We start from the raw sequence: 57,671 nt of genomic DNA on the forward strand, positions 1-57,671 counted from the left end.
GACTTCACGCGCCTGACCCCGCAGTTCTCGCAGGTCGGCAGCGGCAGCGAGGCCGGCACGTCCGTCGGCGGCACGTCGAGCCGGTACAACAACATCCAGGTCGACGGGGCCGCGCTCAACGACGCGTTCGGGCTGGAGAGCTCGGGCACCCCGGGCGGCTCGTCCGGCACGCAGCCGATCTCGCTCGACGCCGTCTCCGAGTTCCGGGTGGCCATCGCGCCGTACGACGTGAGCCAGGGCGGCTTCACGGGCGGCAACATCAACGTCATCACGCGCTCGGGCACGAACACGTTCACGGGCTCGGTCTACGGCCTCGGCCGGAACCAGGACCTCGTCGGGACGGGCGTCGACGGCGACGCGTTCAACGACTTCACCGACGTGACCTACGGCGGGCGGCTCGGCGGGCCGATTCTCCGCGACAAGCTGTTCTTCTTCGGCAGCGTCGAGATCGGTGACACGAACGAGCCCATCGTCGCCAACTTCAACGACGCTGCCGCCGCTCAGGAGATCCAGACCATCCTCGAGACGCAGTACGGCCGCGAGACCGGCACGATCGGGACGTTCGACGCCGGGACCCAGTCGGCGAAGGTGTTCGGGCGGCTCGATTACAACATCAACCCGTCGAACAACCTGACGGCCCGGTTCAACTACGTCCAGGGTAAGAAGGACGATGGGATCTCCCGGAGCTCGAACTTCTACACGCTCGAGGACCGCCTCTACACGCGCCAGAACACGAACACCTCCTCGGTGGTCGAGCTCCGGAGCATCCTCGGCCAGAACGCGGCCAACCTCCTCCGGGCGAGCCTCCAGACGAACCGCCAGCCGTCGGTCCTCGAGTTCCCGGCCTTCCCGTCGATCGAGATCCGCGGCCTCGGCAGCGACGGCCGCGCGACGGTCGTCGCCGGCCCCGACCAGTTCCGCGGCGCCAACCGGATCGACGCCGACGTGTTCGAGCTCGTCAACGACTTCAACTACTTCGTGGGCGACCACGTCGTGACCGTCGGGACCCAGAACACGTTCTCGAGCTTCGAGAACCTGTTCATCCGCAACTTCTACGGGTACTACCGCTTCTCCAACCTCGAGGACTTCCGCAACGGGCGGGCCTCGCTCTACGAGCGGAACTACTCGGCGATCGCCGGTGAGGACCGCCCCCTCGCGGACTTCTCGTACGCCAACTTCAGCCTCTACGCCCAGGACGAGTGGACGGGCATCGAGAACCTGAAGCTGACGGGCGGCCTCCGCGTCGACATGGCCCACTTCTTCGACCAGCCGTCGCCGGCCTACGACGCCAGCAGCGGGGCGTCGTTCGAGAGTCTCTTCGGGTTCGACAACACGGAGGTGCCCAACGGCAACCCGGTCTTCCAGCCGCGCTTCGGGTTCAACTACTCGGTCCCGGGCGAGCGCTCGACGCAGATTCGCGGCGGCACGGGCCTCTTCAACGGCTCGAACCCGGCCGTCTGGATCTCGAACTCGTTCTCGAACGACGGCACCCTCCTCGGTGGCGTCTCCGTCCGGAACGCGGACCAGATCGCGGCGGCCGGCGGGTTCCGGACGGACCCGGCCAACCAGTACACCGCCGCCGACTTCGGCTTCGCCGAGGGCTCGGCCGAGATCAACTTCACCGACCCCGACTTCAAGTCGCCGACGGTGTGGCGCTCGAACATCGCCGTGGACCAGGAGCTGCCGGGCGGCCTCGTCGCAACGGGCGAGTTCCTCTACACCGACGTCGTCAACGGCGTCCAGTGGCAGAGCCTCAACCGGCAGCCGTTCGTCCTCGACCCCAACACGGTCGACGGCCGGACCGGCGTCACGCGGGCCCGGGTGTCGGGCGACTACCAGGACGTGATCGTGCTGACGAACACGGACCAGGGCTACGCCTACAACCTGACGGGCCAGCTCCAGAAGCCGATCGGCACGGGCGCGGCGCCCCAGTTCGGCGGCAGCCTGAGCTACACGTTCGGCCAGGTCAAGGACATCAACTCGGTGACCTCCAGCCAGGCCCGCTCCAACGTCCGCGACCTCACGGTCGGGCTCGACGTGAACGACCCGCCGCTGACGACCTCGAACTTCGAGGTGGCCCACCGCGTGCTCGCGACGGCGTCCTACGGCGTCGAGTACGGCGGTCGGTTCGCGACTACGTTCTCGCTGATCTACGACGGGCAGGCCGGCCGGCCGTACTCGTTCGTGTACTCGAGCGGCGACGACGTCAACGGCGACGGCTTCGACCGGGCCGACCTCGTCTACGTCCCGGCGAGCCGGGATGAGGTGGTGATCGACGACGCCGAGTGGACGGCCCTCGACGCCTTCATCGAGGGCAACGAGGCGCTGCGCGAGCAGCGCGGCCAGATCTTCGAGCGGAACTCGACGCGGGCCCCGTGGCTCCACTTCCTCGATGCCCGCGTCGCCCAGAGCATCCAGACGCTGACGGGCCAGGACGTCGAGATCACGCTCGACATCCAGAACGTGCTCGACCTGCTCGGGACGGACCTCGGCCAGGTGGAGACAGTCGGCGACCGGTTCGAACTCCTCGAGTTCGGTGGCTACGACGCCCAGGGCCGGCAGATCATCTCGTTCGAGACGCCGACGACGATCGCCGAGGTCAGCGACTTCGCGTCGCGCTGGCGGATGCAGCTCGGCCTCCGCTACAACTTCTAGCGGCCCCGCCCGCCTCGGCGTCCCGTTCGAGGGGCCGACCGAGGCGGACCGACCCGTGCGGCCCCGCTCTCTTCGGAGGGCGGGGCCGCCGTCGTTTGGGGCCGAGCGGGGGGGGCACGAGAAACGGCCCCACCCCTCCGCGTTACGGGACCGTCACTTCACCGGGCCTCCCTCGTGCCGGCCGGCGCCCTCGATACATTTATTGACCACACATGGCCGGGTGCCCGGCCGCGCCTCCCACAGGTTCTCTGTCCCATGACCTTCCGACGGGCCGCTCGCGCGACGACGTTCCTGGCCGCCGCCCTCACCGCCCTGATGGCGGCCCCCGAGGCCGGCGCCCAGCCTTTCGAGCGGATCGCCACGGACGTGGGCGACACGGGCCTCTCGGTCACGAACGTCGGCACGCTCGGGCGGCCGGGCGTCTCGGGTGACCCAGCCGGTCTCCCGTCGTTTGAGTACCCGCTCGACTCGGGCATCGAGCACCTCTTCGAGGCCGGCCTCTGGGTCGGCGGGCGCCGCGCCGACGGTGTCGTGACCGTCCGGACGGGCGCCGTCACGACCTCGGGCGGCTACACGCCGGGCGGCTCGGGCTTCGAGTTCGCGCAGGAGGACGTGTTCACGCGGCGGTCGTCGCTCGCCACGAGCCCGTTCTTCTCGCCCAACGCCGTCAGCCAGCAGGACTACCTCACGAGCTACGTCGACACGGCCGCCGTCCTGCCCGGCACGAACACGCCGCTGCCGGACGTCCAGAACCGGCTCGGGCTCGACGTCGAGCAGCGCTCCTACGCCTGGAGCTTCCCGTTCACGGAGTACTTCGTGATCGTCGAGTACGAGATCACGAACGTCTCCGACCAGCCGATCAGCGACGTCTGGGTCGGGCTCTGGGACGACCTCGTCGTCCGCAACGTGGTCACGACGACGGAGTCGGGCGGGGCCTTCTTCAACAAGGGGGCGCGCGGCGTCCTCGGTTACCCGACCTACCAGGCCGGCTCCGGCGAGCTCGTCGAGCCCGCGCCCGACAGCCAGTACGTCAGCTACGCGTTCAACGCGGGCGGGCAGGAGGAGAGCCTCAACACGTACGGCTCGATCGCCTTCCTGGGGGCCGAGTGGGAGGACGCCGGTGGCGCCGGCCGCAGCGCCGAGACCCGCTTTTTCCACCCGTTCGTGGCCGAGCGCTACGAGGCGCTCGGCCTCCCGGCGCCCGTCTTCAACCCGCGCTTCTGGCTCTTCGGCGACGCCGACCCCAACCTCGGGCGCCCGACCGACGACCTCGAGCGGTACCGCCGGATGCAGACGCCCTTCCCGGACCCGACGGCGTTCGAGACGCAGGACGCCTACGAGGCCGCGCAGGCCGCCTTCCTCGGCGCCGGAAACGGCGAGGGCCGGCTCCAGACCGACGGCACGCTCGCGCAGGGCAACTGGATCGGGCTCACCTCCGTCGGCCCGTTCGCCGAGCTGGCGCCGGGGCGGAGCGTGACGGTCACGTTCGCGCTCGTGGCCGCGCTCAAGCCCGACGCGTTCCAGACGGTCCCGGCCGGCCGCCAGGCCGACACCGACGACTCCCGCGCGCTCCTCCGCAACAACGTGTTCTGGGCCCAGGAGACCTACGCCGGCGAGGACGCCGACTACGACGGCGAGCTCGACGCCGACGAGGACCTCAACGGGAACGGCCGCCTCGACCGCTACCTCATCCCGAGCCCGCCGACGTCGCCGGCCCTCCGCGTCGAGCTCGAGCAGGGCACGGCGGTCCTCTATTGGAGCGCCGCCGCCGAGGGCTCGCGCGACCCCGTGACGGGGGTCCAGGACTTCGAGGGCTACCGGATCTACCGCTCCGACCCTGGCGACGACGCCGACGGGAACATCCTCGGCGACGCCGGCCTCATCGCGCAGTACGACCGCGAGGGGAACGACGTCGGGTTCAACAACGGGTTCGAGGACGTCCGCCTCGCCACGCCCGCGACGTTCCCCGGCGACCCGGCGACCTACGAGTACCGGTTCGAGGCCGACGGCCTCCTCGACGGCTGGCAGTACGCCTTCGCGGTCACGGCCTTCGACGCGGGCGACCCGCAGAGCGGGCTCCGCTCGCTCGAGTCGTCGGTGGCCTCGAACGCCGTCCGCGTGTTCCCCGGCGCCGCGCCGGCCGAGGCGGGCGAGGAGCGCCAGATCGGCGTGTTCCCGAACCCGTACCGCGTCCAGGCCGCCTGGGACGGGCCGCTCTCGACCCAGCGCAAGCTCTACTTCACCGGCCTCCCGGCGCGCTGCGAGATCCGCGTCTACACGCTCGCGGGAGAGGTCGTCGCCGAGTTCGACCACGACGCCGAGACCTATGTGGGCGACACCCGCTGGTTCCAGGACTTCTCGGCCGAGGGCCGCGAGGTCGCCGGCGGCATCCACGCCTGGGACATCCTCTCGGACAACTCGCTCCGGCTCTCGTCCGGGCTCTACCTGTTCTCCGTCCGCGACCTCGACACGGGCGAGGTCGACACGGGCAAGTTCGTGATCCTCCGCTAGCGAACGGCCCGCCCCTCTCCCGTGACCGTTTCTCCCGACCGCTTCCTCTCACCACTCCCCACCCCCATGCGCAGTACCGCTACGCTTCTCACCCTCGGCGCCGTCCTGGCGTTCGCCGCACCCGCGGCGGCCCAGTGCACCGGCACGGAGGGCACCGACTTCCAGCGCGTCACGATCGACGAGATCACGGCCGTGCCGCAGGAGAACATCGACGCCCTCAACGCCGCCGGCGAGAGCCTCGACATCGCCACCGCCCAGGAGCTCCTCGAGAATGACCTCGTCGGCGAGACCGTCGAGGTCACGGCCGTCGTCATGACGAACCCGCTCCTCTCCGGCGTCCGGAGCCTCAACTCGGAGGGCATCCCGAACTCGGTCCAGATCTTCGTCCGCGACGTGGCTGCGGCGGAGGAGGGCCCCGAGGGCATGGGCCTCCTCGTCAACGACGAGCAGACCGGCGGCACCATCCGCCAGTTCTTCGTGGGCGACGAGGTCGTCCTCTGCGGTGAGGTCGCGCCGTTCACCAACAGCGGCGGCTACGCGCTCCAGATCGACCTCGAGTCGGCGACCGCGACCGGGAACGCCTACGCCGCGGACGACCCGCTCCTCCAGCCGATCACGATCACCCCGGCCGACATCCACGACACGTACGGCACCGGGACCGACGCCCAGTCGCAGCTCGACTGGTCCGTCTTCTCGGACTACGTGAACCAGTACGTCCGGTTCGAGGGCCTCGAGATCATCGGCGCCCAGGGCCTCGGCAGCGACCGCATCGACCTCCTCTACTCGGCCCCGGGTGAGGACGCGGCGATCAACCAGTACGACATCTCGGTCTGCTTCCGGAACGACCGTGGCGAGGACTACTTCCCGGGCGGCGACGCGCCGAGCTGCATCGACACCCCGTTCAATCCGCCGACGGCCGGCGTCGTCAACCTCCAGGGCTTCCTCGTCTTCCAGGGCGACGACCCCTTCGACTTCTCGGTCCCGGACGAGGCCGTCTTCAACATCGTCCCGTTCGAGGACGAGGACTTCGAGATCGCCGTCGCCCCGCCGATCGTGACGCTCGAGGACACGGGCCTCGCCACGACGGACGGCGCCACGGTCCGCGCGACCGTCGTGCCGGCCACGGCGGAGACCACGGTCGCCTCGGTCACCGCGTCGTACACGACGTCGAGCGGCGGCTCGGGCGAGATCACGCTCGAGAACGTCGAGGGCGACGTGTATGAGGGGACGATCACGGGCCTCGCGGCCGGCGACTTCGTGACCTACTCGGTCACGGCGTCGGACAGCGACGGCGCGACCACGCCCGCCGGCGAGCCCGTCACGCGCCTCGTGGTCGACGGCCCGATCTCGTCGATCTTCCAGGTCCAGGCCACGCCCGACGGCGGCCCCGGCGGCAGCGGCGTCATCACCTCTGAGCCGGTCGCGTTCGACCTCGACGCGGTGGTCCAGAGCGTCCTCGACGACGGCGGCGCCTACCTCACGATTCAGGACGACGCCTCGCTCAGCCCGTTCTCGGGCGTCTTCGTCGAGCTCGACGCGGACAGCGACCTGGCCGTTGGCGACCAGATCACGATCACCGAGGCCCGCGTGGTGGAGGACTTCAACGTCACGACGCTCGTGGACGTGACCTACGAGCGGACCGGCTCGGGCAACCCGTACGACTACAAGGAGGTCACGACGGCCCTCTTCAACGGCCCCGACGGCGACGCGACGGCCGAGCAGCACGAGGGCATGCTCCTCGCGTTCTCGGACGTCACGATCGTGGCGACCAACGCCGACGACCCGGCCGGCCCGTTCGGCGAGTTCCTCATCTCGTCCGACGGCACGACCGACAACGCGCTCCGCGTCGACGACCTCTCGTCGGAGATCTCGTACGAGGGCGGGGACCCGGGCACGATCTACATGACTGGAAACCGGCTCACCTACATCCGCGGCCCGCTGTACTACTCGTTCGGCAACTACAAGCTGACGCCGGACACGGGCGACGACATCGGCGAGCTCATCGTCGCGCGTGAGGGCGACCTCGAGACGTCGAGCGTCCGGATCGCGGGCACGTACCCGAACCCGGCCGCCGGCCAGGCCCGTGTGGCCTTCGAGCTGACGACGGCCGCCGACGTGTCGCTCCGCGTGTTCGACACGATGGGCCGCGAGGTCGCCGTCGTAACCGAGGGCGCCCGCGCCGCCGGCGCGCACACCGTGACCGCCGACCTCGGCGGGCTCGCCTCGGGCGTCTACGTCCTCCGCCTCGACGCGTCGGGCGAGGTCGCCACGGCCCGCATCGCCGTCGTCCGCTAACCCGGTCTGGCCCGCCTCGGTCTCCCCAGGGAGGCACCGAGGCGGGCACCCCGGCCGGTCGGCCCTTAACCGGGCCGACCGGTCTTTCTCCCGCCTTCCGACACCGGCGCTCGTGACCCGCCACGTTTCCGTCCTCTTCCTGCTCGCCCTCGGGCTCGCCGCGTGCGACGCCGGCTTCGACGGCTCGGCGTCCGACAACCGGGCGCCCGAGACCGAGCTGGCCGTCCGCTCGAACGACCTCCGCGAGGACCTCGACGACCGCCGCCTCATCTCGACCGTCGACGTCGCGTGGTCGGGGACCGACCCCGACGGCGTCGTGACCGGCTTCGACGTCCGCTCATATCAGGTCGACGCCTCGCCCGCGCCGGAGGACGGGTGGGCCCGAACGGCCCGCCGCGACTCGACGATCCGCCTCGTGATCCCGCTCGGTGCCAGCACCGCCGACGTCGTCGTCGAGGTCCGGGCGGTCGACGACCAGGGCGCCGTCGACGAGAGCCCGGCGCGGACGGTCTTCCCGATCCGCAACTCGAACCCGACGTTCCGGATCGTCTCGGCCGAGGCCCCGCCCGACACGACGTGGCCCGTCGTCTCGTTCTCGTTCGCCGCCGCCGACATCGACGGGGAGGAGAACATCGCGGGCGTCGAGGTCGCGCTGAACGACACGACCGGCGGGTTCGTCCGCCTCGACCCCGACGTGACGTTCGTCTCGCTCGTCGCCGACGACCCGGCGGCGTCGACGACGACCGCGACGCTCTACACCGGCCGCGGCTTCCGCAACGCGGACGCCTCGCTGCCCGGCTTCCGGCTCGACGACGACAACGTGGTGTACTTCCGTGCGGTCGACCAGGCCGGCGCCACGAGCCCGACGCTCCGCTACCCCGCGCTCGACGAGGACGGCGTTCCCGTCACCGACCTGTTCGTCCGCCGCGTGACGAGCTCGGTCCTCCTCGTGAACGACGTCCGCGTCGGCGACGACCAGCAGGTGCTCGACGTGGCCCGCGCCGCGCTCGCGGCGAACGGGACCGGGAGCTTCGATCTCTGGGACCTCTCCGAGACGCCCCAGTCGACGGCCAGCCCGCAGTTCTCGGACGCGCTCCCCCCGGCCGCCGACCCGACGCTCCGCCAGACGCTCGCGCTCTGGGACCGGATCTACTGGGTCTCGAACACGGTCACGAACACGGCCAACGGCAACAACCTCCCGCGCGCGGCGAGCGTGATGGACCTGTTCTTCGACCGGGGCGGGCGGATCCTCGTCCAGGTCCCGGTGTCGCTCCCGCAGGGGACCGACGTGGGGGGGACGGCCAACGCGGCCATCGACATCCTGCCGCTCGGCGACCTTATCACGTTCCCCGAGGGCGTCCGCGCGCTGCGGGCCAACGGGGGGACGCCGGTCCGTCCGCAGGCCGAGGTCCCCGGAACGGGACGGACGCTCCCGCCGCTCCAGGCCACGCGCCTCATCACGAGCGCGCTCCCATACGCCGTCGGCCCCGACGACGTCCCGCTGTACCGGATGTCGTTCTACGAGAACAACGTGCCGTCGGACACCTGGGAGGGCGCCGAGGTGCTCGCCTCGATCCGCGCCGACCGCCGCTCGGCCCTCTTCGCGCTCCCGCTCTTCGCCGGCCCGAACCCGCTCTTCGAGCCCGCCGACGGCGGCTCCGAGGGCGTCGTCGACGCGCTCGCGCTGATGCTCGACGGCCTCGACTTCCCGGCCACCTCCGGCCGCTTCGCCCGCCGCTAGTGACGACCGCTCCGACTCCCACGCTCCGGATGCCCTCGCTCCCGCCTCGCCCGGCCCCCTCCGCCTCGGCCCCGAGGCGGGCGCTGTGGCTCGTCCTCGTCGCCCTCGTGGCGCTCGGCGCCCGCCCCGCATCCGCGCAGGGCTCGATCGCCGGCACCGTCGTCGACCCCGCCACCGACTTCCCGGTCATCGGCGCGAGCGTGCTCGTGATCGGCACGACGCGCGGCGCGGCGAGCGACGTGAACGGCGAGTTCACGATCGAGGGCCTCAGCGGCGGCGACTACACGGTCCGCGTGAGCTACGTCGGCTACCAGACGAAGGAGTTCACCGGCATCGCCGTGGCGAACGGCGAGACGACGCGGCTCGACATCGAGCTCGAGGAGGCCGTTCTCGGCGCCGAGAACGAGGTGATCGTCGTCGGCGACGCCCCGCTCATCGACGTCGAGCGGGCCGAGAGCGCCTACACGATCTCGCAGGACCAGATCGAGTCGCGGCCGGTCCGCGACGTGCAGGACGTGATCTCGAACCAGGCTGGCGTCACGCAGGACCCGACGGGCCTCTACATCCGCGGCGGCCGCGCGACGGAGACCGGCTACGTCGTCGACGGCGTAAGCGCGAAGGACCCGCTCGCCGGGACCGGCTTCGGGCTCGACCTCGGCTCGAACGCGCTCGGCGAGGTCGAGGTCGTCACGACCGGCGCCGACGCGTCCGTCGGCGACGCGACCTCGGGCGTGGTCCAGATCCGGACGCGCGAGGGGACCGACACGTTCGAGGCCCGGGCTGCCGTCCAGCGCGACAACTTCGGGTTCAACGAGGACTGGGAGAGCTCCTTCAACGAGGACAACGTCGAGCTCTCGCTCGCCGGCCCCATCGTCCCGGGCAAGGTCCGGTTCTTTACGTCGGGGCAGGGCACGTTCTCGGACGGCTTCGAGCGCTACCTCTCGACGCCCGACTCGACGTTCTACTCGGTCCCCGACCAGGTGTCGAGCTCGATCGCGTCCGACTTCTGGGCGCCGCGCCGGGGCAACCGCTGGAACGGGCTCGGCAAGCTGGTCTACCTCCCGCGGGCCGGGATGAAGCTCGTCGGCAGCTACCAGCGGTCGCTGGCGGTGAACCAGAACACGCGGATGCTCCAGGTCACGGGCAACGACGCCGTCGTCGCGCCGGGCTTCCAGTACGCCTTCGCGCTCCAGCCCGACCTCGCCAACACCTACACGCAGGACGCGAACCTCGCCTACCTCCTGTGGACGCACGCCGTCGGCCAGCGGTCGATCTACGAGGTCCAGGTCTCGCGCCTCTTCACGCGCCTCCGCGCCGACGCCAACGGCCGCGACTGGCGGCCCGAGAACGTCGACTCCGAGCTGGACCCGTTCTCGATCCCGGGCTTCCCGGGCGACATCTTCGGCAACCCGACGAGCGTCCCGGCCGACACGGCGCTCTTCGTGCTCCCGGGGCCGGGCTTCGTCAACAACGGCGGCGTCGCGACCGACTGGCACGACCACTTCGCCGAGCAGCTCACGGCCCGCGCCGAGTTCACCCGGTTCACCGCCAACGAGTCGTACGAGCTCACGGCCGGCGCGGAGTTCACGCTCAACGACTACCAGTGGATCGACATCGCCCGGCCGTGGGTCGGCGCGCCGATCCAGCTGCCCGACGGGACGTTCACGCAGTCGAACCGGCTCGGGCAGTCGTCCGACATCTGGCGCGTCAAGCCGCGGCGGAGCGCCTTTTACACGACGCACCGGTTCCGCTACAACGGGCTGATCGCCTCCCTCGGTGGCCGGTTCGAGGCGTGGGCCGCCGGCCAGTACGTCGACGACCTCGTGGCCGACTCGGCGTTCACGATCCCGACGGCGATCCGCGAGGGCTACGAGTCCGACACGACGCCGCTCCTCGGGCTCCGCTGGAAGGCCCGGCTCCTGCCGAAGCTCAACGTGAGCTTCCCGATCCGCGACAACCAGGTCCTGTTCTTCTCCTACGGGCACTCGATGCGGCTCCCGCACCCGACGTACCTGTACACGAACCTCGACCCGTTCTACCAGGACCGCTCGTTCTTCTCGGACCTCGGCAACCCGAACCTCGACCCCGAGATCGACATCGCCTACGAGCTCGGCGTCCGGAACCAGATCACGGCCAACGACGCGCTCAACGTCACGGCGTTCTGGCGCGACAAGTTCGACTTCATCACGGTCGCCTCCGTCACGATCGCCGACCCGACGGGCCGGGAGACGAACCGCGCGCTCCGCGTCAACGGCGACTTCGCCCGCGTCCGCGGCATCGAGGTGAGCTACACCAAGCGGGTCGGTGCGTGGTTCTTGGGCCAGTTCTCGGGGAGCTACTCCCGCGCGACCGGCCTCTCGTCGACCAACAACGACGCGCTCCAGGACCTCATCACGGACGGCAACGCGGACAACACGTTCGAGACGCCGCTCGCCTGGGACCGCCCGCTCGACCTCAAGGCGTCGGTCACGCTCTCGCACGACGAGGCCGAGCCGTGGCTCGGGATCCCCGGCCTCAACCGCGTCAAGCTGTTCGTCCAGAGCACGTTCCGGAGCGGCCAGCGGTACACGCCGGTCGAGTTCGTGGGCAACGAGGTCAACCCGTTCACGGGCGAGCGCGACTGGCGGCCGGTCTACGAGACCGTCGACGACCCCGCGCTCCGCTTTTCCGAGACCGGCAAGCCGTGGTGGTGGTTCGACCTCCGCGCCGAGCGCCGGTTCGGCATCGGCGGGAGCGACCTCATCGCGACGCTCGAGATCGAGAACCTGTTCAACCAGAAGAACAGCGTGATCGTCAACCCGGTGACGGGCGAGGCCTACCCCGAGATCGAGCCCGGCACGGACCCGACGACGCTCCGCGGCAACCCGGAGTACGACGTGCCGACGTACCTCCGCGACCCGCGCTTCGAGGACCCCTCGACGAGCGGCCTCCCGCCGTTCAACCCGGCCCGCTTCCTGACCCCCCGACACGTCGTGCTCGGGGTGAGCTACAAGTTTTGATGCGTGATCGCCCGACTCTGCTCCCGCATCGCGCCGCCCGCCCCATGACCCACCTCCTCCGCCTCGGGCTCCTCGCCGGACTGGTCGCCCTGGCCGGGCTGTCGACCGCCGCCTCCGCCCAGATCCTCCCGGCCTACGGCGAGGACCGGGCGGGGACGGCCGGCTTCCAGTTCCTCGAGGTCCCCGTCGACCCGCGCGGCGCGGCGCTCGGCGGGACGGCCGTGGCCACGGCCTCCGACGCCTCGGCGCTGTTCTGGAACCCCGCCCTCGCCGCCCGAGGCGGGCGGACCCAGGCCATGGCGGCCACGCTCTCCTACTTCGCCGACATCTCGATGAACTACGCCGCCGTGACCCAGCAGGTCGGCGCGTTCACGATCGGCGGCCACGTCCAGACGCTCGACTCGGGCGACATGGCGGTCACGACCGAGTTCTCGGGCCCGCAGGGGACGGGCCAGTCGTTCCGCTACCTCGGCGTCGTCGGCGGGCTCTCGGTGAGCCAGGCGCTCACGGACCTGTTCTCGTACGGCGTGACGGCGAAGGTCGCCCGCGAGTCGGCGGCCGACGTGGCGATGACGGTCCCGCTCCTCGACCTCGGCGTCCACTACAACGTGGGCTCGACGGGCGCCTCGATCGGCGTAGCGATCCGGAACTTCGGCCTCAACGGCGAGGCCTCGGGCGAGATCGAGCGGCCGACGGTCGACGGCGGGACGGTGATCGAGGACGAGTTCGAGGACCTCGTGCCGCCGACGACGTTCATGCTCGGCATCGGCTACGACGTGATCCGCTCGGCCGAGCACGACCTCACGGTCGCCGGCCAGCTCACGAACCCCAACGACAACGCCGAGCAGTTCAACGTCGGCGCGGAGTACGTCTGGAACGACCTCCTCTCGCTGAGGGGCGGCTACCGCTTCGGCGTCGAGGAGGCCACGACGCCGACGCTCGGGTTCGGCATCGACGTGCCCGGCCTCGGCGAGCGCTCGATCCGGGCCGACTACGCCTTCGAGCAGTTCGAACGTCTCGGCCCGACCCACCGGATCGGCGTCTCCCTCCAGTTTTAGGACCCGGCGCACCGCCCAGGAATGACCCAGGACATGACCATGCCCTCCCCCCGGACGATCACCGCCTCGTGGCTCGTCGTGCTCGCCGGGCTGGCCGTCGCCCTCGCCGGGTGCGACGCCGTGCTCGGCTCGAAGAGCGACCCGACGACCGAGGAGATCTTCGATCAGGGCCAGACCGACCCGACGCTCGTCGACGATGTCGGCTACGTGCCGCTGAACCCGTTCTACACGCAGGGCTTCGGCGGCGCGTTCGTCCGCCCGGTCGACGTCTACGTCGGCTACGACGAGTTCGTCTATGTCGCCGATGACCGCGGCGTCCACGTGCTCGACCTCGCGGGCCGGCCGCAGTTCCTCCTCTCCGAGGTCGCCGGCCAGCCGCTCCGCGACATCACGGCCATCGTGCAGGACCGCCGGCTCGACCTCTACGTCGCCGCCCGCCGCGACACGACCGTCGCCGGCGCTGACTGCCCCTCCGGCGGGAACCCCGAGGCCTGCGACCTCGCCGTCGTCTACCGCATCTCGGGCCTCACGACCGGGACGCCGCGCGTGGCCGACATCCTGTGGCACCCGTTCGACGACGGGAGCCGCCGGTTCACGCGCTTCGAGACGCCCGACACGTACGCGGGCGGGACGAGCGACGAGGACGCCGAGTTCACCGGGGTCGCCGTCCTGGCCGACAACCGGCTCTACGTCACGCGGCGCGGCCCTGTCAACTCGACGGCGACGGGCCGGCCGAGCCAGGCCTTCAGCCCGTTCAACGCGTTCCTCCAGTACACCGCCGAGGGCGAGTTCGTCCAGTACATCCGCGCGCTCACGCCCGACCGGCCGTCCCTGCTCAGCGCCTACTACCCGTCCGACGTCCTGACCTTCGTCGGCCCCCCGCAGCGGGGTTCGGTCGCGCTCAACGAGGACTTTATGATCGCCCTCGCGCCGCCGGCGACGCAGCCCGACCCGACCTACGGCGTCGTCTCGGTCCAGGTCGTCGAGACGTCCGACGGGACCGAGTACCGGGTCGACTCCGGCCGCCTCGGCGCCGCGGGCAACCCGGACGCCGGCGACGGCGCGCTCTTCGAGGCCGGCCAGTTCGTGCGGCCGACGAGCCTCGCCTACGCGGCCGACCAGACGGGCTACCTCTTCGTGCTCGACGCCGGGAAAGACAGCCTGTTCGTGTTCAACCAGAACGGAATCGAGGGTGTGGCCCCGCCGCCGGGCGCGGGCTCGACGCGCCCCGTCCGCGCTTCGTTCGGAGGCTCCGGCGCGGGCCCGCTCCAGTTCGCCGACCCGCAGGGCGTCGCGTACTACCAGGAGGTCGTCTACGTGGCCGACACGGGCAACAACCGGATCAGCCGCTTCCGCCTGAACACGGACTTCGAGTAGAGGCGTGGGGGAAGGGGCATGAGCCATATTGCCCCTCGCCTTCGGCCCCTTGCCTTGTGCCCTCATGACCCGCCCGCTGCTCGCCGCCGTCGTCCTTCTGTTCCTGGCGGTCGTCGTCGGGCAGTGGCTGCCGGGGTGCGCATCGGCTGAGCCGGCCGCCGATGCCGTCGAGGCGGAGGACCCCGCGCTCGTCCTCGTCTCGATCGACGGGTACCGGTGGGACTACCTCGACCGGGCGACGGTCGACCAGCCGACGCTCCGGTTCATCGCGGAGGGCGTCCGTGCCGAGCGGCTGGCGCCGGAGTTCCCGACCAAGACGTTTCCGAACCACTACTCGCTCGTCACCGGGCTGTACCCGTCGCAGCACGGGATCGTCGGCAACACGATGCGCGACCCGGAGCGGCTGGTGGACGGCGAGCCCGCCCGGTTCTCCCTCTCGAACCGCGAGGCCATCGTCGACGGCCGCTGGTGGGGAGGGGAGCCGATCTGGGCGACCGCCGAGAACCAGGGGCTGACGGCGGCGACGGTCTTCTGGCCCGGCTCTGAGGCCGAGATCGGGGGCGTCCGGCCGACCCATTGGCTTCCCTACGACGGCGACCTCGCCTACGCCGATCGTATCGACCAGGCGCTCGAGTGGCTCGACGACGGGTCCGACCTCGTCACGCTCTACTTCGAGGCCGTCGACACCGCCGGCCACCGCTTCGGCCCGGAAGCCGATGAGACGAACGAGGCCATCGAGCAAGTCGATGCGGCGCTCGCCCGCCTCGTCGACGGTCTCCGTCAGCGGGGCCGGCTGGAGGCGACGGATCTCGTCATCGTCAGCGACCACGGAATGGCCGCCGTTTCGCCCGAGCGCGTCGTCCTCTTGGACGACGCCATCGACCTCGACGCCGTCGACGTGGACTGGGGCGAGCCGGTCGGCATCTGGCCGGAGGAAGGGCAGGACCCGAAGGCGATCGCGGAGGCGATCTCGGCGCTCCCGCACCTCACGGCCTATCCGAAGCCCGACGTGCCGGAGCGGCTCCACTACTCCGACAACGCCCGTATCCCGCCAGTCGTCGTGTTGGCCGATGAGGGCTGGACGGCGTCGTCCCGCGCGTACGTCGAGCGGAACCCCGACCGGCCGTCGGGCGGGACGCACGGCTACGACAACCGCGTCGAGTCGATGCACGGCCTCTTCCTCGCGCGTGGGCCGAGCTTCCGCAGCGGCCTCGTCACCGGTCCGATCCGGACGGTCGACGTGTACGACATCGTCGCCGAGGCGCTCGGACTCGACGCCGCGCCGAACGAGGGCGACCCCGAGGCCGCCGCTCGCGTGCTTCGGTAGCCGCCTGGTCGGTGGGCTCACGGTTCCGCCCGCCGGCCTGTACCGAGGTAGGCAGGCCGGTGTCTGGACACGGAGTGGGGCACGGCGGACGGTGAACCCTGCCCGCTAGCCGCCCGAGGTGGGCGGGGCCGCGTTCTCGTCGCGCATCTCGGCCGCGACCCGCTCGGCCTCGGCGAGGACCCGGAGGACGTTGCCGCCCAGGATTTTGCGGACATCCGCTTCGGAGAATCCGCGAGCCAGCAGGCCGTGCGTGACGTACGGCAGGCGCGTCGCGTCGCCCAGGCCGACCGGAAGGCGAGGGACGCCGTCGAAGTCGCTCCCCAGCCCGACGTGGTCGACCCCGGCCACCTCGGCCGCGTGCTGGACATGGTCGAGCACGTCGTCCAGGTCGATCCGCCCGGCGCCGAGGTAGGCGGCGAAGTAGTTGATCATGATCACGCCGCCGTTGTCGGCCAGTGCGCGGAGCATGTCGTCGGTGACGTTCCGGGCGTGGCGGTGAAGCGCGCGACACGACGAGTGGCTGAGGATCACGGGCGCGCGCGTCACCGCCAGCGCGTCCTCGAACGCGTCGTCGGAGACGTGGGAGAGGTCGACGAGCACGCCCAGCCGGTTCATCTCGGTCACGAGCTCGCGGCCGAGCCGGTTGAGGCCGCCCCAGCGCGGCGCGTCGGTCGAGGCGTCGGCCCAGGCGTTCGTGTTCGAGTGGGTCAGCGTGACGTAGCGGATGCCGTTGGCGGCGAGGAGGCGGAGGACCTCGGGCGAGCCCTGGAGCGCGTGGCCTCCTTCGAGCCCGAGGAGGACCGCGGTCTCGCCCCGCTGGCGGGCGTCGAGCACACCGTCGGCGGTGCGGACGAGCGTGGCGCCGTCGAGCCCGGCCACCTGCCGATTCACAGCCTCGATCATCGCGAGTGCGCGGTCCGTCGCGGCCTGCCCCTCGCCGTAGCTCCGCGCCACGTAAATGGAGAAGAACGCGCCGTCGAGCCCGCCCTCGGCCATCCTCGGGAGGTCGACGTGGTCGCTCCGGTGGCGCTCGCCGAACTGGTAGCCGCGGTCGAGCATCAGCGTCGGCGTGTCGACGTGCCCGTCGAGGACGACCGCGTCGTAATGGATGCGGAGTGCCTCGGCCCAGAGCGGGTCGACGGCGACGAGTCGGTCGACCTCGGCGGGGGGGAGGGGGATGCCGCCGCCGTCAGAGACCGTGGCCGGGTCGAGCGTGTCGGGCGCGGCGGGGGACGCCGAGGTCGAGTCGGTGGGAGGCTCCGCCGAGGCAGACGAGGCGGGGTCGGTGCAGGCGACGGCCAGCGCCGCGAGGGTGACGGCGAGTACGGAGGACGGGCGCATGAGCCCAGTCTACGCCGTGGCCGTCGTCAGCATCTCCGGCCCGACGTCGTCGAGCGCGTGGCAGCCGGCGAGCCCCATCGTCAGGTCCAACTCCGCGACGACGTTCTCGACGACGGTTCGTACCCCCCGCTCGCCGTCGATCGCGAGCCCGTAGACGTACGGCCGGCCGAGGAGGACGGCGTCGGCCCCCAGCGCGCGGGCCACGAACACGTCGGCGCCATTCCGGATTCCGCTGTCGAACAGGACCGGCATGCGCCCGTCGACGGCCTCGACCACGCCCGGCAGCGCGTCGAGGCTGGCCACCTCGGCGTCGATCTGGCGGCCCCCGTGGTTCGACACGACGACCCCGTCGACGCCCGCGTCGAGCGCCCGCCGCGCGTCGTCGGGGTGGAGGATGCCCTTGAGGACGACGGGGAGCGACGTGGCCTCGCGGAGGAGGCCGAGGTCGTCCCACGTCAGTGACGGGCGGGAGTAGGTCGCGACGAACCGCTGGACGGCCTTCCTGGCCTTCTGCGAGCGGAGGTTGTCGAGCGTCGCGCCCGGCACGCGCCGCGCCTGCCCCAGCCCGGCGCGGACGGTTGCCAGACGGAGGGGCGGGTCCGCCGGCGGGTCCGGCAGCGGGTGGTCGAGCTTCGACACGAACACGGGGTCGCTCGTGTACTGAGCGATCCCCATGCCGTGGAGGAAGGGGAGCGAGCCGAGGTCGAGGTCGCGCGGGCGCCACCCCAGGAGTGTCGTGTCGAGCGTGAGGACGATGGCCGAGCACCCGCACGCCTCCGCGCGGCGGACGAACGAGCGGACGAGGTCGTCGTCGGTGCTCCAGTAGAGCTGGAAGAGGCGCGGCGCGCCGGGGCGGACGGCGTCCATCGCGGCGGCCGTCGCCTCCATCGGGACGCTGGCCTGGCTCGAGAACACGAACGGGACGCCGAGCGCGGCGGCGGCGCGGGCCACGGCGAGGTCGGCGTCGGGGTGGGCCATCTCAAGGACGCCGATGGGCGCGAGCATCAGCGGGGCGGGGAGCGCCTGCCCCAGCAACGCCGTCGAGAGGTCGCGTGGCTCGGCACCGCGAAGAACGCGCGGGACGATCCGGTGCCGAGCGAACGCCGCCCGGTTGGCGTCCACGGTCCGCTCGGCGCCCGCCTCACCGGCGACGTAGGCCCACGCCTCTTCGGACATCGCGCGGCGGGCGGCGTCTTCGAGCGGGGCGGGGGCGGAGGGGACGGCCGGGGTGCGTCCGGCGAGGCCGTCGAGGTAGACGGCGCGCTGGCGGCGCGGGCCAGCGCCGGAGAGGTCGGGGGCAGACACAGCGGTGCGGAGAGCGGTCCCTCTCAACGGCTCGGGCGGTGGCGATGGTCCGCTGGCGCGGGGGCGCCGTTTCACCTCGACACGGCCCCCGGGAGTGTGCACTTTCCGGCCTCCCTTTTCCGACTCGCCAGCGTATGCCCTCGTTGCGCCGCTCCGCCCGCCGCCTCCTTGCTCTCGCCCTCGCCGGTCTAGCCGCTGGCGTATCCGCCCAGCCGGGCGCGTGCGAACGGGGCGCCGCCGAGGCCTACATCGACGACGGTGACGTCCGGGCCATGGTTCGGACGGACGGCATGCTGTTCGGCGACGGGATCCGGCCGGGGTACGAGGTCCCGAAGGGGAGCGACGTCACGGCCGTCCACGCAGCCTCGCTGTGGATCGGCGGCTTGGTCGGGGAGGACCTCCGGATGGCAGCCCACCTCTACGGGGGCGGGGGCACCGAGTACTGGCCCGGCCCGCTGGGGCCGGCTGGGGCTGCGCCGAGCGCATGGGACTGCGTGGCCTACGATCGCATCTGGTCCGTGACTCTGGCCGACGTCGCGGCCTACAACGCGACGGGCGTCGCTACGCCCGATCTCGCCGACTGGCCCGCCCATCTTGGCGCGCCAGTCGTGGACGGTGACGGCGACCCGACGACCTACGACCTCGCCGCGGGCGACCGGCCGGCCGTCACGGGCACACAGACGCTCTGGTGGATCATGAACGACCTCGGCGGGCCTCACGTCTGGAGTGGGAAGCCGGGTCTCGGCGTCGAGGTCCGCGTGACGGCCTCGGTCACGTCGGAGGCCTACGCCGCGAGCCGCGTCGACGCGGAAGTGGCCCGGGTCTACGCCGATGCCACGCACTTCCTCTTCGACGTCACGTATCGGGGCGAGGACCCCGTCTCGGATCTCTACGTCGGCCTCCACGCCGACACCGACCTTGGGGCCTCGTACGACGATTACATCGGGACCGCCCCTGACGCCCGGCTCGCCTACGTCTACAACGGGGACGACGAAGACGAGGGTGCCCGGGGCTACGGCGTCGACCCGCCGGCGCTCGGGTTCGCGGTCGGCCCGCCGCCGGAGGGGGCCGAGACCTACCTCACCGCGATCTACAAGAACGGGCCGCCCGAACTCAAGCAGCCGAACTCGCTCTACGAAGACGCGGGCGTCGCGACCTACAACCTCCTTCAGGGCCGTCTCCGTGATGGATCCCCCTGGACCGAAGGGGGCTACGGGGTCGGCGGGGAGGAGCCGACGCGCGCCACGCTCTCGGGCCTGCCCCCGAACTACTGGAGCCTCCACGACCTCGACGGCGTGGGGACCGCTGCGATCCCCGACGACCGCATGCTGATGGTCTCACAGGGACCGCACGCGCTCACGACGGGCGAGACTGTGACGTTGGAACTGGTTGTGCCTTGGGCGCCTGGCGGCGGCGGGGCCATCGCCGCGGCCCGTGACCTCGCGCTCCGCGTGGCGCCCATCGCCGCGGGTCTGCCACTCTCTCCCGATCCGAACCTCGCCACGATCCGGCCCGGGAGCCTGCCCACCAACGAGGTCAGCCGGTTCAGCCCCCCCTCGCTGTCCGTCCGCGCCCTGCCGAACCCAATGCCGGGCGGTGGCTCGCTCCTCGTCCGCCTCGACCGACCGGCCGGCCTCGTGCGGCTCCGAGTCGTTGACGCGCTCGGCCGGGAGGTCCAGCGGGTCGAGCGGGCCCCGGAGGGGGCCGAGGTTACCGTCGCGCTCGGCCGGCTGGCCGCGGGGGTATACGTCGCGGAGGTGGACGCCGACGGGCGGCGCGCGACCGAGACGTTCTCAGTCGTCCGCTAGCTGCTCGGCCCCGCGCCACATGTGGACAATGGCCACGAACCCGTCGTTCATCCGGATCGCCTGCGGTTCTGTGCCGAACGCCCGGAAGCCCAGCGAGTCGTAGAGCCGGCGGGCCCGCCGGTTCGTCTCCATCACACGGAGCTGGACGACCCGCGTCTCGGGCGCCTCGCGAGCGACAGCCAGCACCGCCTCGGTGAGCGCGCGGGCCACCCCACGGCCACGCACCGACGGATCCACGTAGAGGCCATAGAGCAGCGCCTTATGCCGAGTCCGCGGGCGCGTCTCGAAGCGGAGCCCGGCCGCGCCGACCAAGCGCTCGCCCTCGAACGCGCCGACGACGAGTTCCGGAGCGTCGGGCGCGTCCGACACACGCTTTTCCCACCACGTCGGCGGGAGCGCCTCGCGCTCGGAGACCGTCGAGGTGAAGGCCTCTGAGGCGTCGGCGTAGGCCCGGAGCATGAGCGCCCTGTAGGCGGGCGCGTCGGCCGGCCCGAGGCGGCGGAGCACCGGGGGCGCCACCGGGCTACTCGATGGTCCAGGTGTCGCCCGCGGCCAGGAGCGCCTTGAGGTCGCCCGGCCCCTTCGTCCGGCGGACCTCATCGACCTGCGCGTTGAGGAGCGCGTCGTAGGTCGGCCGGTCCTCCCGGTAGAGCACGCCGAACGGGCGCGGGAGGTCGGGGTCCCAGAACATCTGGTCGACCACGAGGAGCGCGAGGGCCTTGTCGGTCGAGTCGTAGACGACGCAGTCCGCCTCGGTGCGGTCGCCGCCGAGGTCGACGGAGCGGAGGCGGAGGCCGTCGAGGACGAGCCCGCGCTCGCCGCCCGCGTACGTCATCGGCTGGCCGTCCTCCACGAACACGGTCCGCAGCGGCTTCGTGTCGCGCTCGGTGAAGTCGAAGAAGGCCCCGTCGTTGAAGATGTTGCAGTTCTGGTAGATCTCGACGAACGACGTCCCGCGGTGGGCGTGGGCCGCCTTGAGCACCGTCTGCATGTGCTTCGGGTCGCGGTCGAGCGTCCGGGCGACGAACGTCCCGTCGGAGCCGAGCGCCAGGGCGGCCGGGTTGAACGGGTGGTCGAGCGAGCCGTACGGGCTCGACTTCGTGACCTTCCCGACCTCCGACGTCGGCGAGTACTGGCCCTTCGTGAGCCCGTAGATCTGGTTGTTGAACAGGAGGACGTTGAGGTCGACGTTCCGGCGGAGCATGTGGGCCGTGTGGCCGGCCCCGATCGAGAGCGCGTCGCCGTCGCCGGTCACCACCCACACGTCGAGCTCGGGCCGCGTGGCCTTGAGGCCCGTCGCGACGGCCGGCGCGCGGCCGTGGATGGAGTGGAAGCCATACGTGTTCATGTAGTACGGGAAGCGCGACGAGCACCCGATCCCGGAGATGAACACGACGTCCTCGCGCTTGTCGGCCAGCTCCGGGAGCGCGCGCTGGACGGCCGCCAGCACGGCGTAGTCACCGCACCCGGGGCACCATCGGACGTCGGAGCCCGAGACGAAGTCCTTCCGCGTGAGGACCGGCAGCCCAAACGACGCGCCGTCGCCCTCGGGGTCGACCACGCGGGCGCGCTGGGGCACCGGCGGGCGCTTGGCGCCGGGCGGGCGGGCCGGCTTCTTGGCGGTCGGCGGGAGCGTCGGCTTCCGGCTCGCAGCGGCCCCCGGCGGCAGCGTCGGCTTTTTCGGCCTCGGGCCCGAGGCCTGCGGACCCGCGGGCTTGGCGGCCTTCGGCGGAGCGCCGTCGTCCGGGCCCGTCTCGGGGATCGGCGGCTCGGCCGGCGCGTCGCCCGAGGCGGGCACGGCGGGGGCGTCGACCGGGTGCGTCTTGCCGGCCGGCTCGGGCGTGTCGGGGCGGGCGCCCTGGTCGCCGCGCGGCTGGGGCGGGTCGCCGCCGGGCCGGGCGGCCGCGTCGTCGGGGAGGGGAGCGTCGGGCATGGTGCGTTAGCTGTCGTCGGGGTCGTCCGCCAGCGAGAGGATCGAGGCCTCCACCTCGCGCGCCGTGAACGGCAGGCCCTGGACTTTGCTCAGGCCGCGGGCCGGCACGAGGAAGCGGTCGCGGAGGACGTGGACGAGCTGGCCGTTGTTGAGCTCGGGGACGAGGACGTGGTCGAAGCGACCGAAGGCCTCGCCGAGGCCGGGGGGGAGCGGGTTCAGCCAGCGGAGGTGCGCGTGGCCGACGGAGAGCCCGCGCGCGCGGGCGCTCTGGACCGCCTTCTTGATGGCGCCGTACGTCGAGCCCCAGCCGACCACGAGCACGTCGCCGGCCTCGTCGCCCTCGAGCTCGACCGGGCCGAAGGACGCGGCGATCCGAGCCACCTTCTCGGCGCGCGTTTCGGTCATCCGCTGGTGGTTCTCCGGGTCGTAGCTCACGCCGCCCGTGCGGCTGTCCTTCTCGAGCCCGCCGATCCGGTGCTCCAGCCCGGCCGTGCCCGGCGTGGCCCAGCCGCGCGCCAGCGTCGCCTCGTCGCGGACGTAGGGGAGGAACTGGCCGTCGTCGGTGCGCGCGGCCGTGCCCGCCTCGGCGAGGCCGACGGGGATGTCGGGGAGCGCGTCGGCGTCGGGCAGCTTCCACGGCTCGGAGCCGTTGCCGAGGTAGCCGTCGGAGAGGACGATGACCGGCGTCATGTACTTCAGCGCGACCCGGGCGGCGTGGTAGGCCGCGAGGAAGCACTCGCCGGGTGTCTTCGGCGCGAGGACGGGCGTGGGCGCGTCGCCGTTGCGGCCGTAGAGGGCCATCAGGAGGTCGCTCTGCTCCGTCTTGGTCGGCATCCCCGTGCTGGGCCCGGCCCGCTGGACGTCGATCACGACGAGCGGGAGCTCGACCATCGTCGCGAGGCCGAGGAACTCGCCCTTGAGGGCCATCCCCGGCCCGGACGTCGCGGTGACGCCGAGCGCGCCGCCGAAGCTGGCGCCGATCGCGCTGCCGATCGCCGCGATCTCGTCCTCGGCCTGGAAGGTCTTGATGCCGAAGTTCTTGTACTTCGACAGCGCGTGGAGGAGGTCCGAGGCCGGCGTGATGGGGTACGTCCCGTAGAACACGTCGAGGCCGGACTTCGACGCCGCGGCGGCCAGCCCGAGCGCGAGCGCCTCGTTCCCCGTGATGGCGCGGTACGTGCCCGGCGGGAGGTCGGCCGGGGCCACCTCGTAGCGGGCGACGAAGCTCTCGGAGATGTCGCCGTAGTGGTAGCCCGTGTCGAGCGCGCGGAGGTTCGCGTCGCGGATCTCGGGGACCCGCTCGAACTTCCGCCGGATCCAGGCGCGGGCCGGCTCGATGGGCCGCGTGTAGAGCCACAGCGCGAGCCCGAGGGCGAACATGTTCTTCGCCCGGTCGATCTCCTGCTTGCTGAGGCCGGTCGCGTCGAGCGCCTCGTGCGTCAGCCGCGTGAGTTCGACGTCATGGCGCTCGAAGCCGTCGAGCGTGCCGTCGTCGAGGGGGTTGCTCTCATAGCCGGCGAGGCTCAGGTCGCGGTCGGTGAACCCATTCGTGTTGACGAGGACGGCGCCGCCGGGGCGGACGCGGCCGAGGTTCACCTTCAGCGCCGCCGGGTTCATCGCCACGAGGAGGTCCACCTCGTCCCCCGGCGTGTGGACGGCCGTCGAGCCGAAGTGGAGCTGGAAGCCGGAGACGCCGTAGAGCGTGCCGGCGGGCGCGCGGATCTCGGCCGGGAAGTCCGGGAGCGTCGAGAGGTCGTTCCGCGCGTGGGCCGTCGCGATCGTGAACTGCGACCCCGTCAGCTGCATCCCGTCGCCGGAGTCGCCGGCGAACAGGACGACGACCTCGTCGAGCGCGGTCGTGGGGACGGCGGGGGGGAGCTCGGACATGGGAAGACGGCAGGGGAGGGCAACGTACGCGACCCGGGTGCGTGGGCTTCCCGGCGCGCGTGCCCTCCGTGTCAACGTGGAACGAAAACGGGCGGAACCGATCCCCGCGGTCGCTCCCGAAGGCCCGGTTATTCATGGAACAGCGCGGGCCGGGGCCCGGGTATCACCCCAGTCCTCGGCTCCCACCATGTCCTCCGACTTCCTGTCGTTGTTCTCGCGTCCCAAGCCGGTGGTGGCCGTCATTCACGCCGGCCCATCCCCCGGCGTGCCCGGGTCGTTCGGCGTCGCCGCGGCCGTGGACCGGGCCGTGGCTGAAACGCGGCTTTTGGTCGAGTTAGGGGTCGACGGGCTCCTCGTCGAGAACGCCCACGACGCGCCCGCTCTGCGGGACGAGGAGACGGGCCCGGAGGTCGTGGCCTACATGACGCGCGTCGCCGTGGCCGTCCGCCGCAACGCGGACCGGCTGCCCGTCGGCGTCCGGGTGCTCCACGCCGACCGCGCGGCGCTCGCCGTCGCGCACGCCTCCGGCTGCCACTTCGTCCGGGTCGACGGGTGGGCCCAGGCACCGGACGCGGCCGGCCGGTTCCACCGCTACCGCCAGGCGCTCGGGGCGGATCTCCCCGTCCTCGCCGACCTCCGCCCGCCTACGGCCGACGAGGTCCCGGCGCTCGTCGCCGCGACGGAGGCCGCGCGCCCCGACGCGCTCGTCGTGCTCGGGCCGGCCGTCGGCCACCCCTCGGCGCCGGGCGTCGTGGACGCGGCCTGTGAGGCGGCCGGGCTTCCGCTCTTCTGCGGCGGCGGCCTCGACGGCGACAACCTCCTCGACTACGTCGACGCGGCCGACGGCTTCCTCGTGGGGAGCGGCCTCAAGGAGGCGCGCCGCTGGCAGGCCCCGGTCTGCGAGTCGCGCGTCCGCCGGCTCATCGGGGCCGTCGAGTACGCCCGGGGCCAGGAGGTCCGCCAGTAACCGGACGGAGCCGGACCCCCGCACGCCGGGGCTCGTCCCACGGCTGTCAGCCCCCGCCCCCATGGTCTCCTACGACGCCACAACCGAGACCGTCCGGATCACCGTCCGCCCGGCCTACCTCGACGGCAAGTCCGACGCGATGGCGCGCCAGTTCGTGTTCGCCTACTTCGTCCGCGTCGAGAACCACGGCGGCGACGACGTCCAACTCCTGCGGCGCCACTGGACCATCACCGACGCGGACGGCCACGTCCAGAACGTTGAGGGCGCGGGCGTCGTGGGGCAGCAGCCGACGATCCCGCCCGGCGAGGCCCACGAGTACCACTCGGTCTGCGTCCTCCGCACGTTCGAGGGCACGATGGAGGGGACGTACCTCATGCAGCGCGAGTCCGGCTCCCGGTTTCGCGCCCGGATCCCGCGGTTCCACCTCGTCGCGCTCGGCAACTGACCCGGCCCGCCTCGGCGCCGAGGTGGAGGGAATGGACGACCTACGGGAAGTCCGCCTTCCCCGCCAGGATCGTCGATCGGGTCACGGCCTGTCGTCCTGAGCCCAGCGAAGGATCTCGCTGGACGTGACCGGTTCGTCGTTCGAAGCGCCGAGGCGGGCAGATGCGAGACCCTTCACTCCGGCGCTGCGCGACTCCGCTCAGGATGACGTCTGGTGGGCGTCGGTGCCGACTGCTGAGCTACCCCGCCTGGATGCGGACGAGCGTCCCGTCCTGCACCTGGAGCTGGATCTCCGAGCGGTCGTCGCTCATCCGGTAGCTCTCGATGGCGTCGGGGAAGACCTCCGGCGGCGTGTCCATGTGGAAGAACGCGTCCGCCACGACGCCCCAGTCTTCGGGCGTGAGCGCAACGGTCGCCTCGCCGCCGTCGGCGACGTACGGGTAGTAGGCCAGGACCTTGTTGAGGTGGTTGATCGCTTGCTTGACGTGGAGGCCGGGATCCATGGGACGCGGTGAGGTTCGAGTACAAGGTCCGACCAGATCGCGGAAGGGAGGAGGGACGTCGTGGACAGGTTGTGGGAAACCGCGACTGGCGATCCGGCGCGGCGCGGGGCATCTTCCGTTGTCCCCCGCCCACGCGTTGCCATGCCCGTCGTCGACACCCTGCCCGCCACGACGGCCGCCGCCGAAGAGGCCTACCTCGGCGTCGTCGAGCGCGTGCTGGCGACGGGCGTCCGCAAGACGAACCGGACGGGGACCGACACGATCGCCTCGTTCGCCGAGCACTACAGCGTCGACCTCGCCGAGGGCTACCCGCTGCTCACGACGAAGAAGGTTTACTTCGGGTCGATGCTCCGCGAAGTGCTCTGGTACCTCTCCGGGGCCGACCACATCCGCGAGCTCCGCCAGCACACCAAGATCTGGGACGCGTGGGCCGACGACGCGGGCGATCTCCAGACGGCGTACGGCCGGTTCTGGAGGCGCTTCCCGGTCCCCGAGGCCGGCGTCGCCCTCGGCGGCGAGGTCTGGGCCGACGCCGGCCACCCGAACGTCCGCCGCGAGGCCGACGGGTCGCTCTCGTTCGACCAGATCGGGTACGTCCTCGACACGCTCCGACACGACCCGATGAGCCGGCGGCTCGTCGTCACGGCGTGGCACCCGGCGAACGCGGCCGTCAGCCGGCTCCCGCCGTGCCACTACACGTTCGCGTTTCAGGTCACGCCGGCCGAGGACGGGCCGGACCTCCTCAACTGCCACCTCACGCAGCGCTCGGCCGACCTCGCCCTCGGCGTCCCGTTCAACCTCGCCTGCTACGCCCTCCTCACGCAGGTCCTCGCCAATGCCGCCGGCCTCCGCCCGGGCCGCTTCGCCCACACCCTCGTCGACGCGCACGTCTACGTCGACCACGTCGAGGGGCTGGAGGAGCAACTCTCGCGGACGCCCGTGCCCGCCCCGCGCCTCACGATTGCTCGCCACGCCGACGGCCGCGCAAAGGACCCCGACGAGCTCACGTTCGAGGACTTCGCGCTGGTGGGCTACGACCCGCAGCCGGCCATCCGCTTCCCCGTCGCCGTCTAGCCCCGCCCGCCTCGGTGCCTCTGTGGACCGGCCGAGGCGGAGGGAGCCGCCCTCCTCATGAGCCCTGAGATCGTCGTCATCGCTGCCGTGGCCGAGGCGCCCGGGACGCCGTCGGACCGGCTCATCGGCGACGGGATGGACCTCCCGTGGCACCTCCCGGCCGACCTCAAGCGGTTCAAGGCGCTCACGTCGGGCTGGCCGCTCGTGATGGGGCGAAAAACGTTCGAGAGCCTGCTCCACCAGTTCGGCGGTCCGTTGCCGAACCGCGAGAACGTCGTCCTCACACGCCACCCGACGCACGTCGACCACCCGGGCATCCATGTCTACGGCGGACTCGCCGACGTGCTGGACGCGTTCGCCGACCGCGAGCGGATCTTCATCGGCGGCGGCGCGGGCGTCTACGGCTCGGTCCTCGACCCCGCCGGGCCCGTCCAGGCTGACCGGCTGGAGCTGACGTTCGTCGAGGGCACGTTCGAGGGGGACACGTACTTCCCCGAATACCGGCACCTGCTGGCCGAGAACGGCGGCCCGTTCCGCCTCGACGCGCGGGAGGAGCACCCCGCGGAGGACGGCCGGCCGGCGTTCCGGTTCGACACGTACGTCCGCGCTGCGTAAGCCCGCCTCGGCGCCGAGGCGGGGGGAGTCGGCAGGGCGGCCCAAACGAGAAACGGCCCCCTCGCCTGAGCGAGGGGGCCGTCGGAGTCGGGATGGCGGGATTTGAACCCACGACCTCCTCGTCCCGAACGAGGCGCGCTACCGGGCTGCGCCACATCCCGAGGTCCAGCGGAAAACCGCCGGGCCCCAAGGTACGACGTCCGACCGGGGCTGCCCACCCCCCCAAGCCGTGAAGCCGTCGCGAACCCTCCGGGCAGGCCGCTCGAAGCGGGCTACCGGTCGCGCTCGTACATCGACTCCACGAGGTCGGCGTAGTGGGCCTCGATGGCGCGGCGCTTGAGCTTCATCGTCGGCGTGAGGAGGTCGTTCTCGACCGTGAACGGCTCGGCGACGAACCGGAAGTCGCGGACCTTCTCGTGGCTCGGCGCGGCCCGGTTGTAGTCGGCGAGCGTCTGCTCGACCGCCGCGCGGAGCTCGGGGGCCGCCAGCAACTCCGCCTCGGTGGACGCGCCGAGGCCGAGGGCCCCCGCCTCCTGCCGGAGCCCGTCGAGGTCGGGCGCGACGAGCGCCGTGAGGTACGGCCGGCCCTCGCCGACGACCATGAGCTGCGAGACGAGTGGCGAGGTCGAGAGCGTGCTCTCGATGGGGCCGGGGTAGACGTTCTTCCCGCCGCCCGTCACGATCATGTGCTTGAGCCGGTCGGTGATGCGGAGGTAGCCGCCTTCGAAACGCCCCACGTCGCCGGTCCGGAACCAGCCGTCGGCGTCGAACGCGGCGGCGCTCTCCTCAGGGCGCTCCCAGTAGCCGGCCATCACGTTCGGTCCCTTGGCGAGGATCTCGCCTGGCCCCGTCGTCACGTCCGTCGGGTAGTCGTCGCCCTCCACCTCGGCGAGGATCCGGCCGGAGTCGAGCGCGCGGATGGCGACCGTGACGCCCGGCATCACCCAGCCGACGGTCCCGTAGATCGGCGCGTCGAACGGGTTGGCGGCGAGGACCGGGGCCGTCTCGCTGAGCCCGTAGCCCTCGATGAGGCGGATGCCGGCGGCCTCGAAGAACGTCCCAATCTCCTCCGGCAACGCGGCTCCGCCGCTGATGGCGAACCGGACGCGCCCGCCCAGCTTCTCGTGGAGCGTCGAGAACACGAGCCGATGGGCGAGGGCGTGCTGCGCGCGGAGGGGCGGCCAGATCGTCTTCCCGGCTTTCGTCCGCTGGGCCACCTTGCTCCCGACCTCGACGGCCCACGCGAACAGGCCACGCTTGACGACCGAGCCCTCGGCCACGGACCGCTGGATCGTCGAGTAGACCCGCTCGAACAGCCGGGGCACCGACACCATCACCGTCGGACGGACTTCCGGGAGGTTCTTCGAGACGGCGTCGATCGACTCGGCGTAGACGATCTGGCCGCCGGCCGCGAGGATCGTCGTGTAGCCGGCCGTCCGCTCGAAGGCGTGGCTGAGGGGGAGGAACGAGAGGTGGACGTCGCTCTCGTGGATGTCGTACCGGTCGAGCGCCGCGTGGACGTTCGACATGAGGTTCCGGTGCGTCATTCGGACGCCCTTCGGGTCGCCGGTCGTGCCGGAGGTGTAGATGAGCGCCGAGAGGTCGTCGGGGCCGACCTCGTCCGAGAGCGCGTCGAGGTCGAGGGACTGCCGCTCGCCTTCCGAGAGGGCGTCGTCCCAGGTCACGACGGGGACGTCAGGACGGGCCTTCCGCGGCGCGGCCATCGACACGATCGAGCGGAGGTCGGGGCAGTCGTCGAAGGCGCGGTCGGCCTTGCGGAGCTGGAGGCCGGTCGAGACCACGAGCACGGTCGCGCCGCTGTCGCGGAGGACGTACGCGACCTGGCTGGCCGGCGTCGTGGTGTAGAGGGCGACGGTCACGGCGCCGAGCTGCTGCGCCGCCATGTCGGCCACGGCCCACTCGGGCCGGTTCTCGCTGAGGATCGCGACCCGGTCGCCTTTGCCAACGCCTCGGGCGTGGAGGAAGCCGGCGAACGCACGGACCTGCGCGTCGAGGTCGTCCCAGGTGAGGTCGGTCCACGCCTTCGTGGCCTTGTCCTTGTGGCCGAGCGCGGCCTTGCCGGTGCCGGCGTAGTGCTCCGCGAGGCGGCGGAGGAGCTGCGGGGCGGTCTCGAACGGGACGACGGCGGGCATGCGGCGTGCGGTGAGGGCGCCGCAAGCCTACGCACGGCCGCTTCGTCCGTCTCCCGGGTCGAAGCGCGCAGCGACGCGAAACGTGGCCTCACCCTGCCCCACGACGAGCCGTCGCCCGGTGGAGTCGTCGCTCCCACCGCCGAGGCCCATTCCGCGGAGGGGACGCGCCCGACGACCGGCCCCCGTGCCGGCCGTTCGGAGGGGGCCGCCTACCTTGCCCCGGCTCCCGATTCCCGTCATGCGCGCGGTCTGGCTCTTCCTGTTGCTCGGGGCGCCCACGTCGGCGCCCGCGCAGCCGTGGTCGTTCGAGCGGGTCGGGGACCTCCCGCACAGCACCGTGATGGCGCTCCGGCAGGACGACCGCGGGTTCCTATGGGCCGGGACGCCGGACGGGCTCACACGGTACGACGGCCGGCGGGTCGCCGTCTTCCGCGCTCGGCCGGGTCAGGCGGGGTCGCTCCCGTCCTCGACCGTCCAGGCCCTCGCCCTGGATGCGGAAGGCGCGCTCTGGGTCGGGACCCCGGCCGGGGCGTGCCGGCTGGCGGACGAGGCGCACGGCCGCTTCGTGTGTCCCGGCCCCCGGCTCGACGTGCTCGACCTGTTCGAGGCCGAGGGGACCCTGTGGGCCGTCGATCGCGAAGCGCTGTGGCGGCTTGACGGCGGGTCGTTCCGTCGTGTCCGGGGGAGCCCCGCGGAGGAGAGCGGGGCCGTCCGCGTGCACGGCGCCCGGGACGGGGCGGTCTGGACGCTCCGGGCGACCGCCGGGAGCCCGACCGTGCGGTGGCTCCGCTACGACGTCGCGCGGGGGCGCCTCGTGGAGCGGGCGGCCGAGCGAGTCCCGGATCAGGCGGTCGGGATCGTGACGGCGACGGGACGCCTCCTCACGGTGCCGGCCGACCGGATCCAAGCGCTCGGGTGGGGGGCCGAGAGGCCGGCGGTCCTCGGCACGGTCTCTACGGCCGTGGCCGAGGACGGTGCGGTCTGGGTCGGCTCGGGGCGGGGCCTGCTTCGCTGGACGACTGGGGCGGTCGAGGCCGTGCCGCTCCCGGGCGGCTCGCCGCTGAGCCAAGCGGTGCTCGCGATCGTCGTGGACCGGGCCGGCGCGGTGTGGGTGGGCACGCGGAGCGGCCTGTTCGTCCACGACCCGGCGCGGGCCCGGTTCTCGCACCTCGATCCGTCCGACGTCGGCGCCGCCGCTCCCGTCATGGCGGCGACGACCTCGACCGACGGGGCGCTCTGGATCGGGACCTTCGGCGGTGGCCTCGTCCGCCAGCGGCCGGGGCGCCCGCCCGAGGCCGCGCCGGGGGCGCCCGAGGACGCGCTCGTCTGGGCGCTCCGGCCGGCCCCCGACGGCGGCCTCTGGGTCGGGACCGACAACGGCGTGTGCCGCCGTGACGTCGGAGGGCGCTCGACGTGCCTCCGGGCGCCACTCGCGCGGTCCGACGGGGACGCCTTCGTCTACGCGCTCGAGGGCGACGGGGCGGGCGGCGTCTGGGCCGCGGGGTCGTCGCTGGTCCGCCTCGACGGGCGCTCGGGCGCGATCGTCCGCCGGGTCGAGACGGAGCCGGTCGGGACGCCGACGGCGCTCCACCGGGACCGCGGGGGGCGCCTCTGGGTCGCGGTGGAGAAGCGCGGCCTGTGGCGGCTCGATGAGAGGGCCGGCCGGCTCCGGCCCGTCGCGGTCCCCGCGCTCGCCGCGGCCTCGGTGTGGGCGATCCACGAGGCGGCCGACGGCGCCCTGTGGCTGGGCACGTCGGACGGCCTGCTCCGCCTCGACCCCGAGGCGGCGCGGGGGGAGGCGCACGCGCCCGGCCTCGGCGGCTCCACCGTTTACGGCGTCGTCCCCGACGGCGACCGTCTCTGGCTGACGACCGCCCGCGGGCTCGTGCGGTACCGCCCGGCCGACGGCGCGCTCCGCCGGTTCGGGGCCGACGAGGGCGTCCGCAACGTCGAATTCAACCGGCGGGCCGTCCACCGGGCGCCCGACGGGCGCGTCCACCTCGGCGGGATGGCCGGCCTGACGACGTTCGACCCCGCGGCGTTCGGCGACGACGGCGCCCTGCCAACGGCCGTCGTGACCCGGCTCCGGGTCGATGGCCCGGGTGGGACGGAGGTCTATGGAGGGGCGGCGGTCCGCCTCGGGCCGTCGGCGCGGGCGCTCACGTTCGAGGTGGCCGCGCCGCTCCCGTCGGGCGGCTCGGCGCTCCGCTACGCGTACCGCCTGGGCCCGCTCGACGCCGACTGGGTCGAGATCGAGGGCGAGCCGGTCGTCCGCCTCGCCGGGCTCCCCCCGGGGGCGTACAGGTTCGAGGCGCGGGCCTCGCGCGGCGACGGCGTGTGGGGCGCGCCGGCCGCGGTCGCCGTCACGCTCGACCCGCCGTGGTACCGGACGGGCTGGTTCCGCTTCGTCGCGGCGGCCCTGCTGGCGGCGCTCGTCGTCGGCGCGGTGCAGCTCCGGGTCCGGGCCGTCCGACGCGAGGAGCGGATGCGGTGGCGGATCGCGAGCGACCTCCACGACGACGTGGGGAGCCGGTTGGCGTCGGTGGCGCTCCTGGCCGAGCACGTCCGCGACCAGGGCGCCCTCGACCCGCCCGAGGCGAGCCAGCTCACCGCCGTCGCCCAGGCCGCGCGGGGGATGGTCGAGAGCCTCCGCGAGATCGTCTGGTTCGTCGACCCGTCGCACGAGCGGCCGGGGTCGTTCGCCGCGCGCACGCGGGAGGCCGCCGCGTCGCTCGTCGGCCCGCGCGCGACCGTCGAGGCGCCCGACCGGAGCCGGCTCGACGCGGCCCCGTTGGCCGTCCGCCGCGACGTGTTCCTGATCCTCAAGGAGGCCCTCCACAACGCCGCGAGGCACGCCGGCGGGGCGACGGTCGCGGTGCGGATCGAGGAGTCGGGCCGGGAGCTCGTGCTGTCCGTCCGCGACGAGGGGCCGGGGTTCGACCCGGCCGCGGCGCGATCGGGTACCGGGCTCCGGAGCCTCCGCCGCCGCGCCGAGGCCCTCGGCGGCACCCTCGACGTCGCCAGCGCGCCGGGGGAGGGCACGGCCGTCACGCTCCGCGCCCCGCTCCCATGACCCGAATACCCCGTTCACGGGAGGCCGCCGCGCGTGCCGCGTGCGATCCTACGCCCGTGCTCGCCCCGGCCACCGTCTGGATCGTCGAGGACGACCCCCTGTACCGGGAGGCCGTCGCCGTGGTGCTGGCGGACGCCCCCGACGTGATCGCCGTCGAGGCGTTCGAGGCGGTCGAGGACGCGCTCGAGGCGCTCGACGCCGGCGGGGCGCCGGACGTCGTCCTCACGGACCTCCAACTGCCCGGCCTGAGCGGGCTCGACGGGCTCCGCCAGTTCCGGGCCCGCGCGGCCGGGGCGCACCTCGTGGTCCTGACGGTCTTCGAGGACGAGGACCGGATCGTCGAGGCGATCGCGGCCGGCGCGGGCGGGTACCTCCTCAAGCCGTCGTCCGCCGAGGCCATCGCCGAGGCGGTCCGGACCGCCCGGCGAGGTGGGGCCCCCATCACGCCGCGCATCGCGGCCCGCGTGCTCGACGTGTTCGGCCGGCTCGTCCGCCCCGGCCTCGAGCCCGACGACTACGGCCTGACCGACCGCGAGCGCGAGGTGCTCCAACTCCTCGTCGACGGCGCGACGAAGGGGGCCGTCGCCGACGCCCTGTTCCTCAGCCCGCACACCGTCGACGTCCACGTCCGCAACATCTACGGGAAGCTCCAGGTCCACTCGCGCGGCGGGGCCGTGGCGAAGGCGCTCCGCGAGGGGCTGGCGACCTGACCCGGCCCGCCTCGGCGCCGAGGCCGGGGGAGCGGGCCGGAATACCTCGTTCGCGTGAGGAGGGCGGCCAGCGTGCGGCCTACGCTGACCGTGACTCGCCGCCGCACACATGGACGCCCCGTCGCTGCGCCTCTCCGTGCCCCCGTTTGGCTCCCGGACCTCTCGCCGATCCCGCTTCTGGCGGTGGGCCGGGACCGTCGTCGTCGCGGCGTTCGCCGCCGGCGCCTCGTCCCAGATCGTCGTCGACGACGTGGCCGAGCGCTGGGACGACGACCTCTCGGACGGCGTCTGCCGGACGTGCGCCGAGTACGACGATCAGGGCAACTGTGTCGCCGCCGGAGGGTGCACGCTGTTCGCGGCGATCCAGAACGCGAACCTGACGCCGGGTTCAGAGACCCTCACGTTCGCGGTCTCGCCCGTCCCGGTCGTCGAACTCGAGCTCCCCTGGATCGAGTCCCCCCTCATCATCGACGGGACGGTGGGGACGAGCCGGGTCCAGATCGTCGGGGAGGGCGGTGAGGACGGGCTCCGCGGCCTCCTGTTCGTGGGCGCCCCCGGCTCGGAGGTCCGCAACGTCGACCTGTCGGGGCTCAGCTTCCCCCTCCAGTTTGACGACAGCCCTGGCGCCCGGGTCCAGGGCTGTGTCCTCCGCGACAACACGGGCAGCGCGATCCTGATGCAGAACTCGGAGGGCGCCGTCATCGGAGGCGACCGGAGCGACCCCCATCTTCGCAACGTGATCATCGGCAACCACACGGGGATCTCTCTCCAGGGGGCGGGAGGGCATTCGGTCCTCGGCAACCTGATCGGCGTCGACGAGACGGGGCAACCGCGCGGCAACCGGACCGGGATCACGATCGGGGCGGGAGGCGGCGACGGGACCGTCATCGGGAGCGACGACCCCGACTTCCGCAACGTGATCTCGAACAGCGAGGGCACGGGGGTCAACGTGTCCGGGACCGGCTTGGGCACGAGCGAGCCCGTCCGCGACGTCACGATCCTGGGCAACTACATCGGGACCGACCCGACCGGCCGGGTCGCCGCGGGGAACGGCCGGGGTATTGTCATCGGGAGGTCTGTGGGGATCGTCGTCGGGAGGCTGGCGGAGGGCGGGGGCAACCTGATCTCGGGCAACGGCGACGGGATCTGGCTCAACCACCTCGCGGCCAGTGCCACCGTCCAGGGCAACACCGTCGGCCTCGGCGTCGACGGCGAGCCGGTCCCGAACGAGAACGGCGTGGTGATCCGGGGAGAGGCGGTCCGGAGCCTGGTCTGGTTCAACCTGATCGCGGGCAACCGCGGCGACGGCGTGGTCGTGACGAAGGTCAACGACCTTGTCCCGGACGACAACGAGATCCGGAACAACGAGATCGGGGGCGACACTCTCCGCGCCGCCGCGCCCGGAAACGGCGGCGTGGGCGTCCGGATCGTCGACGCCTCCGCGACGACCGTGTCCGAGAACCACATCGAGGCGAACGGGGAGCACGGCGTCGTGGTCGAGGGGCTCTCGACCAGGACCGTCATCGCCTCGAACCACATCTGGCGGAGCGCGAAGGACGGCGTCCGCATTCGGCCGTTCGAGGACCGCGAGCCGAGCGCGACCGTGATCCGGCGCAACGGGATCGGCGTCGACACGACCGGAGCCCGGGACGGGGTGGGCAACGGCGAGTCCGGCGTGCGGGTCCAGGACGTGTCGTCTCAGACGGTCGAGAACAACGAGATCGGGAGGAACGCCGAGTATGGGATCGCGCTGGTCGGTGGCGGCGCTCACGAGGTCCGGTTCAACACCATCGGCCTCGACCGGGACTTCACCCCCGTGCCCAACGGGGAGTCGGGCATCATCGTCGTCAGTTCGGACGACAACATCATCCACGAGAACATGATCGCGGCCAACGCCGAGCACGGCGTCCACGTCCGGGCCTCTGAAAATGTTTGGGTCGCGGCGAACGGCTTCCGCTACCCCAACGCGCCCTTCTCCGCGCGCAACGGACGGGTGGACGTGATGCTGGATCAGGGGGCGTCCCGGAACCGGATCGGGAACGACCTCGCCTCGGCCCAGACCGAGGGGGGCAACGCGTTCTACGCTGTCGAGGCCGCCGTCGTCGTCGCGTCCGGCGACCGGAACACACTCTCGGGCAATCAGATGCCCGCCGGTCCCATCGACCTGGGCGACGACGGGATCGACTCATGGGACCCCGGCGACGTCGACATTGGGCCCAACCTCTACCAGAACAGCCCGTTCGTCAACGAGGTCGCCGTCTTCCCAGGCTCGGACGGGACGGCCGTCGTGATCGTGAACGGCGAGCTGATCTCGGCCCCGTCGGCGACGTACCGCGTCGAGGTGTTCTCGGACCGCACGTTCGACCGCCCGACGCTGTACCCACGCGCCGACGCCTACCTGGGCGCCGTCGAGGTGACCACGGACGCCGACGGAAACGCCGCGTTCGAGTTCATTAGCGAGCCGCTCGCGGGGTTCCCAGAACGGATGTGGGTGAGCGCGACGGCGACGGACGCCGACGGCAACACGTCGGAGCTGTCGGGCCTGAACAGCGACGCCGACGCCGTGATCGCGTTCGCGCTCCGCGGGCTGTTCGAGGACCCGCCCGGCGGGGAGGAACTGGAGCTCCCGTTCGACCTCCGGCAGTGGACGGGCGGCACGCTCCGCGACGTCCAACTCCGGGTCGAGGCCGAGGGCGCCCGGCTCCTCGGCGCCGAGGCTCCGAGGCTACCTCGCCCATCGAGTGCGAGGGGGAGGTGCCGGTCTGCTCGCTCGGCGACCTCGACGACGAGAGTGGGCGCCGGCTAACGCTCCGGTTCGGGCCCGCCGCGGTCGGTCGCCCGCCGGGCGCGTCGTGGGCCGGCGTCCCGTACGAGATCCGGATCGTCGCGCGCGGGAACCTCGACGGTGAGACCATCGAGTCCAACGAGGTTCTGGTCACCGGCGACCTCCCGGTCGAGGGAGAGGAGGCGCCGGCCGAGGCCGCGACCGCCCTCGAGCCGCCCTACCCGAACCCGTCGCACAACGCGGTGACCGTCCCGTTCCGACTTCGAGAGGCCGGCCCCGTCCGCCTCGTGCTCCTCGACGCGCTGGGCCGGGACGTCGCGACGCTCGCCGACGGGCCGTTTGGGTCGGGTGCGCACCACGTGCGCGTAGACGCCACCGGGCTCCCGTCCGGCGTCTACGTGGTCCGCCTCTCGGCCGAGGCCGGCGGGGACGTCGTGACGGCAACCCGACGGCTGTCGGTGGTCCGGTAGCCGCCGAGCCGGTCCGCGGACAGGCCGGATATACCGCGTTCGCGTGATGTGGGGGGGCGGGGTGCCGGATAGGTTGCTCGTGACCTGCCCCCTACGGCCATGCGTGTTGTTCTCGCCCTCCTGTTCGTCGTTGTGGCGGCCCCGGCTCAGGCCGCCGTCGTACCCGCCGAGGGTCCCGGGAGGTCGGTTGTCGAGATCTCGGACCCGGTCTCTCTCGATGGGGAGCCTTCCGCGGGGCTCCGCAGCGACGCGCTGATCGCGTTCCTGCTGACGGGCGTCGACCTCTACGTTCTCCGGCGGGTGGTCTTCCTCCTGCTCCTCAGCAACACGAGCACAGCGGGGGGGGGGCCGCTGGACGTCACCAACGCGCTCGTCGTCCTCCGGCTCGTCCAGCAGGCGAACTTGATCGCGGCCCTCCTCGTGGTCCGCGTCAACGGCCGTGAGGTCCCAGTCACGTATACACCGTGTTCAGGGGAGGGCGTCGCGAGCGGAGCGACGGGCCCCGGTGGGGACGAGGAGAACTGTGGGGCGTCGCTGGAGATCGGGGACGTCGCCGCGAACGAGGAGCTCGAGATCGAGATCGAGGTGGTCGGCCTCGCGCCCGGCACGGCGACCCTGGAGGCCACCTACTCGCAGGCCGAGTTCGACCCGGTCCCGTCGAACAACACGGCGAGCATCGCCATCGAGGTCGCCGCGCCGCCGACCCTCTCAGGGCAGAAGTGGCTCGACCTCGACGGCGACGGCGGCCGCGACGACGACGAGGGGCCCGTCGACGGCGTCCCCATCGCGCTGGCGGACGCGACGGGCACGACCGTAGCCGAGACCCTCACCGGCCCCGTCGACCTCGACGCGGATGGGGCCATCGACCCGATCGCCGAGCGCGGGATCTATCGGTTCGATCTGCCCGAGACGCCCGGCGCCTACACGGTCGCGGAGCCCGTGCCCGATGGGTGGACCGCGATCCCTTCCGGCGGCGTCCACGAGGTCGACGTCGGTGAGATGGCCATCGACGGGCTCGACTTCTACAACCGCCCGCCGCCCGACCTCGACCTCGACTTCGGCGACGCGCCCGACTCGTACCGCACGCTCTGGCCGGCCGGGCCGAGTCATTTCGTGTTCCTCGGCCAACTCATCCTCGGAGCGGAGATCGACGTCGAGGACGACGGCGTCCCGACCCTCGACGCCTCGGGCGATGACCTGTTCATCCCGCCCCCGATCGACCAAGTCGATGACGAGGACGGGCTGGTCGGCATCTCGTTCGGCGACGGCGGGCAGGGCCAGCTCACCGTGCGCACCAACGCGGCCGGCGTGCTCGACGCGTGGTTCGACTTCGACGGCGACGGCACCTTCCTCCCGCCGCCGTTCGCGGCGGACGACGACCACATCGTAGTGGCCGCGCCGATCCCGTCCGCGGGCGAGCACACGGTGACGTTCGACGTGCCGAGCGGCGGGCGCCGCGCCGGGCCGCTCCGGCTCCGGTTCCACGAGGTCCCCGGCGGGCTCGGCGTGGGCGGGCTCGCCTGGGACGGCGAGGTCGAGGACCACCTCGTCGCCGGGCTCGACCTCGGCGACGCGAACCAGGACCCGCTCGAGATCATTCCCGGCATGCCATTCGGCTACCCGGTCCGGATCTCGGCCGACGGCGCGCGCCACCTCGTCGACGACCTCGTCAAGCTGGGTGAGAACGTGGACGCGGAGACCGACCTCAACGTGGCCCTGGCGTCCGAGACCGGCCTCGCGTCGAACACGGCGACCGGCGACGACAACGACCCCGACGACAACCGGAACGACGGTCCGCGCGACGACGAGGACGGCGTGGCCTTCGGCGAGGGGTTTGTCCCGTTCACCATCCAACTGCCGGTGGGCAGCACGGACCCGTCGGCTCCGAACCCGCTCACGCGCTACGGCCTGGTGGCCGGGACGACGGGCACGCTCACGTTCTTCCCGAACGTCGACGGCGGCCTCGACGCGTGGTTTGACTGGAACCGCGACGGCGACTGGGAGGACGACGGCGAGCACGTCTTCGCGAACGAACGGATGGGCCCGTCGACCCCGCCGCCGTCGCTGGACCTCCAGGCGCCGCCGAACGCGTCCGTCGGCTACTACCACGCCCGGTTCCGATTCAGTCGCAACGGTGCGCTCAACGCGACCGGGGTCGCGCCCGACGGCGAGGTCGAGGACTACCTCATGGCCACGTTCCCGCCGCTCGACTACGGCGACGCCCCCGCCCCGTACCCCTCGGCCGTGACCGATGGCGGTGCCCGTCACGGCGTCGGCCTCGTCCGCCTCGGCGCCGAGGCGGACCCGGAGGTCGATCCCGACGCCGACGACAGCGACGACGGCGTGGCGCTCCCCGACGAGCTGTACCGCGGGGCCGACATGGCCGTCCCCGTGACGACGGCCGGCGACGCGCCCGCCGCGCTCTACGCCTGGGTCGACTGGAACGCCGACGGCGACTGGGACGACGACGGGGAGCAGGCCGTCGCGGGCGAGGTGCTCAGCCCCGGCTCCCACGTCGTGACGATCACGCCGCCGGCCGACGCCACGCCGGGCACGACGTGGGCGCGGTTCCGGCTCAGCCGCGTGGCGCTGCCGTTTGTCGCGGGCGCCGAGGTCGACCCGCTCGTCGTCCCGTTCGTGACCGAGGGCGAGGTCGAGGATTACCCCGTCGAGATTGCCGCCAACGGCGTCGCGGCCGAGGACGACGTCGCGCCACCCGAGACCGCGATAGAGTCCGTCGGCCCGAACCCGGCGCGGGCGTCGCTCTCCATCCGCGTCGCGCTCGCGGAGCGGGCCGAGACGACAGTCCGCCTCGTCGACGCGCTCGGCCGCGAGGTGCTGGCGATGCCGCTCGGCGCGCTCCCCGCCGGCCGGCACGCGGTCCCGTTCGACGTCGCCGCGCTGCCCGCGGGTCTCTACGTGGTCGTCGTCGACGCCGGCGCTCATCGTCTCACGCGCCCGATCGCCGTCGCTCGCTAGCGGGCGACCACGACGGGCACGGCGGCCCGGTCCGCCTCGGGGGTCGATGCGGCCGAGGCCGGCGGGGAGGGGGGCACGCTTCACCGGCTCTCCCCGCCCGCCTCGGTAGCTTGGCGGGCTCACGCCCGCCGCGCCGCCGCGGCCCGATCGAGCATGCCCGAGACCCCGGAGATCCCCCGCGACCGGAACCGCCAGACCGACACGCCGGCCACGCCCGACCCGGCCCCGACCGGCTCCGCCTACGAGCCCGAGGCCGTCGAGGCCAAGTGGTACCACTATTGGGAGGACGGCGGCTTCTTCGACGCCGAGCCCGACGCGGTCCTCGAAGGCGGCAAGGAGCCGTTCGTGATCCCGATGCCGCCGCCGAACGTGACCGGCCGGCTCCACATGGGCCACGCGCTTCAGGACACGGTCCAGGACCTCCTCGTCCGGTTCAAGCGGATGCAGGGCTTCGAGGCGCTATGGATCCCCGGCATGGACCACGCCGGGATCGCGACGCAGAACGTCGTCGAGCGGGAGCTCCGGAAGGACGGCGTCGACCGGAAGGCGATCGGGCGCGAGGCGTTCCTCCGGCACGTCTGGGCGTGGAAGGAGGAGTACGGCGGGATCATCCTCCAGCAGAAGCGCCGCCTCGGCGACTCGTGCGACTGGCGCTACGAGCGGTTCACGATGGACGACGGGCTCAGCCGCGCCGTCCAAGACGTGTTCGTGACGCTCTACGAGCAGGGCCTCGTCTACCGCGGCGACTACCTCGTCAACTGGGACCCCGACAACCAGACGGTGATCTCGAACAAGGAGGTCGACAACGTCGAGCGGCCCGGCCACCTGTGGACCGTCCGCTACCCGGTCGTCGACGCGGACGGGGTCGAGACGGGCGAGCACATCGAGATCGCGACGACGCGGCCGGAGACGATCCCGGCCGACACCGCCATCGCCGTCCACCCGGACGACGAGCGGTACCAGTCGCTCGTCGGCAAGACCGTGAAGGTCCCGGCCGTCGGTCGCATCGTGCCCATCATCGCCGACGACTACGTCAAGATGGACTTCGGCGCCGGCGCGCTGAAGGTCACGCCGGGCCACGACGAGAACGACTTCCAGATCGGCAAGCGACACGACCTGGAGTCGGTCTCGCTGATGAACCTGGACGGGACGCTCAACGAGGAGGGCGGGCCGTACGCCGGGCTCGACCGGTTCGAGGCCCGCGAGCGGATCGTCGAGGACCTCACCGAGGCGGGCCAACTCGTCAAGACGGAGGACTACCCGCACACGGTCCCGATCTCGTCGCGGTCGAAGGCCGTCATCGAGCCGCTGCTCTCGCCGCAGTGGTACGTGGCGATGGAGCCGCTAGCGGAAAAGGCCCTCGCGGTCGTCAACGACGGGACCGTCACGTTCCACCCGAGCCGGTGGGCCAACGAGTACCGCCGCTGGCTGGAGGACATCCGCGACTGGCCGATCTCGCGCCAGCTGTGGTGGGGCCACCGGATCCCGGTGTGGTACCCCGTCGACCCGGAGACCGGCGAGCGGGACGAGGCCAACTTCGTCGTCTCCGTCGATTCGCCGGGGGAGGGGTACGTGCAGGACGAGGACGTTCTCGACACGTGGTTCTCGTCGTGGCTGTGGCCGTTCGCGACGCTGGGGTGGCCCGCCTCGACGGACGCGTTGAAGGCGTTCTACCCCGGCTCCGTCCTCGTCTCGGGCTACGACATCCTCTTTTTCTGGATCGCCCGGATGATCATGGCCGGCACGCACTTCCTCGACAGGGTGCCGTACACGGACGTGTTCGTCACCGGCATGATCAAGGACAAGCAGGGCCGGTGGATGTCGAAGTCACTGGGCAACGGGATCGACCCGCTCGACATGATCGAGCAGTACGGCGCCGACGCGGTCCGCTACACGCTCGGCGTGCTCTGCGCGCAGGGCCAGGACATCAAGCTCGACCCGGCCAAGTTCGAGGGCGGCCGGAACATCGCCAACAAGATCTGGAACGCGAGCCGCGTGTTCGGCCGGTTCGTCGAGCGCGACGACGAGGGGCGGCCGACGGAGGACCTCCGCCGCGAGCGGGGCTTCGCCGACCTCGACCTCGCCGAGCGCTGGCTCCTCACGCGGCTCCACGACACGGTCGAGGCCGTGACCGATGCGCTCAACAGCTACCGGATTTCGGAAGCCGCGCACCTCGCCTACGACTTCGTCTGGCGCGACTTCTGCGACTGGTACCTCGAGGTCTCGAAGGCGCCGTTCGGCGAGACGCCGTCACGTGAGACCCTCGCCCTGTCCACGGAGGTCTTCGAACAGATCCTCCAACTGCTCCACCCGTTCATGCCGTTCGTCACGGAGGAGCTGTGGTGGACGCTCCGCCCGCGCGAGGCCGGCGACGCGCTCATCGCGTCGACGTGGCCCACCCCCGACTCGGCCGAGACCGACGCCGAGGCGGCCCAGACGTTCAGCACGGTCCAGGACCTCGTGACGGCGATTCGCCAGGTGCGGGCGCAGTACAACGTGCCGCCGTCGCAGGAGGTCCGTACCGTGATCGTGGCCGGCGACGCCGACACGGCCGCGGCCGTCGAGGGCGCCCGCGAGTACGTCGAGCGGCTGGCCGGGCTGTCGGCTCTCACGATCGGGTCGGACCTCGAGAAGCCGTCGGCCAGCGCGGCGGTCGTGGTCGGGGCGCACGTCGTGTACGTCCCGCTCGAAGGGATGATCGACCTCGACGTGGAGCGCCAGCGGCTCCAGAAGGAGATCGACGGGAAGCGCGGGTTCCTCACGGGCGTCGAGAAGAAGCTCCAGAACGAGGCGTTCGTGTCGCGCGCCCCGGAGGCCGTCGTCACCAAGGAGCGCCAGAAGGCGGAGGATGCGAAGGCCGAGATCGCGGCCCTCGAGGCCAACCTCGCCGACCTCGGGTGACGTCCGGGCGGGGTCGGGGCACGCGACCGACGTGTCCCGATTCTGTCCCGCACGTGCGCGGCACCGACGAAACCGGCCGCCGTACACGTTCTCCCGCCCGTCCCCCTTCTGCCGCCCCGATGCTGCGCACCTCCCTTCTCGCCCTCGCCCTTCTCCTCCTCGCGGGGTGTCCCTCGCCCGCTCAGGTCGACGCCGGTGGCGAGCTCCCCAGCGGCCCCGTCTTCTCGGGCAGCGGCGAGCCGTCCGACCCGTCGCCCGAGTTCGAGGCCGCGCGCGAACTCTGGGCCGAGGCCGGGCTCGACGCCTACCAGATGACGCTCCAGCGCATCTGCTTCTGCCCGATGCCTGACTACACCGGCCCGTTCGAGGTCGTGGTGCGGGACGGCGCGATCGAGACCGTGACGCTCGACGGCGCGACGGTCGACGCCGAGCGCGGCGAGACGGTCGCGGCCCTCTTCGAGCTCATCGCCGAGGCCTACGAGCGCGGCGCCGAAGAGATCGCCGTCGAGTACGACCCGGAGTGGGGCTACCCCACGAGCGTCGGCATCGACTACAGCACGCAGATGGCGGACGAGGAGATCGCCTACCGCGTCTCCGACCTCCGCCCGGCCGATCGCTAGCCATGCGCCAGATCGCTCTCGTCGTCGTCATCTCGCTCGTCGCCGGGTGCGACTCCGTCGGCCCCGAGGCGGGCGAGGTCGACCTCGGCGCGTCCGTCGAGGTGGCCGACCGGGAGGCGCTGGAGGAGGCCCGCGACCGGTGGCGGGCGTCCGGGCCGGACGCGTACACGATGCGCTACGAGGTCCGCTGCTACTGCGCGCCCGTCACGGTCGAGGTGACCGTCGAGGACGGGCGGATCGTGGCGAGCGAGACGACGGGCGGGCCGGCGACGGCGCTCGACGTGGACGGTCTCTATCGTGTGGCGCTCGAGGCGTACGCGCAGCGCGCCGCCTCCGTGGAGGCCCGCGTCACGGAGCGCGGACCGCCGGTCCTCGTCGACCTGTACGTCGACTACAGCGAGAGGATCGCTGACGAGGAGGTCGGGTACGCCGTCGTCGCGTTCGAGGCCCGCTAGGCGGTCCATCGGCCATTCTTCAACACTTCCGCAGGCTCTCGACGGACCGATGGGAGCGGTCATCCCGTTCCTCGTCGGTTCCCGCCCCCGCTGCCGTGTCTCGCTTCCTCCTCCTCGCGCTCGCCGCCGTCCTCGCCGCCTGCGGGGGAGAGGTGCCCGAGTACGACGTCGCCGACCTCCGCCTGCAGAGCGAGGGGGGTGGCTACCCGACGCTCACGGGCGTCCTCGTCAACAGCGGCGCGACGCCGATCACCTCGGCCGACGTGTTCGTCACGTTGTACGACGATCAGAACCGGCCGCTCGAGGACGTGCTCGTCCAGGTGCGGAACGTGGCGTCGGGCGACTCAGCGCGGTTCGAGCAGCGGCTCGACCTCCAGGCGGGCGCGGCGAAGCTGAAGTACGTCGGGGTGAACTGACGGCCCCGGTGTCAGGGAAGGGCTGACATTCGCCCTGTAGGCACCCGCGATGGAGGCGGGGCGTTGGGAGACGCACCGAGCCTTCCGCCCATGACTCCCCGCGCCTACCTCTCCGTCCGCCCGCTCCCGTTCGGCCACACCGTGGCCCAGGAGGAGGGGATCGGGTGGATGAAGGCCGCCCTCCGACGCGCCGCCCAGTCGGGCGCGCTCCCCGACGTCGACCGGGCGATCCGGTTCTACGACCTCCTCGCCCGGAAGTCGGCCGTCGAGACGCGGGTGACGGCGCTCGACGACTACACGCACCAGGACTGGGACCGGATGCGGCTCCACGCCCCGCCGGCGCTCGGCGACGGCCAGTCCGGCCCGGAGCCGCCCGGCGTGTGGCACCAGGCGCCCCTCGAGCGTCGGATGGATCTCTTCGCTGAAACCGCGGAGGCCGTCGCTCGCGACGCCTTCGCCGACGACGCCGGACCGCCGGACGCCATCGTCCAGGTCTCGTGCACCGGCTACGACAGCCCGAGCGCCGTCCAGCGCGTGGCCGTCGAGCATGGGTGGGGCGAGCGGACGCGGATCCTGAGTGTCGGCCACATGGGCTGCTACGCCGCGCTCCCGGCCCTCGCGACCGCCGCCGACGTCGTCCGTGCCGAGTCCGCCCGCCTCGGCGTCACGGCCGGCACGCCCGACGACGCGCCCGAGGCGGACGCCCGCGCGGCCGTGCTTCTGGTGGAGCTCTGCACGCTCCACCACCACCCGGCGACGACGGACCCCGAGCAGATCGTCCAGCAGTGCCTCTTCGCCGACGGTGCCGCCCGTCTCGACGTGACGGCGGGGCCCGACGGTTCCCAGTTTGCCCTGCTCGATCACATCGAAGCGCTCGTCCCCGACACGCTCGACGAGATGACGTGGCGCCCGGCCTCCGTCGCGTTCCAGATGACGCTGAGCCGGCGCGTGCCGGACCACATCCGCGAGAACGTCGCTGGCGTGCTGGAGCGGTTCCTCGCGCGCCACGGGCTCGCGGTCGCCGACGTCGACGTGTGGGCCATTCACCCCGGCGGCCCACGCGTGATCGAGAGCACGACCGAGGCCCTCGGCGTCGACGACGACCGCGCGCGCCACAGCCACGCCGTCCTCCGCGACCGCGGCAACATGTCGTCGACGACGCTCCCGCACATCTGGGACCGGATCGCCCGCGACGAGTCCGTGCCCGACGGCGCGCTCGTGGCGTCCGTCGCCTTCGGCCCGGGCCTGACGGTCGCTGCGAACCTGATGCGGAAGGGGGAGTGAGGCCGGGGTGCCCCGTACACCGCCCCCCTGGGTACACTTGCTGTCCCACTCTCTCGGCTCTGTGAAGCAGGTCAACAACGCGTTTTACGACGACCTCGGCGCGCGGTGGTTTGAGGGCGACGACCACGCTATCGCGCTGCTCCGCGCCGAGAGCCGGCTGAAGCTCGACTACACGCTCGGCGTCCTCGACCGCTACGGGATCGAGCCCGGCGCACGTGTGCTCGACGTAGCGTGCGGGGCCGGGCTCCTGTCGCTCCCTCTCGCCGAGCGCGGCTACCGCGTCGAGGGCGTCGACCTGTCCGAGCCGTCGCTCGACGAGGCCCGCCGCCGCGTGCCCGACGGAGCCGACGCCACGTTCCGCGTCGGAGACGCGACGGCGCTCGACGCCGACGACGGCGCGTACGACGCCGTCCTCCTCTACGACATGCTGGAGCACGTCGAGGACCAGCGGGGCGTGATCGCCGAGGCCGCGCGCGTCGTCCGTCCCGGCGGCGTGGTCCTGTTCAGCACGTTCAACCGGACGCCACTCGCGTGGCTCATCGCCATCCAGGGTTTCCGGTTCGTCGTCCGCGAGGCGCCCGATCACATCCACGTCCTCCGTCTCTTTCTGCCTCCCAGCGTCCTCGAAGAAATGGCCGAGGCCGAAGGGCTGATGGTGGAAGAGGTCGTCGGATCCCGACCCGAGTTGAACGGCCCCTTTTTCCGCTCGATCGCCCGTCGTCGCGTCGACCCCGGCTTCTCGTTCACCACGAGCCGGTCGCTCGCCGTCGGGTACATGGGCGTGGCCGTCAAGCGCTGACCCCGTCCGCCTCGGCCCCGAGGCGGAGGGAGCTACGCCCCGATCGTCTCGCGGACGCGAGTGATCTGCTGCTCGTGGCCGAGGTCGTGCGCCGCCAGCAACGTCGCGATGCGGCGGACGCTCTCCTGACCGCGCTCGCTGTGGAATCCGAACCGCTCCCACTCGTCGGCGTCGAGCGAGCGGAGGAAGGCGACCGTCATCCGGCGGCCCGCGGCGTAGTCGGCGAGGGCGTCGGCGACGGTGCCGCGGTGATAGTGGAGCGCGCCGGCCCACGCCTCCTGGTCGTAGCCGGGGATCTCGGGCCGGTCGGCGGCGACGATGAGGCGGAGGCGGTAGCCGTAGACGACCTCCGAGTCGGCGAGGTGGCGGAGGACCTGGAGGACGGACCACGCGCCGTCGGACTCGGGCTGGCGGGCGCCGTTCTCGGAGAGCCCGGCGACGGCCTCGGCGACGCGCTCGGGCGCACCCTCGAGGAGCGGGAGCGGGTCGCGGTCGCCGACGAGCGCCAGCCGCGAGGCGACGTACGCAGCGGGGTCCGAGGCGTCGTAGGCGGGGAGCGGGGGCATCAGCGGCCGGGGATCCGGGGGATGGAGGCGTCAGGAGTGAGCGTCTCCGGCAGCGGCCCGCAGAGCTCGACGATCCGCTCGGAGCCCGCTTCGAGGTCGAGCCGGACCGCGTCCACCTCGGCGACGAGGTCGATCGGCCCGGCCTCCCACGTCTCGGACGCCTCCGTCGGGATGTAGCGGAACACGACCTCGCCCGTCCGCACCGGCCCCTCGAAGACGCCCGTTTCCTCGACGGGCATCCGGAGGAGGGGCGGAGGGGCGTCCACGCCCTCGGGAGCGCCGCCGGGCGTCAGGACCGTGTAGCCGTGGCTGATCGTCCGCGCGAGGAGCGTCGGGCAGTCGGGCCGGATCCGGTACACCACGTGCGCATCGACCACGTTGCCCACGTCGCCGGGCCCGAACACGGCCGCGACACCGTCGAGCACGGTCGAGCAGCCGGAGAGGGCGAGGGGCATGAGGCATGTGACCAGGGGCACGACGACCCTCTTGCCCCACCCCCCGTGGCCCTTGCCGTGATCAAACATGCCGCTCGGCGTGGTAGGAGCTACGTACGAGCGGGCCGCTCTCGACGTGCTCGATCCCCAGCGCCTCGCCCTGCTCCTTGTACCACGCGAACACGTCGGGGTGGACGAACTCCTCGACCGGCAGGTGGTGGCGCGTCGGCTGGAGGTACTGGCCGATCGTCATGACATCCACGCCGTGCGCGGCGAAGTCGGCCATGAGCTCGACGACCTCCTCCTTCCGCTCGCCGAGGCCGACCATGATGCCGGACTTCGTGCGGAGGCCGTACTCCGTCTTCGCCAGTTGGATCACGTCGAGCGACCGCTGGTAGTCCGCCTGGGGGCGGACGCGGCGGTACAGCCGCGGGACCGTCTCGACGTTGTGGTTGAGGACCTCCGGCCGGGCCTCGAAGACCGTCTCCAGAGCGCTCCGCTCGCCCTTCATGTCGGGGATCAGAACCTCGATGGTCTGGTCCTGGGCGTGGACGAGGCGGATGACCTCGGCGAAGATGGGCGCCCCCCCGTCTTTCCGATCGTCGCGGTTGATGCTCGTCACGACGACGTGCTTCAGCCCCATCAGCTTGGCCGCCTCGGCGACGCGGCGGGGCTCGTCGTAGTCGAGCTCTTTCTGCTCGGGCCGGCCCGTGAGCACGGCGCAGAACGAGCACCCGCGCGTGCAGACGTTCCCGAGGATCATGAACGTCGCCGTGCCCGCGCTCCAGCACTCGCCCATGTTCGGGCAGCGCGCCGACGAGCACACCGTGTGGAGGTCGTAGTCCTCGATCGTCTGCTGGATGCCGCGGAACGTCTCGCCGTAGGGGAGCTTGGCGCGGAGCCACGTCGGCCGGCCGCCGGGGCGGTTGGCGACGGACGGCTTCTGGACGACCGGGAGTTCGAGGGCGAAGCCGTCGCCCTCGGTGTCGACCGCCAAGTCGGAGCCGGCGGGGGCTTTCTTGAGGGCGACCTCGCCGGGGCGGCGGGGGGCGGTGCGGGGCGTGTCCATCGGGGGGAGAGCGTCGTTCGAGGAGAGGACGCGGGCGGCGTGCGAATCCGTACGTCGAAGGTACGCCGCGGGTCTCCGCGCCCGTGTGAGGCCCGCGTGCACGCCGAGCGCCCACTCCGCCCGCCTCGGCCCCGAGGCGGGCCGGTCGAGGCCGCTTCGGGGAACGGGGCCGCCGTTATCTTCGAATCGCGCAGGACGTGGCGCGTGAGCATCCGCCCGGTCCGCCTTCCCCTGCGCCCCACGACCCCCGACCCACGCTCATGCAGATCACCGCCCCCGACGCTCGGAAAGCGCTTCCGGACACGCTCGCCGTCCGCGACATCCTCGGCCGCCACATCCTGACCGACGGGTTCCCCATCGTCCTCGACATGGAGGGGAGCCGCGGCGCACGCCTCCGCGACCAGGTCACGGGCCGCGACTACATCGACTTCTTCACGTTCTACGCCTCGAACCCGCTCGGGATGAACCACCCCGGGCTGGCGGGCGACTCCGACGCGGCGGTCGGCTTCCGCGAGCGGCTCATGGACGCGGCGCTCAACAAGGTGGCCAACTCGGACGTCTACACGCCGCACTTCGCGCGCTTCGTCGAGACGTTCGGCCGCGTCGGGATCCCGGAGGAGCTGCCCCACGCCTTCTTCGTGTCGGGCGGCGCGCTCGCGGTCGAGAACGCCCTCAAGGTGGCGTTCGACTGGAAGGTGCGGAAGAACAAGCTGAAGGGCTACTCCGGCGACCGCGGCCAGATTGTTCTCCACTTCAAAGAGGCGTTCCACGGGCGGAGCGGCTACACGATGTCGCTCACGAACACCGACCCGAACAAGGTCGCCCACTACCCGAAGTTCGACTGGCCCCGGATCTCGAACCCCAAGATCCGCGGCGGTGACGTCGAGGAGCGCGAGGCCGCGGCGCTGGCCGAGGCCAAGCAGGCCTTTATCGACCACCCCGACGAGATCGCCGCCATCCTCATCGAGCCGATCCAGGGGGAGGGCGGCGACAACCACTTCCGCCCGGCGTTCCTCCAGGCCCTCCGCCACCTCGCCGACGAGGAGGAGGCGCTGCTCGTGTTCGACGAGGTCCAGACGGGCGTCGGCCTCACGGGTGCGTTCTGGGCGTGGCAGAGCCTCGGCGTGACGCCCGACGTGATCGCCTTCGGCAAGAAGACCCAGGTCTGCGGCATCCTCGCCGGCCCGCGCGTCGACGAGGTCGACGACAACGTCTTCCAGAAGTCGAGCCGGATCAACTCGACGTGGGGCGGCAACCTCGTCGACATGGTCCGCTTCGACCGGATCCTCGAGGTCATCGAGGCGGAGGACCTCATTGGCAACGTCAACCGGCAGGGCGCGCACCTCATGGCCAAGCTCCGCGAGATGGAGAGCCGCTTCGACGGCGTCACCGACGCCCGCGGCCGGGGTCTCTTCTGCGCGTTCGACCTGCCCGACACCGAGACGCGCAACGCCGTCCGCCAGGCCGCCTACGACGACGGGCTGATGGCGCTCGGCTGCGGCCCGCGCTCGATCCGCTTCCGCCCGGCCCTCACGATCACCGAGGCCGACCTCGACGAGGGGCTGGCGATCCTGGAGGGCGCGCTCGAGAAGACGCTCGGCGCCTAGCGGCCACTCCGCCCGCCTCGGTGACCCTGACCAGAGGGGCGCCGAGGCGGGCTCAGTCGGCGCCCCGGTCCTTGAAGGAGGCCCAGGCGAGGAAGCCGACGAGGAAGAGCGAGACGACTCCGAGGAGGACGTAGAGGACGGCGCCGAACGACATCATGGTGTGGGGGAGGGACCGATGTACGGCCCCGCTCCACCCATCGCTCCGGATTGAGATCCACTCAGGGAGCTCCGCAGCCGCCCCGCGTCAGCTCTCGTCCGGCACCGGGTCCTCGTCCTCATCCAAGTACGGGACCCGGGCCGGGGCGGCGGCGGTGCGCGCCTCGGTGTCGTAGGTGCACCCGGCCGCGAGCACATGCACGCGCAGGCCGATGAGCGAGACCGGTTGGTTGCGCCGCGCCGAGTCCATCGACGAGTACGTCAGCTCCGACGGATCCACGACCGTGACCGTCCCGCTGCCGATGACCTCGAACACGTTGTCGGGCCCGAGCACGAGCGCCGTGTCCTCGTCGATGCCGACGCCGGTCGCGAACGGGTTGTAGGAGACGGCCGTGAGGAGCCGGCCCAGCCGGTCGCGCTGGCGGAAGTGCTGGTCGATGACGAGCCGGTTGGTCAGCCCCATGCCGGGCGCGAGCGTGACCTTCTCGGTCGTCGGCGTGGGGCCTGTCGCGCCGGCGGCGATCATGTGCTCCGGGATGACGGCGGCGCCGGCTGAGGTCCCGGCGACCACGGTGCCCGCCGCGTTCTGTCGGCGGATGGCCTGCGCGAGGGGCGTCCCGCCGAGGATCGTCGACAGGCGGAGCTGGTTGCCGCCCGTCATGAAGATGCCCGTCGCCCGCTCGACCGTCTCGACGGCGCCGGGGACGTGGGCGTGCTCGCGCTCGGTGATCTCCAGCACGTCGACGTGGGCGGCGCCGAGGTCGTGGAACAGCTTCGCGTAGCGGTCGCCGGTGTCGGCCAGCTCCGAGGCCGTCGGGATGACCGCGATCCGGGCGTCGGGGCCGCCGGCGAGGGCGAGCACGCGGGTGAGGATGTCGCGCGTGCCGGTCTTGGCCTCGGCGCCCCCGATGGGGATGATGGGGCCGCGAGGGGCGTCGGTTTCAGGGGAGGGCATTCAGCGGAGATTCAGTCGGAAGTCTCGAACGTGCCCCGGACGACGGGCCGGCTGTCGCGGACGTGCCACCGGCCGCGGGCCATCACCTCGGTGGGCCGGTCGTCGCCGAGGACGACGAGATCGGCGTCGCCGCCCTCCACGATCTCGCCCTTGTTCGGCAAGCGGAGGTAGTGGGCCGGCGTCGCGGTGAACGGCGGGAGCGCGTCCTCGAGCGGGACGCCCCGGCCGAGGAGGTCCGCCAGCAGGTCGGCGAGGGCCCCCGAGGTGGCGAAGTCCATCCGCACGAGCTCGCCGTCGCGGAAGTGCGGGAGGCAGCCGCCGCCGTCGGACGACACCGTCAGCCGCGCGAGGTGGCCCGCCTCGATGAACCGCTCGACGGCCTTGGCCGCGAGTACCTCGTCGTCGGTGGCGAACGCCGGAGGGAAGGCCGTCACGTCGATCGTCACACCGCGGGCGGCGAGGTCGAGCGCCTCGTCGAGCAGGCCCGACCGGCGGTTGACGTGCGTCGGGTGGAACGTCCGCGCCGGGAGCTCGGTCGTGTCGAGGAGGTCCCGGATCATGCCGAGGCCGCGGGCGCCGTCGCCGAGGTGGAGGTGGAGCACGCCGGCCTTGCCGGTCATCAGACCGGCCACGTGGCAGTCGGCGGCCACCCGGGCGACTTCGTGCATCGTCGGCTGCGACGAGCGGTGGTCGGAGATCGCCAGCTCGCCAAAGCCGAGGATCGGCTCGACGGTCGCGATGTCGGTGCGGACCGCGCCCGTCAGCGTGGTGGGGGGGAGGTGGTAGCCGCCGGTCCAGGCCCACGCGCTGAGGCCCTGGCGGCGGAGGGCGTAGACTTGGCGGAGCAGGCCGGCCGTCGTCCGCGTCGTGTCGTCGGTGCCGAGGAGCCCGACGACGCTCGTCACGCCGGCCGTCGTGTAGCGCGAGAGCGCGGGCGCGGGCGCGGCCGTCTCCGGCCCCGCCTCGCCGCCTCCCCCCGTCACGTGGACGTGCGCGTCGATGAAGCCGGGCACCAGCCGCCGCCCGCCGAGGTCGACCACGTCGATGGGGACGCCCGTGATCTCGGGAACGCGTTTCGTTATTGAAACGATCGATCCACCGGCCACGAGCACGTGGCGCCGCCCGAGCGGGGCGGGCGCGTACACGTCGGCGTTGGTGAGGAGGGTGAGCACGGGCGTCCGGGGGGAGCTTGGAAGCTACCCGGGTTCCGGTGAAGCGACCGCGACGGGACGACGGAGAGAGCACGCGGGCGGTCCGAACGGATCGCGTCGGGTGGTCCGAACGGATCATCCGGGAGCGACCCAGTCGGAGGACGTTGTCGACCCCCCCGACCCACCGATGCGCGCCCTCCTCCTCGCCCTGCTGGCCATCTCCGCCACCGCCCAGCCCGTCGCCTCCCTCCGCCTCGGCGCGCCGCTCCCCGAGGCGGACGTTTCTCCCGGTCTGAGGGCCACGGCCGGCACGCTCTTCGGCACGACCGGCGCGTTCGTCGGCGGCGGGTCGGCCGCGCTCGGCGTGGTGATGGTCGGGTTCGTCGCCGGCGACTGCAGCCCGTTCGGCTGTGCCGGCACCGTCCCGGATCTGACCGTCCCCCTCGTCGTCGCGTTCGCCTCGGGGGGCGCCCTCGGGAGCGCCGTCGCCGTCCACCTCATCGCGACCGACGCCGGGCGGCGGTACGGCACCCGGGCCGCCGACGTCGGATTCCGACGCGACGACTGGGCGCGCGCGCTGGCCGGCGCCCTCGTCGGGACCGTCCCGGAGCTGCTGGCCGTGGCGCTGATCGGCCCGAGCGAGGGCGGTGGCGAGTGGATCGCCGTCCCCATCGCGCAGGGGCTCGGTACGGGGCTCGCCCTGGCCCTCTAGCCCGCGGCCTCTCGGAGCAGGCCGAGTACGGCGTCGCGCTGCGCGAGGGTGAGGAGGAGCGCGAGGTCGTCGGGCCCGGCCCAGTCGAGGGCATGGCGTGTGCCGGCCGTCGGGTCGGCCTCGAAGGCGAGGGCCTCCTCGGGCACGCCGCGCTCGCGCAGGAGGTCGGCGAGGCGGGCCGGCGTCTCGCCCTCGGCGCGTCCGCGGAGGTAGCCGGGGATCTCCACGAGGACGTAGCGGTCGGCCCCGAGGCCGGCGAGGACGTCGCACATGGCCGCGAGGTCGGCGTCGGACCGGTCGCCGGCACTGCCGGTCATGACGAGGCGACGGCGGGCGGGGACGTGTTCCGCGAGGGACGCCAGCGCCTGGAGGCCGTGCGCGTTGTGGGCGTAGTCGACGAGGACCGTGGCGCCGCCGACGTCGAAGCGGTTGGCCCGGCCCGGGTTGTCGATGTCGTCGCTCCTGAACGACCGGAGGCCGGCCGCGATCGCGGCGTCGTCGAGGCCGAGCGCCTCGGCCAGCGCGGCGGCCGTGAGCGCGTTGCGGACGACGTGCCGGGCGGCCCCGCCGAGCGCGGCCGGGATGTCCGCGACGTCGCAGATGGGACGCCAGTCCACGTTGCCACGCAACGAGATCGCTCCGTCGACCACGGACGCTTGAAGCCGGCCCGGCGCCCCGGGATCGGGGGCGACCGCCGTCCACGCGATGCGCACGCCGCGTGCCTCGAGCGCCTCCCGGTGGCGGACGACGGCGGCCGTCGCCTCGGGCTCGTCGGCGGGCGCCACGAGCGTGCCCCTGGCCCCGAGGGCCTTCGCCACGACCAGCTTCGCCTCGGCGAGGGCGGGGACCGTCTCGACGCCGTAGTCGCCGAGGTGGTCGGCCGCGACGTTCGTGAGCGCCGCCGCCGTCACGAGCGGGACGGGCACCCCCCGCCGCAGCAGCCCCCCTCGCGCGGACTCGCAGACGGCCATGCTCACCCGCCCGTCTCGCATGACGGCGCGCGCGCCGAGCGGGCCCGAGAAGTCGCCGCGCTCGACGACCTCGTCGCCCACCGTCACGGCGTCCGTCGTCGAGAAGCCGACGGTGTGGCCGGCCGCGTGGCCCATCGCCGCCAAGAGCCGCACCGTCGTCGATTTGCCGTTGGTGCCCGTCACGAGCGCCGTCGGAATCGGGCCGACGGCGTCCCAGTCGACGGCGTCCGGGTCGGGGAGGGCGTCCGGGGCGAAGGTCTGCCCCCGCGCCCCGAGGCCGACGGTGAGGGCGTCGTCGTCCCAGACGAGCGGGACGCCGCGGCGCTCGGCGGCGGCGACGAGCGCCGCCAGCGGCGGGTCCGATTCCCTCCGGGCCTCCGCCTGAAGTCGGCCGACGGTCTCCCCGAGGTCGGGGGGCTCGCGGCCTTCGATCTCGGCGCGCGCGCGGGCCCACGCCGCCTCGTTCACCTCGGTCGCCGTGTAGAGGAGGTCGACGGGGGAGCCGAGGGCGAGCGAGAGTCCGCGGGGGAACGGGCGGACGACGAGCGGGGCGTCGGTCCAGCCCACGCCGTCGCAGAGGGCGCGGGCGTGCGTTCGCCAGCGTCGTTCGGCGTCGGGCCGAAGCGGCTCGGGCACGAGCACTTCGAGCGCGGCGCCGGGGCCGTCGAGGAGGAAGCCCGCGCCGGTCTGGCGTCGGCTGTCGATCGGGTCAGAAAGCACGGGACAGGGTGCGCGGTACGAGGTACGTCGGATGGGGCGGGGTCCGGGACCTCGTACCCGGTACCCCGTGCCCGCATCAGTCCGCCTCCTCGTCCGTCACGAGGTGGACGCCGCGGCGGTCGCGGACGAGGCGCTGGCCGCGGCTCACCTCGAACGCGGTGGGCTCGTCGCTGTCGTCCTCGTCGATCGGGCTCGTCACGCGGGGCGCGGGTGGGGCCGCCTCGGTGGGGCGGGGCGCAGGGGTCGCTTGCCCGTCGCCGGAGGCCGCGCCGAAGTGGATGATCTGGTCCCAGCACCGCTCTATGTGGTCTCCGAACACGACGACGAGGTCGCCCGGACCCGCTTGCCTGAGGGCGTGGAGGACGGCCGCCTCTTCCTCGGGGACCACGTCGATGGCGCCTTCGGCCACGCCCGCGTCGAGGAGGCAGCGGCGGAGCATCTCGGGGATCTCGGTCTCGCCGCGCCCCCGCAGCCGGTCGTCGCGCTTGCAGACGTAGTGGTCGAAGTGGCCGGCCGCCGCGCGCGCCATCGCGTCGACGTCCTCGTCGCGCCGGTCGCCGGGCGCCGCGAGGGCGAGGATCCGCCGGCCCTGCACGTCGAGCCGGTCCACCAGCGACGCCATCGCCTCGACGGCCGCCGGGTTGTGGGCGTAGTCGAGGATGACGCGGAAGGGGTGCCCGTCGAACACGTTGAGCCGGCCGGGCGCCTCGTAGAAGCTGGTCGAGAACGTCTGGAGGCCGTGGCGGATCTGGTCGAGCGTGAGCTCGACGGGCCCGTTGCCGAGCGCGTAGGCGATCCCCGCCGCGAACATCGCGTTCTGGACGTTGTGCGACGCTTTCCCGTCGATCGTCGCGGGGATGAGGTGGGTCCAGACGAGCGGGAGGTGCCGGCCGCCGTCGTGGATCGTGATCATCTCGCCCGCGATGCCGCGCTCCAGCACCACGGCCCGCCCGCCCTCGCGGACGTGCTCGCGGACGAGCGCGTGCTCGGCATTCATCGTCACGTAGCAGAGGTGCTCGGCGTCGGCGTGCTCGGCCATCGCCAGCACCCGCGGGTCGTCGGCGTTGAGGACGACGGTGTCGGTCGCGACCTCGATCGGGATCCGCTTGATCTCGGCGAGCTCGTCGAGCGTGTTGATCCGGCCCAGCCCGAGGTGGTCGGCCGAGACGTTGAGGCACGCGGCGACGTCGCAGCGGCGGACGCCGAGGCCGGCGCGGACGAGCCCGCCCCGGGCCACCTCCAGCACGGCCGCGTCGACCGACGGGTCGCGCAGGACGGTCCGCGCGCCGACGGGCCCTGTCATGTCGCCCTTCACCGAGAGCCGCCCGTCGACGAACACGCCGTCGGTGCTCGTCATGCCGGGCATGAACCCGGCCATCTGGAGGATGTGGGAGACCATCCGCGTCGTCGTCGTCTTCCCGTTCGTCCCGGTGACGATGGCGACGGGGATCCGCGACGGCGTGTTGGGCGGGAACAGCATGTCCATGACCGGCCCGGCCACGTCGCGCGGCGTCCCCTCGCTGGGCGCGACGTGCATCCGGAAGCCCGGCGCCGCGTTGACTTCGACGATGGCCCCGCCCACCTCGCGCCAGCTCTGGGTGATGTCGTCGGTCAAGAAGTCGACGCCGCCCACGTCGAGTCCGACGGCGCGGACGGCGCGCTCGGCCATGTCGCGGTTGTCGGGGTGGACCACGTCGGTCAGGTCGATGGCCGTGCCGCCCGTCGAGAGGTTGGCCGTCGAGCGGAGGTAGAACGTCTCGCCCTCCGGCAAGACCGTCTCGGCCGTGTAGCCGGCGCGCGCCAGGAGCCGCTCGGCCTGCGCGTCGAACTCCAGCCGGGTGAGCACCTTCTCGTGCCCCACGCCGCGCCGCGGGTCTTGGTTGACGATCTCGACCAGCTCCTCGATCGTGTGCTCGCCGTCGCCGACGACGTGCCCCGGCACGCGCTTGGCGACCGCCACGAGGTGCCCGTTCACGACGAGCATCCGGTGGTCGAAGCCCGAGACGAAGCTCTCGACGAGCACGGCCCGGCTCGTCCCGTGCTTCTGGGCGTGCTCGAAGCCGGTCTCGACCTGGTCGGGCTCCGTCAGCCGGATCGAGACGCCGCGCCCGTGGTTCGCGTTGAGCGGCTTCGTCACGACGGGATACCCGATCCGCCGCGCCGCGCGGACGGCGTCGGACGGCCCGTAGACGAGCTCCTGCTTGGGGACCGGCAGACCGAGCGACTCGAGGAGCGCCCGCGTGTCCTCCTTGTCGCTCGCGATCTCGACGGCGATGTGCTTCGTCTGGCCCGTGACCGTCGCCTGGATCCGCTGCTGGTAGGTCCCGTGGCCGAGCTGGACGAGCGAGTACTTGTTGAGCCGGATCCACGGGACGTCGCGCGCCTCGGCGGCGTCGATGATCGACTGGGTGCTCGGGCCGAACGCGAGCCGCTGGGCCCGCTTGATGAACGCGTCGCGCTCCTCCTCCCAGTCGTAGTCGGCCTCCTTCTCCTCGTCGATGAGGGCCTGGACGTCGTCCGGCAGGAGCCGGAGGATGATCCGCCGCGCGAGCTCCGAGGCCTCCAGGCCGACGTCCTTCTGCTGGTACTGGAAGACCATGTCGTACTCGCCCACGGCTCGGCCCGTCGAGCGCGTCTTGCCGAACGTCACGTCGTGGCCGGCGATGCCCTGGAGCTCGAGGGCGACGTGCTCCCAGACGTGGCCGAGCCAGGTCCCCTCGTCCTCGGTCATCCGCCGGATGAACCCACCGGGCTCGCGGTACGAGCACCCGTGCTCGTGGAGCCCGGGGAGCACCTCGCAGAGCCGGTCGACGAACCCGTCCAGCTTCTGCGTCGGGTAGTCCTC

Annotated in this window: 40 protein-coding genes and 1 tRNA gene (2 of these 41 cut by a window edge); 26 read left to right on the forward strand and 15 right to left on the reverse strand. The window is 72.4% G+C overall.

All coding sequences use genetic code 11. The annotated features are described in order from the left end of the window. The 8 genes from BSZ37_RS09545 to BSZ37_RS09580 all read left to right on the forward strand — a co-directional run. Window positions 1–2,655, forward strand: the 3' portion of a protein-coding gene (locus BSZ37_RS09545; protein ID WP_095510332.1) for a TonB-dependent receptor. The gene continues 474 nt to the left of window position 1, outside the view; only the last 2,655 of its 3,129 coding nucleotides appear in the window; its start codon lies beyond the left edge, outside the window; the stop codon is at window positions 2,653–2,655. Between the two features lie 255 nt (window positions 2,656–2,910). Then, on the forward strand, window positions 2,911–5,166 hold the full coding sequence (locus tag BSZ37_RS09550) for a hypothetical protein (protein ID WP_095510333.1): 2,256 nt from the start codon (window positions 2,911–2,913) through the stop codon (window positions 5,164–5,166). A gap of 66 nt (window positions 5,167–5,232) precedes the next feature. Next, window positions 5,233–7,461, forward strand: coding sequence for a T9SS type A sorting domain-containing protein (locus tag BSZ37_RS09555; RefSeq protein WP_095510334.1), 2,229 nt, complete (start codon window positions 5,233–5,235; stop codon window positions 7,459–7,461). A gap of 112 nt (window positions 7,462–7,573) precedes the next feature. Next, complete coding sequence (locus tag BSZ37_RS09560; RefSeq protein ID WP_095510335.1) at window positions 7,574–9,202, forward strand: hypothetical protein; 1,629 nt, start codon at window positions 7,574–7,576, stop codon at window positions 9,200–9,202. 29 nt (window positions 9,203–9,231) lie between these two features. Continuing rightward, a complete protein-coding gene (locus tag BSZ37_RS09565) occupies window positions 9,232–12,201 on the forward strand; it encodes a TonB-dependent receptor (protein ID WP_095512356.1) in 2,970 nt (989 codons plus the stop codon). A gap of 44 nt (window positions 12,202–12,245) precedes the next feature. Beyond that, on the forward strand, window positions 12,246–13,259 hold the full coding sequence (locus BSZ37_RS09570; RefSeq protein ID WP_095510336.1) for a PorV/PorQ family protein: 1,014 nt from the start codon (window positions 12,246–12,248) through the stop codon (window positions 13,257–13,259). A gap of 39 nt (window positions 13,260–13,298) precedes the next feature. Then, window positions 13,299–14,636 (forward strand): NHL repeat-containing protein, encoded by a 1,338-nt coding sequence (locus tag BSZ37_RS09575; protein ID WP_143537615.1) that lies wholly within the window; start codon window positions 13,299–13,301, stop codon window positions 14,634–14,636. 64 nt (window positions 14,637–14,700) lie between these two features. Then, window positions 14,701–15,963 carry an alkaline phosphatase family protein gene (locus BSZ37_RS09580; protein ID WP_095510338.1) on the forward strand — a complete coding sequence of 421 codons (1,263 nt, stop codon included), beginning with the start codon at window positions 14,701–14,703 and terminating at the stop codon, window positions 15,961–15,963. A 105-nt stretch (window positions 15,964–16,068) separates the two neighbouring features. Here the strand turns inward: BSZ37_RS09580 and BSZ37_RS09585 are convergent, their stop codons facing one another. Together BSZ37_RS09585 and BSZ37_RS09590 are read right to left on the reverse strand one after the other, a co-directional pair. Next, window positions 16,069–17,304, reverse strand: a complete 1,236-nt coding sequence (locus BSZ37_RS09585) for a dipeptidase (RefSeq protein WP_095510339.1) — start codon at window positions 17,302–17,304, stop codon at window positions 16,069–16,071. A 9-nt stretch (window positions 17,305–17,313) separates the two neighbouring features. Further along, the gene (locus tag BSZ37_RS09590) at window positions 17,314–18,609 is read right to left on the reverse strand and encodes an alpha-hydroxy-acid oxidizing protein (protein ID WP_095510340.1); all 1,296 of its coding nucleotides are present in this window, start codon (window positions 18,607–18,609) and stop codon (window positions 17,314–17,316) included. A gap of 143 nt (window positions 18,610–18,752) precedes the next feature. On the opposite strand from BSZ37_RS09590, the gene BSZ37_RS09595 reads away from it, so the two are divergent. Continuing rightward, a complete protein-coding gene (locus tag BSZ37_RS09595) occupies window positions 18,753–20,417 on the forward strand; it encodes a T9SS type A sorting domain-containing protein (protein WP_143537616.1) in 1,665 nt (554 codons plus the stop codon). Here BSZ37_RS09595 and BSZ37_RS09600 read toward each other — a convergent pair. From BSZ37_RS09600 to BSZ37_RS09610, 3 genes are read right to left on the reverse strand one after another with little or no spacing between them, the layout of a single operon-like run. Then, on the reverse strand, window positions 20,403–20,924 hold the full coding sequence (locus BSZ37_RS09600) for a GNAT family N-acetyltransferase (protein ID WP_218830462.1): 522 nt from the start codon (window positions 20,922–20,924) through the stop codon (window positions 20,403–20,405). The two genes, BSZ37_RS09595 and BSZ37_RS09600, sit on opposite strands and share 15 nt — an antisense overlap. A gap of 16 nt (window positions 20,925–20,940) precedes the next feature. Next, window positions 20,941–22,350: a 2-oxoacid:ferredoxin oxidoreductase subunit beta gene (locus BSZ37_RS09605; RefSeq protein WP_095510343.1), complete on the reverse strand. Its 1,410-nt coding sequence runs from the start codon at window positions 22,348–22,350 to the stop codon at window positions 20,941–20,943. Between the two features lie 6 nt (window positions 22,351–22,356). Beyond that, window positions 22,357–24,237 carry a 2-oxoacid:acceptor oxidoreductase subunit alpha gene (locus tag BSZ37_RS09610; RefSeq protein ID WP_095510344.1) on the reverse strand — a complete coding sequence of 627 codons (1,881 nt, stop codon included), beginning with the start codon at window positions 24,235–24,237 and terminating at the stop codon, window positions 22,357–22,359. 187 nt (window positions 24,238–24,424) lie between these two features. Between BSZ37_RS09610 and BSZ37_RS09615 the strand changes: the two genes are divergently transcribed. Together BSZ37_RS09615 and apaG are read left to right on the forward strand one after the other, a co-directional pair. Then, window positions 24,425–25,204, forward strand: a complete 780-nt coding sequence (locus BSZ37_RS09615; RefSeq protein ID WP_179299552.1) for a BtpA/SgcQ family protein — start codon at window positions 24,425–24,427, stop codon at window positions 25,202–25,204. Between the two features lie 61 nt (window positions 25,205–25,265). After that, the gene (gene apaG / locus BSZ37_RS09620; RefSeq protein WP_095510346.1) at window positions 25,266–25,649 is read left to right on the forward strand and encodes a Co2+/Mg2+ efflux protein ApaG; all 384 of its coding nucleotides are present in this window, start codon (window positions 25,266–25,268) and stop codon (window positions 25,647–25,649) included. 238 nt (window positions 25,650–25,887) lie between these two features. Here the strand turns inward: apaG and BSZ37_RS09625 are convergent, their stop codons facing one another. Next, window positions 25,888–26,151 carry a hypothetical protein gene (locus BSZ37_RS09625; protein ID WP_095510347.1) on the reverse strand — a complete coding sequence of 88 codons (264 nt, stop codon included), beginning with the start codon at window positions 26,149–26,151 and terminating at the stop codon, window positions 25,888–25,890. Between the two features lie 141 nt (window positions 26,152–26,292). Here BSZ37_RS09625 and thyA point away from each other — a divergent pair, with 141 nt between their 5' ends. Both thyA and BSZ37_RS09635 read left to right on the forward strand, forming a co-directional pair. Next, entirely contained in the window at window positions 26,293–27,225 is a 933-nt protein-coding gene (gene thyA / locus BSZ37_RS09630) for a thymidylate synthase (protein ID WP_095510348.1), read from the forward strand. 57 nt (window positions 27,226–27,282) lie between these two features. Further along, entirely contained in the window at window positions 27,283–27,840 is a 558-nt protein-coding gene (locus tag BSZ37_RS09635; RefSeq protein WP_095510349.1) for a dihydrofolate reductase, read from the forward strand. 87 nt (window positions 27,841–27,927) lie between these two features. Here the strand turns inward: BSZ37_RS09635 and BSZ37_RS09640 are convergent. Both BSZ37_RS09640 and BSZ37_RS09645 read right to left on the reverse strand, forming a co-directional pair. After that, window positions 27,928–28,001, reverse strand: a tRNA-Pro gene (locus BSZ37_RS09640). A gap of 111 nt (window positions 28,002–28,112) precedes the next feature. Then, complete coding sequence (locus tag BSZ37_RS09645) at window positions 28,113–29,993, reverse strand: AMP-dependent synthetase/ligase (protein ID WP_095510350.1); 1,881 nt, start codon at window positions 29,991–29,993, stop codon at window positions 28,113–28,115. A 238-nt stretch (window positions 29,994–30,231) separates the two neighbouring features. Here BSZ37_RS09645 and BSZ37_RS09650 point away from each other — a divergent pair, with 238 nt between their 5' ends. From BSZ37_RS09650 to ubiG, 11 genes are all read left to right on the forward strand, one after another. Continuing rightward, on the forward strand, window positions 30,232–33,066 hold the full coding sequence (locus BSZ37_RS09650; RefSeq protein ID WP_095510351.1) for a sensor histidine kinase: 2,835 nt from the start codon (window positions 30,232–30,234) through the stop codon (window positions 33,064–33,066). A gap of 56 nt (window positions 33,067–33,122) precedes the next feature. Continuing rightward, complete coding sequence (locus tag BSZ37_RS09655) at window positions 33,123–33,776, forward strand: response regulator (protein WP_179299553.1); 654 nt, start codon at window positions 33,123–33,125, stop codon at window positions 33,774–33,776. A gap of 109 nt (window positions 33,777–33,885) precedes the next feature. Next, window positions 33,886–36,582 (forward strand): right-handed parallel beta-helix repeat-containing protein, encoded by a 2,697-nt coding sequence (locus tag BSZ37_RS09660; RefSeq protein WP_095510353.1) that lies wholly within the window; start codon window positions 33,886–33,888, stop codon window positions 36,580–36,582. Continuing rightward, complete coding sequence (locus tag BSZ37_RS09665) at window positions 36,531–37,031, forward strand: T9SS type A sorting domain-containing protein (RefSeq protein ID WP_179299554.1); 501 nt, start codon at window positions 36,531–36,533, stop codon at window positions 37,029–37,031. Before BSZ37_RS09660 ends, BSZ37_RS09665 begins: the two co-directional genes overlap by 52 nt. A gap of 99 nt (window positions 37,032–37,130) precedes the next feature. Beyond that, on the forward strand, window positions 37,131–40,010 hold the full coding sequence (locus BSZ37_RS09670) for a GEVED domain-containing protein (RefSeq protein WP_095510355.1): 2,880 nt from the start codon (window positions 37,131–37,133) through the stop codon (window positions 40,008–40,010). Window positions 40,011–40,163: 153 nt separating this feature from the next. Further along, complete coding sequence (locus BSZ37_RS09675) at window positions 40,164–42,911, forward strand: valine--tRNA ligase (protein ID WP_095510356.1); 2,748 nt, start codon at window positions 40,164–40,166, stop codon at window positions 42,909–42,911. Between the two features lie 119 nt (window positions 42,912–43,030). Further along, window positions 43,031–43,531, forward strand: a complete 501-nt coding sequence (locus BSZ37_RS09680) for a DUF6174 domain-containing protein (protein ID WP_095510357.1) — start codon at window positions 43,031–43,033, stop codon at window positions 43,529–43,531. 2 nt (window positions 43,532–43,533) lie between these two features. Continuing rightward, window positions 43,534–43,986, forward strand: coding sequence for a DUF6174 domain-containing protein (locus BSZ37_RS09685; protein ID WP_095510358.1), 453 nt, complete (start codon window positions 43,534–43,536; stop codon window positions 43,984–43,986). A gap of 95 nt (window positions 43,987–44,081) precedes the next feature. Continuing rightward, window positions 44,082–44,402, forward strand: coding sequence for an FxLYD domain-containing protein (locus BSZ37_RS09690; protein WP_095510359.1), 321 nt, complete (start codon window positions 44,082–44,084; stop codon window positions 44,400–44,402). Between the two features lie 90 nt (window positions 44,403–44,492). Next, window positions 44,493–45,686, forward strand: a complete 1,194-nt coding sequence (locus BSZ37_RS09695) for a 3-oxoacyl-[acyl-carrier-protein] synthase III C-terminal domain-containing protein (RefSeq protein ID WP_095510360.1) — start codon at window positions 44,493–44,495, stop codon at window positions 45,684–45,686. Between the two features lie 37 nt (window positions 45,687–45,723). Next, complete coding sequence (gene ubiG / locus BSZ37_RS09700; RefSeq protein WP_179299555.1) at window positions 45,724–46,485, forward strand: bifunctional 2-polyprenyl-6-hydroxyphenol methylase/3-demethylubiquinol 3-O-methyltransferase UbiG; 762 nt, start codon at window positions 45,724–45,726, stop codon at window positions 46,483–46,485. Window positions 46,486–46,517: 32 nt separating this feature from the next. Here the strand turns inward: ubiG and BSZ37_RS09705 are convergent, their stop codons facing one another. The 3 genes from BSZ37_RS09705 to lipA form a co-directional block, all read right to left on the reverse strand. After that, the gene (locus tag BSZ37_RS09705) at window positions 46,518–47,051 is read right to left on the reverse strand and encodes a DinB family protein (protein ID WP_095510362.1); all 534 of its coding nucleotides are present in this window, start codon (window positions 47,049–47,051) and stop codon (window positions 46,518–46,520) included. Further along, complete coding sequence (locus BSZ37_RS09710; protein WP_095510363.1) at window positions 47,051–47,506, reverse strand: hypothetical protein; 456 nt, start codon at window positions 47,504–47,506, stop codon at window positions 47,051–47,053. The genes BSZ37_RS09705 and BSZ37_RS09710 overlap by 1 nt, the downstream gene beginning before the upstream one ends. Window positions 47,507–47,567: 61 nt before the next feature. Continuing rightward, window positions 47,568–48,554 carry a lipoyl synthase gene (gene lipA / locus BSZ37_RS09715; protein WP_095510364.1) on the reverse strand — a complete coding sequence of 329 codons (987 nt, stop codon included), beginning with the start codon at window positions 48,552–48,554 and terminating at the stop codon, window positions 47,568–47,570. A 260-nt stretch (window positions 48,555–48,814) separates the two neighbouring features. Between lipA and lat the strand changes: the two genes are divergently transcribed. Next, window positions 48,815–50,161: an L-lysine 6-transaminase gene (gene lat, locus BSZ37_RS09720; protein ID WP_095510365.1), complete on the forward strand. Its 1,347-nt coding sequence runs from the start codon at window positions 48,815–48,817 to the stop codon at window positions 50,159–50,161. Between the two features lie 244 nt (window positions 50,162–50,405). On the opposite strand, the gene BSZ37_RS09725 is transcribed toward lat, so the two are convergent. Continuing rightward, a complete protein-coding gene (locus BSZ37_RS09725) occupies window positions 50,406–51,272 on the reverse strand; it encodes a cyanophycinase (protein WP_095510366.1) in 867 nt (288 codons plus the stop codon). Between the two features lie 11 nt (window positions 51,273–51,283). Then, window positions 51,284–52,444, reverse strand: coding sequence for a beta-aspartyl-peptidase (iadA, locus tag BSZ37_RS09730; RefSeq protein WP_095510367.1), 1,161 nt, complete (start codon window positions 52,442–52,444; stop codon window positions 51,284–51,286). 166 nt (window positions 52,445–52,610) lie between these two features. On the opposite strand from iadA, the gene BSZ37_RS09735 reads away from it, so the two are divergent. Beyond that, complete coding sequence (locus BSZ37_RS09735; RefSeq protein WP_095510368.1) at window positions 52,611–53,135, forward strand: hypothetical protein; 525 nt, start codon at window positions 52,611–52,613, stop codon at window positions 53,133–53,135. Here BSZ37_RS09735 and BSZ37_RS09740 read toward each other — a convergent pair. Continuing rightward, a complete protein-coding gene (locus BSZ37_RS09740; protein WP_095510369.1) occupies window positions 53,132–54,826 on the reverse strand; it encodes a glutamate ligase domain-containing protein in 1,695 nt (564 codons plus the stop codon). The genes BSZ37_RS09735 and BSZ37_RS09740 overlap by 4 nt on opposite strands. Before the next feature lie 76 nt (window positions 54,827–54,902). Further along, window positions 54,903–57,671: the 3' portion of a cyanophycin synthetase gene (gene cphA / locus BSZ37_RS09745; RefSeq protein ID WP_095510370.1), read on the reverse strand. 90 nt of this gene lie beyond the right edge of the window; the window shows 2,769 of its 2,859 coding nt (coding positions 91–2,859); its start codon lies off the right edge, out of view; it ends in the stop codon at window positions 54,903–54,905.

Source organism: Rubrivirga marina (genome assembly GCF_002283365.1).
GTDB classification, from domain to species: domain Bacteria; phylum Bacteroidota; class Rhodothermia; order Rhodothermales; family Rubricoccaceae; genus Rubrivirga; species Rubrivirga marina.

Bases quoted from the DNA above. Each gene is read 5' to 3' on its own strand.
- lat (WP_095510365.1), top strand. From the start codon at position 48,815: ATGCAGATCACCGCCCCCGACGCTCGGAAAGCGCTTCCGGACACGCTC.
- BSZ37_RS09695 (WP_095510360.1), top strand. From the start codon at position 44,493: ATGACTCCCCGCGCCTACCTCTCCGTCCGCCCGCTCCCGTTCGGCCAC.
- apaG (WP_095510346.1), top strand. From the start codon at position 25,266: ATGGTCTCCTACGACGCCACAACCGAGACCGTCCGGATCACCGTCCGC.
- lipA (WP_095510364.1), bottom strand. From the start codon at position 48,554: ATGGACACGCCCCGCACCGCCCCCCGCCGCCCCGGCGAGGTCGCCCTC.
- BSZ37_RS09565 (WP_095512356.1), top strand. From the start codon at position 9,232: ATGCCCTCGCTCCCGCCTCGCCCGGCCCCCTCCGCCTCGGCCCCGAGG.
- BSZ37_RS09635 (WP_095510349.1), top strand. From the start codon at position 27,283: ATGAGCCCTGAGATCGTCGTCATCGCTGCCGTGGCCGAGGCGCCCGGG.
- BSZ37_RS09570 (WP_095510336.1), top strand. From the start codon at position 12,246: ATGACCCACCTCCTCCGCCTCGGGCTCCTCGCCGGACTGGTCGCCCTG.
- BSZ37_RS09710 (WP_095510363.1), bottom strand. From the start codon at position 47,506: ATGCCCCTCGCCCTCTCCGGCTGCTCGACCGTGCTCGACGGTGTCGCG.
- BSZ37_RS09610 (WP_095510344.1), bottom strand. From the start codon at position 24,237: ATGTCCGAGCTCCCCCCCGCCGTCCCCACGACCGCGCTCGACGAGGTC.
- BSZ37_RS09670 (WP_095510355.1), top strand. From the start codon at position 37,131: ATGCGTGTTGTTCTCGCCCTCCTGTTCGTCGTTGTGGCGGCCCCGGCT.
- BSZ37_RS09605 (WP_095510343.1), bottom strand. From the start codon at position 22,350: ATGCCCGACGCTCCCCTCCCCGACGACGCGGCCGCCCGGCCCGGCGGC.
- BSZ37_RS09625 (WP_095510347.1), bottom strand. From the start codon at position 26,151: ATGGATCCCGGCCTCCACGTCAAGCAAGCGATCAACCACCTCAACAAG.
- BSZ37_RS09705 (WP_095510362.1), bottom strand. From the start codon at position 47,051: ATGCCCCCGCTCCCCGCCTACGACGCCTCGGACCCCGCTGCGTACGTC.
- BSZ37_RS09550 (WP_095510333.1), top strand. From the start codon at position 2,911: ATGACCTTCCGACGGGCCGCTCGCGCGACGACGTTCCTGGCCGCCGCC.
- BSZ37_RS09660 (WP_095510353.1), top strand. From the start codon at position 33,886: ATGGACGCCCCGTCGCTGCGCCTCTCCGTGCCCCCGTTTGGCTCCCGG.
- BSZ37_RS09555 (WP_095510334.1), top strand. From the start codon at position 5,233: ATGCGCAGTACCGCTACGCTTCTCACCCTCGGCGCCGTCCTGGCGTTC.
- BSZ37_RS09645 (WP_095510350.1), bottom strand. From the start codon at position 29,993: ATGCCCGCCGTCGTCCCGTTCGAGACCGCCCCGCAGCTCCTCCGCCGC.
- BSZ37_RS09650 (WP_095510351.1), top strand. From the start codon at position 30,232: ATGCGCGCGGTCTGGCTCTTCCTGTTGCTCGGGGCGCCCACGTCGGCG.
- BSZ37_RS09680 (WP_095510357.1), top strand. From the start codon at position 43,031: ATGCTGCGCACCTCCCTTCTCGCCCTCGCCCTTCTCCTCCTCGCGGGG.
- BSZ37_RS09735 (WP_095510368.1), top strand. From the start codon at position 52,611: ATGCGCGCCCTCCTCCTCGCCCTGCTGGCCATCTCCGCCACCGCCCAG.
- BSZ37_RS09685 (WP_095510358.1), top strand. From the start codon at position 43,534: ATGCGCCAGATCGCTCTCGTCGTCGTCATCTCGCTCGTCGCCGGGTGC.
- BSZ37_RS09675 (WP_095510356.1), top strand. From the start codon at position 40,164: ATGCCCGAGACCCCGGAGATCCCCCGCGACCGGAACCGCCAGACCGAC.
- BSZ37_RS09725 (WP_095510366.1), bottom strand. From the start codon at position 51,272: ATGCCCTCCCCTGAAACCGACGCCCCTCGCGGCCCCATCATCCCCATC.
- BSZ37_RS09580 (WP_095510338.1), top strand. From the start codon at position 14,701: ATGACCCGCCCGCTGCTCGCCGCCGTCGTCCTTCTGTTCCTGGCGGTC.
- BSZ37_RS09585 (WP_095510339.1), bottom strand. From the start codon at position 17,304: ATGCGCCCGTCCTCCGTACTCGCCGTCACCCTCGCGGCGCTGGCCGTC.
- thyA (WP_095510348.1), top strand. From the start codon at position 26,293: ATGCCCGTCGTCGACACCCTGCCCGCCACGACGGCCGCCGCCGAAGAG.
- BSZ37_RS09575 (WP_143537615.1), top strand. From the start codon at position 13,299: ATGCCCTCCCCCCGGACGATCACCGCCTCGTGGCTCGTCGTGCTCGCC.
- BSZ37_RS09615 (WP_179299552.1), top strand. From the start codon at position 24,425: ATGTCCTCCGACTTCCTGTCGTTGTTCTCGCGTCCCAAGCCGGTGGTG.